Consider the following 41,508-nt stretch of genomic DNA (forward strand, 5'->3'; position numbering starts at 1 on the left):
AATCTTCTTTTTTTTTTTCATTTGGGGGGGGGGGGGGGGTGTTGCCGTCCGCCCCCCCCCCCCGCGCCGAGCCATGATGTCGCTGGACTCAGCGCCAGCGATCCACCGCGCCGGAAGCGATCACGCTGTCGACCGCCTCGGCGAGCCGGGCGCATGCCGCCCCCCGCAATGCGCCGGGGTCGGCGCCGAGCAAGGCGCGCAGCAGCGCCGGTGCCAGCACCCGGTCGACCAGCGCGGCCGCCGGCACGGCCGCAGCGGCGCCATCCGGCGCGCCCGCCGCGCTGACGGTCGCTACGGCCGCTGCGGCCGCCCCGGGGGCGGCGCCGGCCGTGGCCGCGCTGATCGCCAGCGCGATGTGCTGCGCGCCTACCCGGTCGAGCATCGCCACGGCGTCCAGGTCGTCGGCCTGCAGGCGCGGCCCTTCGGCGACGATCAGGCGTAGTAGCGCCACGGCGTCCGGCTGCAGCAGCCGGCTCACCACGGTCTCGGCCGCGTGCAGCATGCGCGCGCGCAGCGGCGCGCCGGCGCTCGCCACAGGGTCGGGGTCTTCCAGCAGCTGTCCCAGCTTGTACGCGATCACCGCCTTCAGCAGCGCCGTCTTGTTGGCGTAGCGCGCATAGATGCTGGCCTTGCCGGCGCGCGCATCCTGGGCGACCTGGTCGCAACTGGTGCCTTCGTAGCCGGATGCCAGGAACAGGCGCGTGGCGGCGTCGAGCAGGCGCTCTTCCACATCGCCCTTGCGCGACACGGGCGGCCGCCCGCCGGCCCCGCGCCGGATCGGCTCTGCTGCGTTCATAGATCTCCTTCCAAATTCCTGCGTAAAAATTGCCAAACACGAATTGCCAAACATGCTAGACTGAACCGTTCAGTTCAGTTTTATGCCGTCATCGTCCCCGAATTTTACGCGGGTCCCACCCTAGAGAGGAACTACCATGTCCGACGCAGTCCATCCCTTCCATCTATCGATCCCCCAAGCCGAACTCGACGACTTGCGGATGCGCCTGGCGCACACGCGCTGGCCGGACGCGGAAACCGTCGGCGATACCAGCCAGGGCCCGCAACTGGCGAAACTGCAGGCGCTGGCCGCGCGCTGGCAGGACGGCTACGACTGGCGCCGCTGCGAGCGCCTGCTGAACGATGCCGGCCAGTACCGCACCGAGATCGACGGCCTGGACATCCATTTCCTGCACGTGCGCTCGCCCGAGCCCGGGGCGATCCCGCTGCTGCTGACCCACGGGTGGCCCGGTTCGGTGCTGGAGTTCCGCAAGGTGATCGGTCCACTGACCGACCCGGTCGCGCATGGCGGCGATGCGCGCGACGCCTTCCACGTCGTGATCCCCTCGCTGCCCGGGTTCGGTTTTTCCGGCAAACCGACCGCCACCGGCTGGCACATCGGGCGCATCGCCGCGGCATGGACCACGCTGATGACGCGCCTGGGTTACCCGCGCTGGGCCGCGCAGGGCGGCGACTGGGGCGCGGCGGTTACCGCCACCCTCGGCTACATGGCGCCGCCGGCGCTCATCGGCATCCACCTGAACATGGTGATGTTCCACCCGACCGACGAGGAACGCGCCGCCGCCAGCCCGGAAGAGCAAGCCATGCTCGACGCCGCCCGCCGCTACGACGATGCATTCTCGGGCTACTTCAAGGTCCAGGCCACGCGTCCGCAATCGGTCGGCTTCGCGCTGGCCGATTCGCCGGTCGGCCTGGCGGCATGGATCTACGCCCTGTTCCAGGACGTGTCGGACAGCGGCGCCGATGCCGAAAGCGTGTTCGAGCTCGACGATCTGATCGACGACATCATGCTGTATTGGCTGAGCAACGCTGGCGCCAGCTCGGCGCGCCTTTACTGGGAAGCGATGCGGGCGATGCGCGAGGGCGGCATGCCGTCGGCGCCGATGCAGACGCCCGCCGCGATCAGCATGTTTCCGGGCGAGCAGCTCAGGCTGTCGAAGCGCTGGGCCGAGCGCCGCTTCGCGCGGCTCGTCCATTTCAATGAACTGGACAAAGGCGGCCACTTCGCGGCAATGGAGCAGCCGGCCGCGTTCACCGACGAAGTGCGCGCCGCCTTCCGCTTCGCGCGCGGCTGATCAGCCCTGGAGCGGCACCCAGCGCGACCCATCCTGGTGGCTGGCCAGCACCGCATCGATGAAACGCATCCCGCCCACGCCGTCCTCTACCGTGGGTAGCCAGGCGACTTCTGGCGGCACCGGCAGTCCGGCGTCGAGCGCATGGATCTGCGCCGCCGCATCGCGGTAGAGCTGGGCGAAGGCTTCCAGATAACCTTCCGGATGCCCGTTCGGGATGCGCGTCGCCGCTTCCGCCGCCGCTCCGCTTACGCGCCCGCGCGTGAGGCGCTGCGCGCAGCTGCCCTGCGGCGTCAGCCACAGTTCGTTCGGCTGTTCCTGGTCGAAGGCCAGGCTGGCTTCCGTGCCGAACACGCGCAGCTTCAGCGCATTCTCGCAGCCGGTCGCCATCTGGCTGGCCCACAGCGTGCCGCGCGCGCCGTTCGGGTAGCGCAGCATCACCTGCAGGTGGTCGTCCAGCGTGCGGTTCGGCGTAAAGGCATGCAGCTCGGCCAGTAGCTCGCTCGGCTGCAGGCCGCTGACGAAGCCGGCGATGTGCCAGGCGTGGGTGCCGATGTCGCCGGTACAGCCGGTCGGCCCGGCGCGGCGCGGGTCGTTGTGCCAGTTGGCGGCCTGGAAGGCGGGGTCCTGCTTGTCGAGCTCGGCCATCCAGTCCTGCGCGTACTCGACGTGCACCATGCGCACCTCGCCGACGGCGCCGGACGCCACCAGCTCGCGCGCATGGCGCACCATCGGGTAGCCGGTATAGGTGTGGGTGAGGGCGAACACGCGCTTGCGTGCGCGCGCCAGCGCGGCCAGCGCCAGGCCTTCGTCCAGCGCTATGCCCAGCGGCTTGTCGCAGATGACGTGGATACCGGCTTCCAGGAAGGCCGTGGCCACCGGCGCGTGCAGGTGGTTCGGAGTGACGATGGCGACAACGTCGATGCCGTCCTCGCGCGCGGCTTCGGCCCGCGCCATCTCGCGGTAGTCGGCATAGCAGCGCGCCGGGTCGAGCCGGATCGCGGCGCCGGACTGGCGCGAACGCGCCGCATCGCCGGACAGGGCGCCGGCCACCACTTCATAACAGTCGTCGAGGCGCGCCGCGATCCGGTGCACGGCGCCGATGAAGGCGCCCTGGCCGCCGCCGACCATGCCCAGGCGCAGCCTGCGTGGCATCGTGTTCGTCATGGCGCGATCCCCATCAAGGTGCGCAACTGGGTGCGGTCGGCGCCGCTGCCGGCGAAGTCGTCGAAGGCACGTTCGGCCACGCGGATGATGTGGCGGCGGATGAAATCCGCGCCTTCGCGCGCGCCGTCTTCCGGGTGCTTGAGACAGCACTCCCATTCGAGCACCGCCCAGCCGGCATAGTCGTACTGGGCCATTTTGGAGAAGATCGCCTTGAAGTCGATCTGGCCGTCGCCCAGCGAGCGGAAACGCCCGGCGCGGTCGACCCAGTTGCCGTAGCCGCCGTACACGCCCTGGCGGCCATCCGGGCGGAACTCGGCATCCTTCACGTGGAAAGCCTTGATGCGCGTGTGGTAGATGTCGATGAAGGCGAGGTAATCCAGCTGCTGCAGCATGAAGTGGCTCGGATCGTACAGGATGCTGGCGCGCGGGTGGTTGCCGACCGCCTCCAAAAAGCGCTCGAAGGTGACGCCGTCGTGCAGGTCCTCGCCCGGATGCAGTTCGTAGCACAGGTCGACGCCCGCATCCTCGAAGGTATCGAGGATCGGCCGCCAGCGCCGTGCCAGTTCGCCGAAGGCTTCCTCGACCAGGCCGGCCGGGCGCTGCGGCCACGGGTACAGGTATGGCCAGGCCAGGGCGCCGGAAAAGCTGGCGTGGGCGTTCAGGCCGAGGCGGCGCGAGGCGCGCGCCGCCAGCTTGAGCTGGCCGGTAGCCCAGGCCTGGCGCGCCTGCGGATTGGCGCGCACCTGCGCCGGCGCGAAGCCGTCGAACAGCGCGTCGTAGGCCGGGTGCACCGCCACCAGCTGGCCCTGCAGGTGGGTCGACAGTTCGGAGAGGGCGATGCCGTGGCTGGCCAGCATGCCCTTGATGTCGTCGCAGTAGGTCTGGCTGTCGGCGGCCAGTTCGAGGTCGAACAGGCGCTTGTCGGTCGGCAGCTGGATCCCCTCGTAGCCGAGGCCGGCGGCCCAGCCGGCCAGGTTGTCGAGGGTGTCGAAGGGCGCTTCCGCGCCCATGAACTGGGCCAGGAAGATCGCCGGCCCCTTGATGGTCTTCATGCGGTTCCTTTTATCGTTTTTATATCAGTACGGCGACTCGGGGAAGTAGAACTGGCGGGCGTTGTCGCGCGTGATCAGCACCGACGGAATGATGGTGCGCGCCGGCAGCGCCTCGCCCTTGAGGCGAGCGTTGGCGGTCATCTTGATGGCGTCGTAGATGAACTTGGGCGAGTAGGACACGTCGGCTTGCACCAGCTTGTCGCCGTCCATCACCTTCTTCACCGCGAACTTGGCGCCGGCGCCGCCGAACACTTCCTTGACGTCGGTGCGCCTGGCCTGCTCGATCGCCTTCAGCACGCCGATCGCCATGTCGTCGTCGGCCGCCCACACGGCGTCGATGGCCTTGAAGCGGGTCAGGTAATCCTGGGTGACCTTGAAGGCGTCGTCGCGGTTCCAGTTGCCGTATTTGGCGTCGAGCACCTTGATGCCCGGGTACTTCTTGATCTCGGCATTGAAGGCGTTGACGCGCTCGTTGTCGATGGTGCTCGGCATGCCGCGCAGGACCACGATGTTGCCCTTGCCGTTCAGGCGCTTGGCCAGGTACTCGGCCGGCAGGCGGCCGAAGGCGGCGTTGTCGCCGGCCACGTAGGCGTTCTGCGCGGCGGGGTTGGTCAGCCCGCGGTCGACCACGGTCACGTAAACGCCCTTGTTCTTGACCTGGGACACCGGCTGGGTGAGCGAGCTCGATTCCAGCGGCAGGATCACCAGCGCGTTCATCTTGTTCACCACCAGCAGGTCCTGCACCTGATTGGCCTGTTCGGGCGTGCTGGCCGCCGTCTTGACGATGACCTTGAGGCCGGGATTGGCCGCTTCCAGTTCCTTCTTTGCCTGGTTGGCCCACCAGACGATGCCGCCGGTGAAGCCGTGGGTGGCGGTGGGGATGGCGACGCCAAGGGTGACGTTGGCCGGTGCCGCGGCGTGGCTGGTGGAGAGACCGGCCGCCAGCGCGCAGGCGAGGGCGATCCGGGTGAGTGGGGTGTGCGAGAAGCGCATACGGTTTCCTTGTAACGGTTTTGAGAGCTTTCTTGTCAGCGGCGGCCGCGCTGCAGGTAAGCCACGGCAATGATCACCACGCCCTGCACCGCGGGATTCAGGTGCACGCTGATGATGCTGGTGAGGTTGAGGATGTTGCCGATCACGGACAGCAGGATCGCGCCGACCACGGTGCCCATGACGCGGCCGGAACCGCCGCGCAGCGAGGTCCCGCCGACCACGACGGCGGCGATGGCTTCGAGTTCCCACAGGATGCCGGTGGTCGGCGTGGCCGAACCCAGGCGCGGCACGTAGAGGATGGTGGCGATCGCCACGCACACGCCCAGCAGCAGGTAAGTGAGCACCTTGGCGCGGTCGACCCGGATCGCGGCGTAGCGCGCCACCTGTTCGTTGGAGCCGATCGCCTGCACGTGCTGGCCGTAGGCGGTGCGGTTCAGGATCACCGTCCCGCCGATCGCCACCAGCGCGAACACCCATACCGGAATCGGCACCCCGAGCACGCTCTGGTAGTACACCGGGCTGTAGGCTTCGGCCAGGTTGAAGTCGAGGGTGAGGGCGCCGCCGTCGGACAGCCAGGTCAGCACCGCGCGGAAGATGCCGAGCGAGCCGAGGGTGACGATGAAGGCTTCGATGCGCCCGCGCGTGATCAGGAGGCCGTGGGCGATGCCGAACACCGCCCCGCACACAAGTGCCAGCGCGATGCCGGCGCAGATGACGGTCGCCGGGCCGGGTGCGCCGGCGCCTGCCACCAGCGCGTTCATCGCCACGATCATGGCGCCGGCGATCAGCGCCGCCATCGAGCCGACCGACAGGTCGATGCCGCCGGAGACGATCACGAAGGTCATGCCGACCGCGATGATGCCGATGAAGGCGGTGCGGGTCAGCACGTTCATCAGGTTGTCGACCGTGGCGAAGTCCGGGTTCAAGAAGGCGCCGGCGATGCACAGCAGGACCAGCGCGATCAGCGGTCCGGCCGCTTTCAGGTGGCTGAGACCGGGGAAGGCGGCTGCGGCGGGTTTGCCCGGTTCGGTGGCCGGCTCAGTGCTTCGTGTGTTGGGTGTCGGTTGCATGGGCGATCAGGTTTTCTTCGGTGAGTTGGCCGGCTTCGAGCACGGCCTGCAGGCGGCCGCCGTGCAGCACCGCCACGCGGTGGGACAGGCCGATCAGTTCGATGAGTTCGGACGAGATGACGACGACGGCGCGTCCCTCGGCCGCCAGGCGGTGGATCAGCGCATAGATGTCGCGCTTGGCGCCGACGTCGACGCCGCGGGTCGGTTCGTCCAGCACGATCACGCCCGGGTCCGGGCGCAGGTACTTGGCCAGCGCCAGCTTCTGCTGGTTGCCGCCTGACAGCGAGCGCGCCGCGCAGCCGGGGTCGCGCAGGCGGATGCCGAAATCGTCGATGGCCTGGCGCAGCGCGCGCTCGCCGGCTTTCAAGTCCAGCCACGGCCGGGCGTCGCGCTCGAGCGTCATCATGGTGAGGTTGTCGCGCAGGCCGAGGTCCAGGTGCAGGCCCTTGCCCTTGCGGTCTTCGCTCAAATAGGTGAGGCCGTGCCGCATGGCGTCGCGCGGGCTGCGGATGTCCACCGGCTTGCCGTCGATCTCGATGCGGCCACCGGTGCGCGCACGCAAGCCGAGGATGGCTTCGAAGGCTTCGGTGCGGCCGGCGCCGACCAGGCCGGCAAAGCCGAGCACTTCGCCGGCGCGCACCTCGAAAGCGAGGTCACCGATCCAGCCCGGCACCTGCAGGCCCTCGACGCGCAGCCGCACAGGTGCGTCGGCTGCCACCGGCGTCTTCGGCTGGAACATGCTGGACAGCTCGCGCCCGACCATCAGGTTGGCCATCTGGTGGCGGTCGACGTCGGCGGTGGCGGCGCGCGCCACGAACTTCCCGTCGCGCATGACCACCACTTCGTCGGTGTGCGCTTCCATCTCGTCGAGCTTGTGCGATATATAGACGATGGTGACGCCCTGGCCCTTCAGGCGCGCCATCAGTTCGAACAGCTTGCGGGTTTCGCCGGGCGACAGGCTGGCGGTCGGCTCGTCCATGATCAGGACCCTGGCGTCGCGCGACAGCGCCTTGGCAATTTCGACAAGCTGCTTTTCGGCGACGATCAGCTCGGACACGCGGGTGTCCGGGTCGCGCTCGAGCCCGACCTGGGCCAGGCAGGCGGCCGCCTCGCGTGCCATGGCGCGGCGGTCGAGCAGGCCGCCACGCGTTCTTTCGTGGCCGAGGAAGATGTTCTGGGCGATCGTCAGGTGCTCGGCCAGGTTGAATTCCTGGTGGATCAGGGCGATGCCGAGCTGCTCGGCCTCGCGCGCATTGGCGAAGCGACGCTCGACGCCGTCGACCACCAGCTGGCCGCCGCTGGGGCGCTCGTAGCCGGCCAGGATCTTCATCAGGGTCGACTTGCCGGCGCCGTTCTCGCCGAGCAGGCCGACCACGCGGCCCGGCTCGAGGGCGAAGTCGACGCCGTGCAGGACGCGGACCGGGCCGAAGTCCTTGACGATGTGCTGGAAGCGGATGGGTAGGCTCATGGTGCTTTAATTAGGTAACACTTGAACCGTCGTCCCCGCGCAGGCGGGGACCCAAGTTTGCGGCATGGCGCCGCTGCTTCTCTGTGCGACGAACTTGGGTTCCCGCCTTCGCGGGAACGACGCAGTTTGGTGGTTCATGCAGTGCTGGCCGGTGTCACTGCGCCGGCAACTTCGCCAACACCCCCTGCAGCCCCTTCATCGACGCCGCCACCGTCTCCAGCTGCCCCATCCCGTTCGGATACTCCTCCTGCTCGATGATGATCCACTCGGTCCCGCCGACCGAGCGCACCGCCCGCGTCAGCCCGGCCCAGTCGGTCTTGTCCTGGCCGATGATCGGGGTGCCGCCGGTCGTGCCCTCCACGAACTTGGCCTTGTAGTGGGTGGTGATGGTGCGGCCCGGGTAGCGCTTGACGTAGGCCACCGGGTCCTTGCCGGCAAAGGTGGTCCAGCCGACGTCCTGCTGCATGATCGACGCCTTGGGCGTGTTCTTGGCGATCACGTCCCAGGGCGTGCTGCCGACCCTGCCTGCCAGTTCCTGGGCGTGGTTGTGGTAGCCGATGCGCATGCCCTTGGCGGCCAGCTTGCCGGACAGCGCGGTCAGTTCCTGGCTCATCTGCGCACTCTGTTCGGTGCTGGCGCCGCGCTGGTCCATCGAGATCACCAGGTTGGTGCAGCCGAGGGTCCGGTAAAAAGCGGTGGTGGCCTCGAAGCGCTCGGGTGTCAGGTCGTCGAAATGCATGTGGGCGCCGGCGCACTGGAGGCGGTTCCTGTCCAGGAAGGCTTTCAGGCCCGCCGGGTTGTCCTTGTAGGGACCGAACTCGCCGGCGAACTCCACGCCCTGGAAGCCGAGCTGGGCGATCCTGGTGAGCGTGCCTTCGAAATCCTGCTTGATCTCGTCCTTCACCGACCACAGTTGCAGGCCGATGCGTTGGGTCGGCTGGGCCGCCGCCGCATGCGCGGATAGTGCGCTCGCGCCGGCGCCGATCAGGATCGCCAGCAGGGTCTTGGTAAATGGTTTCATGTCGTCTCAGTATATGAATGTGGCTGATCGGCGTATCAGATCGTCCCGGCCTTCATCTGGTCGACCGCGTAGGCGCAGGCGCGCGCGGTCAGGGCCATGAAGGTCAGCGACGGGTTTTGCCAGGCACCGGACGCCATCGAGGCGCCGTCGGTGACGAACAGGTTGGGCACGTCGTGGGCCTGGTTCCAGCCGTTCAGGACCGAGGTCTTGGGGTCGCGGCCCATGCGCGCGGTGCCCATCTCGTGGATCGCCAGCCCCGGCGGGTACTCGGTCTCGGTCGCCATCTTGGTCTTGACGTCCTTCAGGCCCAGGTATTCGAGGATGTTGCCGGCGCTGTCGGCCATGTCCTTGCGCATCTTGCGGTCGTTGTCGCCGTGGGTGACGTCGACGTGCAGCAGCGGCATGCCCCACTTGTCCTTCCTGGTGGCATGCAGGCTGACGCTGTTCTCGTAGCGCGGCAGCATCTCGCCCTGGCCGCCGAGGCTGAAGTGCCATGGGCCGGGCTTCCTGATCATGGCCTTGTAGTCCTTGCCGAAGCCGGGTTTCCAGGCGGCCGATTGCCAGCCCTCGCGCGCCGCGCCGCCGGCCAGCGCATAGCCGCGCACGAAGTCCGGGTGCTTGTCGACCACGTTGCGGAAGCGCGGGATGTAGGTCCCGGTCGGCCTGCGGCCCTGGTAGTAATGGTCGTCGAAGCCCTCGACGCGGCCGTCGGCCCCGGCCGACCACAGGTGGTCAGTCAGGTAGTGCCCGAGCGCGCCCGAGGAATTGGCCAGGCCGTTGGGGAAGGCTTCGGACGTCGAGTTCAGCAGCACCGCGGTGGAACCCAGCGTCGAGGCGCACAGGATCACCACGCGCGCATGGTACTCGCGCGTCTCCATCGTGTCGGCGTCGATCACGCGCACCCCTAGGGCGCGGTTGGTCTTCGGGTCGTACAGCACGCTGTGCACGATGCTGTCGGTGGCGATGCGCAGGCGTCCGGTCTTCAGCGCCGCCGGCAGCGTCGAGCTCTGGGTCGAGAAGTAGGCGCCGAACGAGCAGCCGCGATGGCACTGGCTGCGCGCCTGGCACGGTGCCCGGCCTTGGGCCAGGTGCTGTTCGCCGGCGGTATTCAGGTTGGCGGTGCGGCCGATGATCATGCGCGCCGGCGCATACTTGGCGTCGAACTTCTGCTTCAGCGCCGCTTCCACGGCGTTGAATTCGAAGGGCTTCAGGAATTCGCCGTCGGGCAGCACGGCCAGGCCGTCGCGGTTGCCGCTGATGCCGACGTGGCGCTCGACGTGGCTGTACCAGGGCGCCAGGTCGGCGTAGCGGATCGGCCAGTCGACGCCGTGGCCGTCCTTCAGGTTGGCCTCGAAATCGAGGTCGCTCCAGCGGTAGGACTGGCGCGCCCACATCAGCGACTTGCCGCCCAGCTGGTTGCCGCGGATCCAGCTGAACGGGCGGCCGTCCGGTGTGGAGTAGGGCATGTCGCGGTCGTTGTTGAAGAACTGCTTGGTGTGCTCGTCGAAGGCATAGCACTGGCGCTGGATCGAAAACTGTTCTTCGGCGACCTTGGCATCGACCTTGCCGCGGTTCGGCATGGTCCACGGGTCGCGGTTCTCGCCGATGTAGTCGACGCCGTGTTCGACCGGGCGGCCGCGCTCGACCATCAGGGTCTTGAGGCCGCGCTCGGTGAGTTCCTTGGCGGCCCAGCCGCCGGTGATGCCGGAGCCGACGACGATGGCGTCGAAGCGCTCGGGGGTGCTTTTGATGTAGAACGATGCGGGGGCATTCATGTGCGTTCCTTCAGGTGGCCGAGGCTAGATGGCCCATGCATGGGTCGAGCGGGTGACCTTGACGTCGCCCTTGAAGCCGCCCGGGACGGGCAGGTAGGCCAGTTCCTGGGAAGCACCGGCTTCCGAGGTGTAGTAGGCAAAGGCGACATAGCCTTTCAGCTGGCGAAAAAAGCCCTGGTCGGCCGGCCCGAACGGCGCGCTGCCGGTGTCCAGCGCCTGCAGCAGCGCGACCTGGCGCGCCGCCGGCAGCGCGGTAAAGGCCTTGCCGCCATTGGCGCGGGCGGCGGCGTCGATACGCGCCAGCCCGGCCTTGTAGGCGGCCTGCGCCGGCGCTTCCGCACACACCGCCAGCAGGTGGTCGACCGTGCGGTGGGCGCCGACGTCGAGCGCACCGGGGGTGTCGGTGCGCGGGATGACCAGGTCGGCCAGCACGCCGGTAAGCTGCAGCTCGGCCTGGCTCAGGAACGCGGGGGTGCCGGCCTGTTTGCCGGCAGCGGGGGCGGCCGCCAGCGCATCGGCCAGCAGGCCCAGGTCGCCCAGGCCGGCCAGGCCGCACAGCGCGCCGATGCGCATCAGGGCGGTGCGGCGTGCGCGGTCGGGTTGCGCCGGACCGGGGCCGGCGCGATCTCGATTTTGTTGCATGCTTCTCTCTCCAAAGAAGACAACGGGAGCCGGCCGCGACGTCTAGCGCGCGCGTGCCAGCGACATCAGGTACTGTTTGGGCGTGATTCCCACCACGCTGCGGAACTGCTTGGTGAAATAGCTCTGGCCGCCGAAGCCGGTGTCCAGCGCCACCCGCGCGATGCTGCCGGCGGTCGGCAGCAGGCGGCAGGCTTCGTGCACCTTCAGGTGCAGGATGTACTGCTTGGGCGTCAGCGAAAAATGCTGCTTGAAGCGGCGCTCGAAGGTCGACAGCGACATGCACGACAGGCGCGCCAGGTGCTCGATCGCGATGTGCTCGGTCAGGTGCGCCTGCAGGTACTCGATGCAGGCCTTGAATTCGTGGAAGGGCGCGATGGTGTCCTGCGAGCGCCGCGCATCGCGCGAAAAGCCCTCGATGCCGACGATCTCGCCCTGGCAATTGCGCAGCGGCGCCTTGGTCGTGAACAGCCAGGTCAGCACGCCGTGGCCGCCGTCGATCACTTCCAGCTTGTTGTGAACCGTGACGCCGGTCTCGATCACCGCCAGGTCGTCGGCGCGGATGCGGTCGGCGATGTCGCGCCGGAAGAAGTCGTGGTCGGTGCGGCCGATGATGTCCTTGACGTCGGCCAGCGCGTGCTGTTCCTGCAGCAGGCGGTTGCCCCAGACGAACTGACCGTCGCGGTTCTTGGCGAAATAATAGGTGTCGGACAGGGTGTCGAACAGCGCGCTCGGGGTCGAGATGCCGTGCTCGGTGTAGAAGTCGGCGCAGGCCTGGTGCGCCGGCGCCGGCGTGGCGCGCAGCGGCGCATCTGCCCGCTGCGGCCGGACCGGACGCGGCGGCCGCGGGCGCTGCTGATCGCTGCGGCGTTCGTTGTCCGGGCCATGGGCGACGACCATGCCCCTGCCGATCACGATTGTGCTCACCATGTGTCTCCTGCTTATAAGTACAACTATTTATGTGGCGATATTAGCACCAGGAAAACATCCTAAGTGTTAAAAATTCGGAAAAATTTATAACGAAATCGGCAAGCTGGGCCTGGATGGTAGCGCTCACAAATCCTGCATGCTAGATTGCAATCGCTCACGCAGATGGGCCAGCCGACCATTCACCCCGACAAGGAGACACCGCCATGAACCGCTTCCGCCGCCGTTGCCACGCCACCCTGCTGGGCGCCGTCCTGGCCCTGCACCTGCCCCTGCACGCTGCCGAGCCGGGCTGGACCCAGCTTTTCAACGGCAAGGACCTGAGCGGCTGGCGCACCTGGATCAGCATGCAGCCGACGTCCGACAACATGAAGTCGCCGACCTCGGTGCGCGGCCTGGACCAGGACCCGCGCGGGGTGTTCTCGGTGGTCGACGGCATGCTGCGCGTGTCCGGCGAAGAGTGGGGCGCGGTGTCGACGGTGGGCGAATACGAGAACTTCCACCTCAAGTTCGAGTTCAAGTGGGGCACCAAGAAATGGTTCCCGCGCCTCGAGGCGCCGCGCGACAGCGGCCTGCTGTACTACGCGGTGGGTCCCGAGGGTGCCCAGAGCGGACACTGGATGCGCAGCCACGAATTCCAGCTGCAGGAAGGCGATTGCGCCGACTACCACAGCCTGGATGGGGTGACGGTCGATGCCCACGTGGGCGACGCCAACCAGGGCGACTGGAAGTTCTACCGCTACGACCCGGCGCTGCCGCTGCGCACCGGCCTGGCTTCACGCATCCTCAAGCGCGGCAACTACGAAAAGCCGTCGGGGGAGTGGAACACGATGGAAGTCATCGCCGACGGCAAGACCCTGATCCACGTCGTCAACGGCCATGAAGTGCTGCGGGTCGAGAATTCGCGCCAGCGCGTGGACGGCAAGGTGGTCCCGCTCGCGCGCGGCAAGTTCTCGATCCAGTCCGAGGGTGCGGAAGCCTACTATCGCAATATCCAGGTCAAGCCTTTGAGCGGGCCGGCGGCTGCGGAGAAGTTCTGAGCATGCACGGGAGCCGATGGCTTGCCGCGCCCGCGTGACAATCCGAGTATTTTTCGGCTGGCAATGGCTTCTATAATAAGCGGTCAACCGCCATCACCCAAGTCGCCGCATGCCGCCTCGCACCCTCGTTCTGCTCGCCTCGATCATGTGCACCGGCGCCATCGCCGATCCGCTCGACAATGCCATGCTGCAGGAAATGAAGCGCGAGCATATTCCCGGTGTGAGTGTCGTGGTGGTGCAGAACGGCAGGATCGTCAAGGAGAAAGGCTACGGCCTGGCCAACGTCGAACACGGCGTGCCGGTCACGCCGGAGACGAAATTCCAATCCGGCTCGATCGGCAAGATGTTCACGGCGGCGCTGGTCATGCTGCTGGTCGAGGACGGCAAGCTCAAGCTCGACGATCCCATCTCGCGGCACCTGGCCAACACGCCGGAGGCCTGGGACGGGATCACGATCCGCCACTTGCTGACCCATACCTCCGGCCTGGGCGATCCTTATGAAGTGCTGGACTTCCGCAAGGATTACTCTGACGAAGAACTGGTCGCACTGGAGGCCGGCATACCGGTGCTATTCGCGCCGGCCGAGCGCTGGGCCTACAGCAATATGGGCTATCACTTGCTGGGCTTCATCTGCAACAAGGCAGGCGGCGCCTTCTACGGCGACCAGCTGCGCGAGCGCATCTTCAAGCCGCTCGGCATGGGCACCCGCATCATCAGCGAAAGCGACATCGTGCCGCACCGTGCGGCAGGCTATGAATGGGTGAAGGGTCAGCTGAAAAACCAGTCGTGGGTCGCGCCCAAGCTCAATACCACGGCCGACGGCAGCCTGTATCTGACGGCGCACGACCTGGCGCTGTGGGACATGGCCCTGGACCGCAAGACGATCCTTACCGAACAGATCCGCACCGCCAGCTGGACCCCGGTCACCCTCAACGACGGCAGCACCGCCCCGTACGGCTACGGCTGGGATCTGTCGCCGGTCAACGGTCACCGCACCATATCGCATGGCGGCTCCTGGCAGGGGTTCAAGACGGCGATCGAGCGCTATGTCGACGATAAACTGACCGTCATCGTGCTGGCAAACAGCGCTGCGGCGCGCCCCGCCAAGCTGGCCAATCTGGTGGCCAGACATTACGTGCCCGCCCTCGAGATTCCACTCGCAAAAGCGATTCCTGACAGCGAGCCCGACGTTGCCGCCAAGCTGCGTGCGGTCGTCAGCCAGATGGCCAAAGGCAGCGTGCCGTCCGGCGTGCTCAGCGACAAGGCGGCGGCGGTCTTTTCGCCGCAACGGGTGCAGTCCCTGAGCCAGCAAATGGCAGACCTGGGCACATTGCGTGCGGTCGAGCTGCTCGAGCGCAAAGCCGATGGCGACCAGCGGGTCTACCGCTACCGCTTTATCTATCCCGACGAGCGGCTGCTGATCGGGGTCACGTTCGACAAGGCCGGCAGCATCGACAAGCTGTCGCTCCGGCCTGAGTAACTTCTGGAGTCGCCATGCCTCACCGTATCCGTTCCCTGCTGCTCGCCACCTTGCTGGCATGGGCGCCGTTCCACGCCGGCGCGGCGGGTTGTGCCAAGCCGGAATACCCGCGCGCGTCGCTGCGCAATATGGAAGAGGGCATCACCCTGCTGGGCTTCCTGATCCGTACCGACGGCAGCGTGGGCGATACGGTGGTCCTGAATGCCAGCGGCCACCCCGCGCTCGACATGTCAGCGAGGGATGCCTTGTCGAAGTGCGTGTTCAAACCCGCGCGCAGGAACGGCGAGCCGGTCGAGCAGTGGGTGCCGGTCGCTTATAAGTGGTGGATCGACGGCGACCAGGGCATGAACCGCGCCAAGCGCGACGCGTTGCAACTGGCCGAAGCGCGCGACGTGGGTGCGCTCTACCATCTGAGCCTGCTGTATGCGGCCACGGCGCGGACTGACGCCGACCGCGACGCCGCGCTGGCCGGGCTGCGCAGTGCCGCGGAGCAGGGACAGGCGCACGCGATGTTCGAGCTGGCCAGGCGTTACGACAAGGGCGACGGGATGCCGGTGGATGCCGGCGAAGCGCTGCGCTGGTACCGCCAGTCGGCCGACAAGGGCGACGTGCTCGCGATCCAGCACCTGAAGAACAGCGCGCACGCCCACTGAGCGAAGGCGCGCACGCATCGCTCAACAAGTTGCGCACGCGGGGCACCGCACGGATGCTAATGTAGCGCGCATGATCCGATTCCAACCCGTGCGCCGCCGCGCGCTCCAGCGTATCCTCACCGCCCTCGGCGCGACTGCCGCCGGCGCCCTGACCCTGCCGTCGATCGCGGCGCCGCTACAAGCGGGCTTCAACGTCCGCACCTACGGCGCCCGCGGCGACGGCGCCACCCTCGACACCGATGCCATCAACGCCGCCATCGCCGCCGCCAGCGCGGCAGGCGGCGGCACCGTGTGGTTCCCGGCCGGTCGCTACCTCAGCTTCTCGATCCGCCTGCGCAGCAACGTCGCGCTGTACCTGGATGCCGGCAGCGTCATCGTCGCCGCCGACCCGGCGCTCGACAAGGGCCGCTACGACGACGCCGAGCCGAATCCGTGGGACCCCTACCAGGACTTCGGCCACAGCCACTGGCACAACAGCCTGCTCTGGGGCGAGGGACTGGACAACGTCGCCATCCTGGGACCGGGCCGCATCTGGGGCCGCGGCCTGACCCGCTCCGGTCCCGGCGCCAACCGGTCCCTGAAGGCGGGCGACATGCCATCGTCCCTGAAAGGCGCCGATCCGATGGGCGAGCGCGCCAGGAAGGGAACGATGTTCGGTGCCGAGATGGCCGGCAAGGGAAATAAGGCGATCGCGCTGAAGAACTGCCGCAACGTGCAGCTGCGCGATTTCTCGATGCTCAAGTGCGGCCACTTCGCGGTACTGGCGACCGGCGTCGACAACCTGGTCATCGACAACCTGATGGTCGATACCGACCGCGACGGCTTCGACATCGATTGCTGCCGCAACGTGCGCATCGCGAACTGCGCGGTGAACACCCCGAACGACGATGCGATCTGCCTGAAAAGCTCGTACGCGCTGGGCAAGCCGCGCTTCACCGAGCACGTCACCATCACCGGCTGCCAGGTCTCCGGCTTCGACCTCGGCACGCTGCTCGACGGGACCTTCGGCAAGACCCAGCTGGAAGCGCCGGACAAGGAAGGCGTGTGCGGCCGCATCAAGCTCGGCACCGAATCGAACGGGGGCTTTCGCAACATCGCCATCGCCAACTGCGTGTTCGAGCATTGCCGCGGCCTGGCCATCGAAAGCGTGGACGGCGCCGTGATCGAAGACGTCACCGTCGACAACCTGGCGATGCGCGACCTCACCACCGCGCCGCTATTCATCCGCCTGGGCCGGCGCATGCGCGCGCCGGCGGGCACCCGGGTCGGCGCGATCCGCCGCGTCAACATCAGCAACGTGGTGGTGTCGCAGGCGAATGCGCCGTTTGCCTCGATCGTGGCCGGGCTGCCGGAGGCGCCGGTCGAGGACGTCCGCATCAGCAATCTGACCGTCGTGCATGGCGGCGGCGGCAGCGCGGCGGATGCCGTGCGCCAGGTGCCCGAGGAGGCCGACCACTATCCGGAGCCGAGCATGTTCGGCGTCACCCCGGCCTACGGCCTGTACGTGCGCCACGCGCGCAACCTCGAGGTGCACCACGCCGACCTGCGCAGCGCCGGGCAGGAAGGCCGGCCGCCGGTGCTGCTGGACGACGTCGACGGCGCCGGCTTCGACCACGTGCGCTTCGCGCGCGGGACGGCGGCCGCGACCTTCGTGCTGCGCGGGGTGCGCGGCCTCGCCATCCAGGATGCGCAAGGGCTGGCCGACCTGGCGCGTTCGGATCACGCGCGGGCCGCCTTCTGAACCACGGGCGCCGCGCACGACTGCAGGACACTGGCCGCCTCCGCGTTATCGCCTTACAGTAGCGATAACAAAAACACGGAGGAGACCCACCATGCCGAGCCGCAGCCCGACCCTGGCGCGCCATCCGGCGCTGGCCACCCTGTTACTCACCGCGCTGGCGATGCTGGCCTTCGCCGCCAACTCGCTGCTGTGCCGCATCGCGCTGCGCCAGGGCAGCATCGATCCGGCCAGCTTCGGCGCCATCCGCCTGGCCGCCGGCGCCGCGGCGCTGCTGCTGGTGATGCGCCTGCAATCGCGGCCACGCACCGAAAAGGCCGGCGACTGGCCGGCGGCGGCGATGCTGTTCCTGTACGTGGCCTGCTTTTCGTTTGCCTACCTGCGGCTGGCGGCCGGCAGCGGCGCGCTGATCCTGTTCGGGATGGTCCAGCTGACCATGTTCGCGGCCGGGCTGCGCGCCGGCGAACGCTTCACGGCGCGCGGCTGGCTCGGGCTGGCGCTGGCCGCCGGCGGGCTGGTGCTGTTGCTGCTGCCGGGCGTGGCCGCGCCCTCGCCGGCGGGAGCGGCGCTGATGGCGGTGGCGGGCGTGGCCTGGGGCGTGTATTCGCTGCGCGGGCGCCAATCAGGAGAAAAGCGTACGGATCCGCTGGCGGCGACCGCCGGCAATTTCGTGCGCGCGACGCCGCTTGGTATCGCATTGTGGTTGGCCTGGGCCGCGCGCGGCCACGTCGAGGCGCGCGGGGTGGCGCTGGCGCTGGCCTCGGGCGCGCTCACGTCGGGACTCGGTTACGTGGTGTGGTATGCGGCGCTGCCGCGCCTGAAGGCGCTGCAGGCCGCCTCGGTCCAGCTGTCGGTGCCGCTGATCGCGGCGCTCGGCGGGGTGCTGCTGCTGGACGAGGCATTCACGGCCAGGCTGGCGCTGGCCGCGCTGGCGATCCTGGGCGGGATCGCCCTGGTGCTGGGCGGGGGACGGCTTACTCGACCCAGCTGAAGCCGTCGCGCGCCAGCAGCGCGAACGACTCGGCCGGACCCCAGGAGCCGGCCGCATACGGATGCGGCTTCTCGGCAAGCGTCTGCCAGCCCTCGATGATCGGGTCGGCCCACTGCCACGCGGCTTCGAGCTCGTCGCGGCGCATGAAGTGGGTCAGGCGGCCGCGCACCACGTCGATCAGCAGGCGCTCGTAGGCTTCGGCGCGGCGCTGCGGCATGGCCGATTGCAGGTCGAGGTTCAGCGACACCTGCTGCGTCTCCATGCCGCTGCCCGGCTGCTTGGCCATCAGCTGCAGCTTGATCGCTTCTTCCGGCTGCAACTCGATGACCAGGCGGTTCGCGACCGCGCCGGCGTTCTGGTGGAACAGCGGGAACGGCGGATTGGCGAACTCGATCACGATCTTGGACGAGCGGCGCGCCATGCGCTTGCCGGTCCGCAGGTAGAACGGCACCTTCGACCAGCGCCAGGTATCGACGAAGGCGCGCAGGGCGACGAAGGTCTCGGTGCCGCTGTCGGCCGGCACGTTCTTCTCTTCGAGGTAGCCCGCCACTTCCTGGTTGCCGCTGACGCCGTGGATGTACTGGCCGCGTACGGTATCGCGCGCGATGTCGGCCAGCTTGAAGCGGCGCAGCGAACGCAGCACCTTCAGCTTTTCGTCGCGCACCGCGTCCGCGTTGAGCGAGGTCGGCGGTTCCATCGCGACGATGCACAGCAGCTGCAGCAGGTGGTTCTGCACCATGTCGCGCATGGCGCCGGCGCCGTCGTAGAAGCCGGCGCGGCTGCCGACGCCGACTTCCTCGGCCACCGTGATCTGCACGCTCGCGATGTTCGGCGCGCGCCACAGCGGTTCCAGGATCGAATTCCCGAAGCGCAGCACCATCAGGTTCTGCACGGTCTCCTTGCCGAGGTAGTGGTCGATGCGGTAGATCTGCGACTCGCTGAAGTAGCGGCCCACGTCTTCGTTGATCGCGATCGCGGACGCCAAGTCGGTGCCGAGCGGCTTTTCCAGCACCACGCGCGCGTTGTCGTCGACCAGGCCGCTGGCCGCCAGCTTGTCGCAGATGGTGGTGAACAGCGACGGCGCGGTCGACAGGTAGAACACGCGCTGGGCGCCCTTGCGCGAGGCTTGCTCGAGCGTGTCGAAGCGCTCGGCCGCCTGCACGTCCAGCTTGACGTACTCGAGCAGCTGCAGGAAGCCGTCCCAGGTCTTGTCGTTGAAGTTTTCCTGGGCGATGAAGGAACGCGAATGGTCTTCGATGTGCTTCAGGTAGGCGCCGCGGTCGATGTCCTGGCGGCCGGTGGACAGGATGCGGGTGTCGCCCGGCAGGTTGCCGTGCAGGTAAGCCATGTAGAGCGCGGGCAGCAGCTTGCGCATTGCCAGGTCGCCCATGCCACCGAAGATGATCATGTCGAGGGGCAGGCTGCTGTCTTGTTCTTTCGATTGCTCGGTGGAAGAGGTCATTTCTGTTTGGCCGAAAAGTTAAGGGTCAATGTGCTACGGTAGCAGAAGGATACTGCCTCGCGCCAGCTTTTGCTGGCGAAGGAAGGATTTCCATACCTCATTTGGGTGGGTCTACAAGCCCTCCAGGGCCAGGGTCCGCGCCTGCGCGCGCAAGAAGGCCAGGTGGGCAGCGCGCGTGGCCGGCCCGGCGTAGGGCAGCAGGGTCCAGGTTTCATGCGCGTCCATGCGCTGGCCCGGCGCCAGGCGGCGCCACGGTGCGTGCACTTCCATCTCGAGCAGGCCGGCAGCCGGGCGCGCCGGGTCGACGTCCTGGTACAGCTCGACCTGGCCCTGGTCGGGGTGGATGGCGGCACGCGGCTGCAGCGCGAACTGGACGATGAAGGCCTGGCCGCCGCGGAAAGCCGCCATCCAGCCGGCCGCGGGCTGGGCAAATAGCTTGCCGCGGCGCGCGCCGTCTCCTGCCGCCGGGACCGCGAGCGCCAGCACGCCGTTCGCCACCAGCGGGCGTGGCGGCGCCAGGCCGTCCGCGGCTTCGGTGCGCACGTCGGTCATGCCGGCCACCGGCACGTAGACCTGGGTGTCGCCCGGTACGCGCGTGTTGAACCAGAGGTCCCACGCCACTTCGCTGGCGCGCCGGTTGATGGCGCCGGCATCCAGGCGCAGGCTGTTCGGCCTGCCCGGCACCAGCGCGTAGCGCTTGACCAGCTGCAGGCCGCTCACCGGGCTGGCCGGGCTGGTGACGGCGACGGCGTCGCGGCCGGCCCCGTCGAGCGTGTAGCGCGCCAAACTCAGGTAGGGATCGGGCGGCCACACCGCCTTGGCGGCCTTGCGTGCCGGATTGACGTCCTGGTGCACCACCACTGCTGTTGCGGACCAGCCCAGACTTCGTGGCCATAGTAGGCGACGTTGCCGGTGTTCGCATCGACCGCCGCGGCGGGATCGCCGGCCGCTTCGTCGACGCGCAGGAAATTCGGCTGGCCGGCCAGCGCGAACGACAGCAGCCGTCCGCCGATGGCCTCGGTGACGCCGGCGCGCACGGTGCCGTTGTCGAGGGTGTGGACGGGCAGGCCGGCCATGGCCGGCGTGGACAGCGGCATGGCCATTAGAATCGCCAGCAGCGGCGTGGCACGGTCGGGTGTCGGCATCATCTCTCCAGGGCGCCGCTGCGGCGCGTGTTAGCATCGCCCGATGGACAGACGAAGCGATTACAAGACCGCGCTATTGATCGACGCGGTGATTCATGGCGACCCGGCGCAGGGTTTCGGCGGCCGGGCACGCGAACTGGCGGCGCTCGGCGTGCCGGTCGAGGTGGCACTGCGGGTGCTGACGCGGCCGGAAGCGCGGCGCTACAACCCCACGGTGCCCCTCTGCCAGACGGGTTAGGCCTTGGCGCGCGCGATGTATTGATCCACCACCGTCGGCAGCACCGCCATCGGCACGCCGCCGCAGGCCAGCAGCGCATCGTCGAAGGCCGCCAGGTCGAACTTCGCGCCCAGCGCCGTCCTGGCCCGTTCGCGGTTGCGCAGGATTTCGTTGTGGCCCATCTTGTAGCCGCAGGCCTGGCCCGGCGACACCGTGTAGCGGTCGATCTCGCTCGTGACCGAGGCCAGCGCGCGGCCGGTGTGGGCCGACAGGAAGTCGATCGCCTGGCGCCGTTCCCACTTCAGCGCATGCATGCCGGTATCGACCACCAGGCGGCAGGCGCGGAACTTCTGGGCCTGCAGGTAGCCGAGGCGGCTGAACGGGTCGTCAGCATACAGGCCGAATTCGTCGACCAGCTGTTCGGCGTACAGCGCCCAGCCTTCGACGAAGGCATTGAAGCCGATCAGCGAGGCGATCAGCGGCGTCTCGGCATGGTGCTCGGCCAGGTAGGCGCCCTGCAGCGCGTGGCCGGGCACCCCCTCGTGCGCGGTGAGCGAGCTGAGTTCGTGGCGCGGCCACATCGCGGTCGACTTCAGGTTGATGTAATAGATGGCCGGACGCTTGCCGTCGAGCGAAGCGAAATTCATGTAGCCGAGCGGGGCACCGTCCTGGATGTCGGGCGGCACCCTCTTGATCGCCAGCGGCGCCTTCAGGCCGAGGTGCGAGACGCGCGGCAGCAGCTTGCGGATCGCCGCCACCCGCTCGTTGCAGTAGGCGATCAGTTGGCTGCGGCCGCGCTCGTCGTCGGCGAACAGGCGCTGCGGGTCCTTCGACAGCGCCTCCATGCGCGCGCCCACCGAACCTTGCGTCAAGCCCTGGCCGCGCAGGATGGCGTCCATGCGCCCCTCCAGTTCGCGGTTCTGTTCCTGGCCGATGTCGTGTACCTGCTGCGGCGCATAGCTCGTGCTGGTGCCCAGCTTCAGCGCCCAGCGGTAGTAGGCTTCGCCGTCCGGCAGGCGGTGCACGCCGGCAACGTCGTCCGCCTTGCGGCCGGCCTGCTCCAGCGCCGCGATCTGGCGCTCCAGCGCCGGATAGATCGTGTCCGTGACCAGGCCTTGCGCGCGGCCGCCCCAGTCGCCGGCCAGTCCGAGCGCGCGCGTGCGCGTGGCGAGCGAGGTCACCAGCGTCTGTTCCTGCCCCGGCAGCGCGCGATAGGCCTTGAGCTGGTCCAGTGCCGTGCGGATGATGAAGGCCGGCGGGCGCACGTTCATCGCATCCTGCTCGGCGATGCGCCGCGTCTCCTGGTCGAGCAGGCGCCCCATTGCCTGCACCCGCGCCAGGTAGGCGTCGGCGTCGGCGCGCGTGGCGATGGCGTGCTGCGAGTTCAGGAATTCCGGGATGCGGGTGACGGCGCCGTCCTGCTGGGTGACGGGGAAGGGCGCGGTGCCGCCCTGCAGGCCGGCGGCCGCGCCGCCGAAGGGGAAGGCGGTGCCCTCGAGGCCGGCGCCGACCGCGTAGCGCACCGTGTCGTAGCGGATCTGGTCCTGCGGCGTGAGCCGGGCGCGGTCGATGCCGTCCAGGCGCGCCGCCATCGATTTCACCTGCGCCGTCCAGCGCGCATCTTCCTCGGCCGAGACCTGTTCCAGCCGCGACTTCAGCGCGGCGTGCTTGCCGCTGTCGAGGCCGAGGCTGGATGCCGTGGTCGGCGCCAGCATCAGGATCTCGTCGGCGAACGCATCCAGCAGCGCCTTGAAGCGCGGGTCGTCGGCGGCGTCCGGCGCCGGCTTGCGTTGCGCCGGACGGGCGGCCAGCGCCGCGCCCGGCATGGCTGCGGGCAGTGCGGCCGCGGCGGCGCCGCTCACGGCGAATTTCAGGAGGTCACGGCGGGTCGGGGTGCTAGCGGGCATGTGGTCCTTGGCAATTGGAATGTTTGTCTAACAAGAAACACCATAGCCGCTACGCTTGAGAACTGTCAACATGCCATGCGGGTGCGTGGCGCTGGATTTCAAGCGCGGCTTGGATTACAGTGGTCTCGACGGGCCCGGCCATGCACCGGCGCCCGCACCAAGGCTTTCCAAAAAGCAAGGAGGACGACACATGGACTTCATGTTGCACGCCAGTCTTCTCGCGCTCGGCTGCGCGACCTTTTTCGGCATTATCTTTTGCAGCCAGTGTCCGGACTGCGGCTGGCACGAGTGGGTCAGCGAACGGCTGGGCCGCGAGCGCGCCGAATAAGAGCACCTGGCAAAACCTCCATGGCGGCGTTGCATCGTCTCGCCGTACATTCGTACTGTCTTCGACGATGCGCCTTGCCCTGAAGGTTTTGTCAGGCGCTCTAAATTTGAGCGGCGCTTCAGACGCGGCGGCGGGGCAGCAGGCTGGCCAGCCAGTCCTCGGATGCGAGCGCGGTACGGTCCTGGTCGGAACGGCGCGCTTCCAGGCTGCGCGGGGTCGGGCCGTCGTCGGGCGCGCGCATCGGCGGAGCCTCGCTGAGGTCGATCAGGTCGTTGGTGATCGCGTACTGGATCAGTTCGCTGAGCGAGGCCAGGCCGAGGCGCTCCATCATCCGGCTCTTGTGGGTCGAGACCGTCTTCACGCTCAGCTGCAGCACCTGGGCGATGTGCGACACCGTGTGGCCATGCGCCAGGAAGCCGAAGACCTCGGCTTCGCGCGGCGACAGGCGCGCAAAGCTGTTGGTACGCAGGCCGGCGCACAGTTCTTCGGCCAGGCTCTCGCTGAGTTCGTTGCTGACATAGAGGCCGCCCTCGGCTACCTTCTGGATCGCGCGGATCAGGTCGGCGGTATCGTTGTTCTTCGACAGGTAACCCTTGGCGCCTGCGCGCAGCAGGGCCACCGGGTCATCGTTGCTGGCATCCGATGCCAGGGTCAGCAGTGGTAGATAGGGCAGCAGCTTGCGCAAGTCACGGATCAGCGCGATGCCGCCCTGCAGTTCGAGCCGCGGGTTGAGCACCAGTACGTCCGGCGCCACGCTGTCGAGCGCCGCCATCAGTTCGACGCGCGAGCGCGCCACCGCCACGACCTTGATATCGGCCCGTTCGTCCAGCACGCGTTGCAGCCCCTCGCACATCAGTTGGCGCGGGTCTGCGAGCACGACTTTGACTAATCCAGCCTGTTCCATGGGGCACGCTTTTGCCTGTAATACTTGGCATTATGCCACCATATGCACTATTGTTGCAGGCCAGCATGCAGTAAAGGTAGCCGCGCCCGCGTTTCAGCTGGCCTGGTGGCGGCGCAGGAAGGCCGAGAACGGTGCCACCGGACCGTCGAGCAGGGCCGGATTCAGGTCGAACATCGCCCAGTAATAGCGCTCGCGGCCGCGGCATTCCTGGGCCGGCGCCGTATGGTTGTACCAGCCATCGTCGAAGGCGTCCGAATACATGCCGTCGCCATCGCCGCCACTGAAATTCGGGATCACGCGCCGTTCGCGCAGTGCCTCCAGCAGGGCCGGCGGTGCGCCGCTGTCCTGCGCCATTTCGTAATGCGCGCGCATGCCCTGTTCGGTCTCGATCACCAGCAAATGCGGCCGCCCCTCGGCGTCGAACATCAGGAAGCCGGACGGGCTCTTGTATAAATAGTGTTCGACGATCTGGTAGGAGCGTGCGACCTGGTCGACCAGCGCCGCGATCGCCGGATCGCCGACGAAGCGGTATTCGTGCAGCGCGAGCAAGCCCTGCACCACGCGCGACTGCGCCACGAAATAGTCGCGCTGCAGGGCGATCAGGTCGGATTCCAGGCGGTCGAGCGCATCCGGGTCGCTCTTGCGGATGAAGCGGTCGATCAGGCCGCGGTTGAAGGCGGCGATCGCCACTTTCTCGTCGGCCACCCCGGTCAGCAGGATTTTCTTACACGGCAAATCCCTGACCGCTTCGCAGAATTCGATGCCGTTCATCTGCGGCATCGAGTAGTCGACAACCAGCGTCGACGGCGTCATGAAGCGGCGTGCCCGGCGCGCGATCTGGCACAGCTGGCCGACGTGCAGTGCCACGCTGAACGGTTGCGGCTCGTGGGTGTAGGTGTCGACGCAGGGCGACAGGAAGCTTTCCAGGTCCGAGCCGTCGCGGCTCTGCTCGCGCAGCCAGGCGAGGGCGGCGCTGGCATCGCTGAAGGTGATGCTGGGCAGCGCGTTGCCCAGCTGGAAGCGCAGGCTGTGCAGGAAACTGACGCTGTCATCGACCAGGACGGTCATGGTCGGGTGCTGATAGATAGGCAAAGACATGAAGGATTCGGTAGAAATGCTTGGGCGGTGATGTTCGACGGCGATCGATCAATGCGATCGGTCGGCGGAGATCGTTGGGGGAAATTCCAGCGCGAACACGGTCCAGGCCGATTCGCGCGAGCGGCAGCGGATCCGGCCCTGCCAGGCATGGACGATGTCCCGGCACAGGGACAGGCCGATACCGGCGCCGGAACTCGGCGGCCAGGAGTAAAATCGTTCAAAGATATGGGGCAACTGGCTCGCGGAAATACCGCAGCCGGAGTCCATGACCAGCAGGCGCGGCCGTGCACGGGTGCCGTCGATCACGATGCGGACCTTGCCGCGGCCGGCACGCTGCAGCGCCTTGAGCGCATTGCGCAGCAGGTTCAGCAGCACGACCACACACAGTTCGTGCTTGCCAGCAAACCAGAAATTGCCACGTATTACCACGCTGACGTTGTCGCGCTGCTCCTGGCCGGTGAACGGATAGCGCTCGACCACATGCGTGACCACGTCGGCCATCGACACGTATTCGGTGGCCGTCAGCTGCTGGTTCAGCGCCGCTGCCGATTGCAGGAACAGGTCGATCATCTGGTTCATGTGGCGCACTTCGAAGCCGATGCGCTCCATGGCACCGGCAACCGCAATGTCCTCAGGATCCAGTTGCACGGTGCCGGCAGCGCCGGCAGGGGGCTGCCCACGCGCCTTGAGCGAGCGTTCGATGCCGCGCACGTTGGCCGCCACGCTGATCAGCGGCGTTCGCAGCTCGTGCGAGACCATCGCCAGCGCCTGCGCCATGCCGGCCAGTTTTTCGCCCGCCAGCACGCGCCGCCCTACCCGGGTTACCGACACGATCGCGACCGTGAACAGATAGATCGGTGCCTGCTCCAGTACCACCGGGCTGGCCAGGAAGGCGGCTTCGCCGTGCAAGGCAAAGGCGACGGCGGCCAGCAGCGTGCCGCACAGCCAGCTCGCCAGCGCCCACCAGCCGTCGAACTGGAACAGCACGATCAATGCCACGAGTAGCGATTCGCCCCACACGGCCGAGCCGTGGTTCATCAGGAACATGTAGCTGAAGAAAAACGGCAGCACGTAGGTGACGCCGATGAATTCGTAGACCTGCATCGTGCGCGGCTGCGCCAGCCAGCGCAAGCGCTTCAGGAAGAGTGCCGGCACGCACAAGGCGACGCCGAACAGGCGCAGCGCCAGGCTCTCGTACTGTTGCGGAAAGAACACAGTCCATACCACGTAGTACATCGGCATACCGAGGCAGCCGATCCAGGCCAGGCATTGCAGGCGCCAGGCGAGCCGATCGCTTTCCTTTCCATTGCCGAGCAACCATTGCATGACGGATGCCCTCAGCCCGCGCAGGCGGGCATCGATCAAGAAAGTGCTATCGGATAAGACTTTTTTCACGGCTATGGTCGGAGATCGGCAGTCAAGTCGCACAACGCGTCATGCCCAGGTCATCGTTGTACTGTCAAAATTGATTTTACGCAATTTCTCGTGGTATTAACTAAGTATCGTTGAAATACATTGATTTTAGTCAAATGTAGCGCTAACACGGCATTATTCGAATCTGCGTAACCACTTATCAACTTTTATTTCACCGCCAACCGGAGGAAGCATGACCCCAGCACTCAATATCGAACGTTTCGCCACCCAACCGGCTGCCCGCCGCATGCCGGAATTCGTGACCCGGCGCATGGATGAGCACTATGTGACCCGTGTGGAAAAGCTGCTTGGCGGCGAACACATGCACGTCTGGGCGCCGCCGCAAGCCGGTGCGGTCATGCTGGCCGGCAACGACTACCTGTGCATCGCCAACGAACCGGCCCTGATCGACGCCCAGGTGCGCACCCTGCAAGGCACCCAGGGCCAGATGCTGATGTCGTCCGTGTTCTTGCAGGAAGGTAGTTATCAGCATCGCCTCGAAGCCAAGCTGGCCGCCTTCATGCAGGCCGAAGACGGCGTGCTCGCCCAGTCCGGCTGGGCGGCAAACGTCGGCTTGCTGCAGAGCATCGCAGAACCCGGCATTCCAGTCTACCTCGACATGCTGGCCCATGCATCGCTATGGGAAGGCGTGCAGTCGGCACAGGCCCTGCCGGTACCCTTCCTGCACAACAGTCCGGCCCATCTCGAGCGCCAGATCGAAAAACATGGCGGTGGCGTGATCGTGATCGACGCGCTGTACAGCACCAACGGCAGCGTCGCGCCCCTGCTCGAGTTCGTCGAACTGGCCGAGCGCAGCGGCAGCATCCTGATCGTCGACGAATCGCATTCGCTCGGCACCCATGGCCCGGGCGGCGCCGGCCTCGTGGTCCAGGAAGGGCTGACCGAACGCGTGCATTTCAGGACGGCGTCGCTGGCCAAGGCGTTTGCCGGTCGCGCCGGTTTCATCACCTGTTCGAGCCACTTCAAGGGCTACTTCCTGTCAGCATCGCGGCCGGCCATCTTCAGTTCCTGCCTGCTGAACCACGAACTGGCCTGGTTCGACGCCGCAGTCGATTTCATCAGCAGGGCGGACGAGCGCCGCGCGGCATTGCACCGGAACACGCAGGAGGTGAGGGTGCGCTTGAGCGAACTCGGCTATTGCATCGACGACGGCACCGAGCAGATCATCGCGCTGGAAGCCGGGCCGGAGCCGAAGACCCTGGTGTTGCGCAAGGCACTGGAAGCGCGTGGCATCTACGGCGCCGTGTTTTGCGCACCGGCCACCGCGAAGAACCGCTCGCTGGTGCGTCTGACCTTGAATTCCGGTATGACCCGGGAAGAGATCGAGAAGCTGGTGGCGGCCTGCGCCGACATGCGTAGCGAGGTCGACCTGGTCAACTGGTCGTCGTCGAGCCGTCGCAAGCGCATGCACTAGGCGCCTTGCGGGAAGGCGGGTATGGGGGAGAGCGCACCAGTGCGCTCCGGTGCCTGTTTTTTCTCCCGCAGCCCGCAGATTATTGCAACTAACCGACGATTGCCAAAGAACAAAAAACCGGCAGCCAGGAAGGATGGCACGCCGGCGTCCGAGCACGCGCGCTGTTGACGGAGACCGGATTCAGCCCGCAAGAGCATCGTCCAGGTGTCCGCCGCGCCGCGCACGGCTCATTTCGGGCGATACATCCTGAATAGTTGTTCCGCCCCGATTTCGAAGTAATCCGCCGGTCCGCCGCCGCGCAGGATGTGGCCTGCCGCGCCGGTATCGTAGACGCCGTCTTTCAGCAGCGAACGGTCGATATGGATGCCGACCACTTCGCCCAGCACCAGCCAGGTCGGCACCGTCTCGCCAGCGGCTGTCTGCAGCTGGACGATCTGGGTGCAGCGGCACTCGAAGGCCACCGGGGTCTCGCCGACCCGCGGCACGCCGACCAGGCGCGACGCGACCGGCGTCAAGCCGGCCAGCGCGAATTCGTCGACCTCGGGCGGCACCGCGGCGCAGCTTGCGTTCATCGGTTCGGCCAGCGCGCGGGTGGCGAGATTCCACACGAACTCGCCGGTCTGCTGGATGTTGCGCAGCGAATCCTTGGCGCCGATGCTGGCGAAACCGATGATCGGCGGGGTGTAGTTGAAGGCGTTGAAGAAACTGTAGGGTGCAAGATTCAGGATGCCGTCGGCGCTGCGCGACGAGATCCAGCCGATCGGACGCGGGCCGACGATGGCGTTGAAAGGATCGTGCGGCAAGCCGTGGCCGTTGCGCGGTTCGTAGAAGTGGATGTTGCTGGTCATTCTGTCTCCTTGATGCCAGACCGAACCATACATCATCCGCGCCGGCCGCGTGAGCGCAGCGGCGATTTTCAGTGTGCCGTGTCCGCCGCCGGCGGCGCTTGCGCCTCGGTATCGTCGGCGCGTTTCTTGCGCAAGCCGCGGTTGGCGGCGACCACGCCCACGCCCAGTAGTGCCAGGCTCAGCATCGCACCGACCGACGGCGCCGACAGCCAGCGCAGCGGCTGGCCCGGCGTCTCCGACGGTTCTTCCTGCGGCGGATCGGACTGTGGTGCCGCCTGCGTGACCGCGGGCGGGTCGAGCGGCGGCGCGCCGGCAAAGAAGGGGATCAGCGCCTGCACCAGCGCGGCCGTGTCCTGCGGCCCGCAGCTGGTCAGCAGCTTGCCGTCGCACACCACGTCCTGGTTGCGCCAGGTGGCGCCGGCATTCACCACGTCGTCGCGCACCCCCGGCCACGCCGTGACGGTACGGCCGCCGGCCAGCCCGCAGGACACCAGCAGCAGCACCGCCTGCGACATCAGCGCGATCGGCTGGTCCAGCGCATGGGCCTGGCGCAGGAAACCGCGTGCCGGGCCGGATTGGCGTAGCAGGTCCGGGCCGATGTAGCCGCCGGGGACCAGCAGGGCGTCGAAGTCGGCCGCGACGGCATCGCCGATGGTCTTGTCGACGCGCAGCAGGTCGGCCGACTGGTGCACGTGCATGGCACGGATGCGGCCGGGACGCAGGGCAATGACGGCGACCTCGGCGCCGGCGGCCTTCAGCGCCGTCACCGGCGTGACCAGTTCCGCCTGCTCGACGCCATCCGCGGCCAGCACGGCGACGCGCTTGCCGGTAAGTAGTTGCGGGCTCTCCATGTCGTCCTCGGGTCGAACAGCATGTCTGACAGAGTCTGCCGACAGGTCTTTAGTTCCGCAGGACGTCGCCGCTCAGCCCGGCAGCGGTGGATTGGTGGCCGACTTGACTTCCTTCAGCACGAAAGCGGTGTACACCTCCTTCACGCTCGGCAGGCCGTTGATCTCGTTGCCGGCAAACACACCGTAGGCTTCGAGGTCTTCGGCGACCACCATCAACTGATGGTCGTAACGGCCGGAGATGCGAAAGCAGGCCAGCACCTGCGGGATCCCTTGCACCGCCTCTTCGAAGGCCTGCACGGTGGCCGCATCCTTCTTGTCGAGCGAGATCTGGACCATGGCCATGACCTGGTAGCCCAGGCGGCGCGGATCCAGGCGCGCATGGTAGCCGCCGATCAAGCCTTCCTCTTCCAGCCGCTTGACCCGGCGCCAGCAGGGCGACGTGGTCAGCGATACGCGCTCTGCCAGGTCGGCGCTGGACAGGCGGGCGTCCGCCTGCAGTTCCTCGAGGATTCGACGGTCAATACGGTCGAGTTTGATATGCGACTTGCCCATTGCTTCAGTTTTTCCAAAAATCAGTATTTCGCGCAACAACCGTTCCAAAACGGATTATGACAGCGCTGTGAATATGGTAAATCTTTGCGATAGAGAAAGCCTATAATTTTTGTAAGAAGGCAAAAAAACAACAATAGCGGTTCGCCGCATCGAGGGAAACAACCACGCCGGTCAAACGCCGGCTTACGTCAGGCGCGTCATCACGTGTCCTGGCGGCAGCACCCCTCTGGAGACAGAAAGACAACGCCGACACGGCGCGCAGCTGCTCGTACCACTCCCGCATCACGCATCACGCATGACCGACCGTTTCACGGCGACCGTATTTTACGTATTTGATGTCATCTAAGGAGTAGTCCCGCATGTCCGCACCATCCACCCCACTGAAACCCTTCGCCGCCTTGCTGGCTGCCTTATTCGGCGCTGCCGTGCTACCGGCGACCGCGCTGGCGCAAAACGCCGAGGGCGCGAATCCGAACTTGCAACGCGTCGTGGTAACCGGTTCGTCGATCGCCCGTATCGACGGCGAGACCGCCTTGCCGGTGCAGATCCTGAAGCGCGAGGATATCGAGCGCGTCGGCGCCACCTCGACCGAGGAACTCGTCAAGCAGCTGAGCTCGCTTTCCAGCGCCGGCAGCTCGACCACGGTCGCCAACGCGTCCGGCTATGGCGGCGGCAGCATCGCCACCGTGTCGCTGCGTGGCCTGGGTTCGGCGCGCACGCTGGTGCTGGTCAACGGGCGCCGGGTGTCGGTGTACGGCGGCGGCTCGGCCGGCGCGGCGGGTTCGTCGGTGGACGTCAACAGCATCCCGCTGTCGGCCATCGAGCGGGTGGAGGTACTGAAGGACGGCGCGTCGGCCATCTACGGTTCGGATGCCATCGCCGGCGTGGTGAACTTTATCCTGCGCAAGGATTTCACGGGTCTCGAGATCAGCGGCAACTACGGCCAGACCAGTGACCGGCTCGGCCGCGACCGCAAGGCAACGCTGTTCGGCGGCCTCGGCCGCATGGACACGGACGGCTGGAATTTGACTGGTGGCATCACCGTCCAGCATACCGACCCGATCCAGGGTACCGACCGCGCCTTCGCGCGCCGCCTCAACGTCGCCGAGCAGAACGACTACACCTCGTCGATCGCCTTCCCGGCCAACGTGGTGCTGAACCGCAATGGCGTGCTCGGCAACCCGGCGCTGCCGAACTGCGGTCCGTATTCGCTGGTATCGCCGTACTCGAGTAACCGCTGCACCTACGACAACAGCCCTTACGTGTCGCTGCAGCCCGATTTCGAAAAAGCCAGCTTCATCGCCAACGGCCGCCTGCGCCTGAACGACGATGCCGAAGCCTACTTCGAATCCGGCTACACCAGGAACAAGATTACCTCGACCACCCAGCAGGTGCCGCTGTCCTACAACGCCATCACCACGGCGACCAACCCCTACGTGCCGGAATTCCAGAAGCTGATCGCGCAATACCCGCTGATGCAGACGAAGTACAGCAACATCGGCCGCGGCGGCTTCATCCTGATCCCGTCCAGCCCGTACTACCCGACCGCCTTCGCCGCCGCCAACAACCTGGCCGGCGTGCCGCTGCTGCTGAACTACCGCGACGTCGCCAACGGCCAGCGCAACACCCGCGACATCTCCGAAAACGGCCGCTTCGTGGCCGGTGTGCGCGGCACCCTGGCCGGCTGGGACATGGACAGCGCTTTCCTGTACACCCAGAGCAAGGTGCACCAGAACCTGCTGTCGGGCTATGCCCAGTATTCGCGCGTCCTGCCGATCTTCAACAGCGGCGTGATCAATCCGTTCGGCGAGACCACCGACCAGGCCGCGCTCGACGCCGTGCGCGCCGCCGAGTTCCGCGGCACCAGCTACAGCTCGAAGACCTCGACGACCTCGGTCGACATCAAGGGCTCGCGCGAGATCTGGACGCTGCCGGCCGGCGCGGTCGGCATGGCGCTCGGCGCCGAGCTGCGCCGCGAAAAGTTCCAGTACGACCCGTCGGTCGCGATCCAGACCGGCGATATCGCCGGCCTCGGCGGCAATGCCTTCCCGGTCCTCGGCGCCCGCAACGTCGGCTCGATGTATGCGGAGTTCAGCATCCCGATCATCAAGAAGCTGGATGCCGACGTCGCCGTGCGTTACGACAACTACCAGGGCGTCGGCCACACCGTCAATCCGAAAGCCTCGCTGCGCTGGCAGCCGACCCAGAGCCTGATGCTGCGCTCGGCGGTGGGCAAGGGCTTCCGCGCACCGTCGCTGACCGACCTCAACACCCCGCAGGCGACCGGCATCACCGGCAACGGCTCGCGCGACTTCGTGCGCTGCCCGAACCTGCAGACCGGCGCGCCGCGCGACTGCAACTTCCAGTTCACCACGATCACCGGCGGCAATCCGAACCTGAGCCCGGAAAAATCGATCTCGATGACGGCGGGCGTGCTGTGGGAACCGGTCAAGAACGCGTCGATCAGCCTGGATGCCTTCCGCATCAACCTGAAGGATGCGATCGTGGTTGGCGGCCTGAGCTCGACCTACTTCCTGGCCAACGCCGACCGCACGCTGCAGTATGCGCAGTTCATCAACCGCGGCGCACCCGACGGCAACGCGGCCGGCGTCGGCCCGATCGAATCGATCGTGCAGACCAACGCCAACCTGTTCAAGACCCAGGTCGCCGGCGTCGACCTCGACGCCATGTACCGCGCGCGCTTCGGCAACGGCAACCGCGTCAACTTCCGCCTGGCCGGCACCTACATGAGCAAGTTCGACGTGCAGGGCCCGGACGGCAGCTACACCAGCTCGCTCGACCAGGCGCTGAACGCCTCCGGCGGCGTGGTGGTGCGCTGGAAGCACAATGCCAGCGTGAGCTGGGAAAACGGTCCGTACGGCGTGAGCCTGCTGCAGAACTACCAGAAAGGCTATACCGATGCGCTGGCCAGCCAGGTGGCACGCACCTCGACCCCGCGCAAGGTCGATGCCTACCAGACCTTCGACCTGCAGCTGACCTACGCCGGCATCAAGAGCACCAAGCTGGCGCTGGGCGTGAAGAACCTGTTCGACCGCGATCCGCCGTACACCAACCTGACCTCGAACTTCCTCGGCGGCTACGACGTCAGCTACGCCGATCCGCGCGGACGTTTCATCTACGTCAACGCCAGCTACACCTTCAAGTAATTCGCGCAATCCAGTACCACAGTAAAGGAAACACCGATGCATCCGACTTTGAAACACAGTGCCGTCGCCGCCATGCTGCTGGCGGCGACCTGCGCCGCCCAGGCCGCCGATCCTGATATCAACAAGCGCCAGGCCGACATCGACGCCATCGTGCGCGAGATATCGCCCAAGCGCATGCACGACTACGTCGAAAAACTGGTCGGCTTCGGCACCCGCCACACGATGTCCGACACCAAGTCGGACACGCGCGGCATCGGCGCCGCGCGCCGCTGGATCAAGAGCGAACTCGAGCGTTGCGGCGCCGGGCGCCTGGAAGTCGCCTTCGACAGCCACGTGCACCCGGTGATGGCGCGCCTGTCGGCCCCGACCGAGATCGTCAACGTGGTCGCCACCCTGCCGGGCACCCAGGCGGAATCGAAAGACCGCATGTACGTCGTCAGCGGCCACTACGACAGCCGCGTCACCGACGTCATGAACGCCACCGACGACGCACCGGGCGCCAACGACGACGCCTCCGGCACCGCGGCGGTGATGGAAATGGCCTGCGTGATGGCCAAGCACAAGTTCGACGCCACCCTGGTGTTCATGGCGGTTGCGGCGGAAGAGCAGGGCTTGCTGGGCGCCGAGAACTGGGCCAAGCTGGCCAAGGAAAAGAACTGGAACGTGGCCGGCATGTTCGACAACGACATCATCGGCAACTCGCACAGCGACGAAGGCAAGAAGGACGCCAGCCAGGTGCGCTTGTTCGCCGAGGGCGTGCCTCCCGGCAAGGAGATCCCGGAAGCGCTGCGCACCCTGGTCGCCACCGGCGGCGAGAACGACACGCCGACGCGCCAGCTGGCGCGCTACGTCAAGTTCGCCGGCGAGCGCTATGTGCCGAACTTCAAGGTCACGATCGTCAACCGGCGCGACCGCTACCTGCGCGGCGGCGACCACATTCCCTTCCTCGAGCGCGGCTTCCCGGCGGTGCGCTTTACCGAGTATGCGGAAGACTTCAGCCACCAGCACCAGGACCTGCGCACGGAATCCGGCAAGAAGTACGGCGACACGATCGAGTACATGGACTTCGACTATGCCGCCAAGATCGCCCGCGTGAACGCCGCCGCACTGGCCTCGCTGGCGCTGGCGCCGGCGGCGCCGAAGGATGTGCGCGTCATCACCAAGAACCTGACCAACAAGACCGAACTGGCCTGGTCGGCCAACGCCGAGCCGGACGTCGCCGGCTACCGCGTAGTGTGGCGCGACACCACCGCGGCCGACTGGACCGGGTCGAAGTTCGTCGGCAACGTGACGAGCTACACCAGCGACCTGTCGAAGGACAACGTGTTCTTCGGCGTGCAGGCGATCGACAAGAGCGGCAACATCAGCCCGGCGACCTATCCGCTGCCGGCACGCTGAGGTGTCACTCGCGCAGGCTGTGCTTGTCCATCAGCCTGTACATCGTCGTGCGCGAGACGCCCAGCTCGCGCGCGGCGAGGCTGACGTTGCGGCCGCTGCGCTCGAGCGATTCGAGCAGCGCCGCGCGCTCGCTGTGGCCGCGGGCATCTTCCAGCGGCGCCGTGCCCACTGTGGTGGCGCCGGCGCCGCCGCCGGCCAGGCCCAGGTCGTCGGGGGTGATCAGGCGGCCGTCGGCCATCACCAGCGCACGCCGCACCCGGTTGATCAGTTCGCGGACATTGCCCGGCCAGGCATGCTCGAGGATGGCATGGACGGCACGCTGCGAAAAGCCCTGCAGGCGCGGTGATTTTTCGTTCGCATAGCGCCGAAAGAAATGTTCGGCCAGCACCATCAAGTCGTCGCGGCGTTCGCGCAGCGCCGGTACCTTGAGCGGCAACACCGCCAGGCGGTAGAACAGGTCTTCGCGGAAGTTACCCGCGGCGACGGCGTCCTGCAGGTTGACGTGGGATGCCGCCACGACCCGCACGTCGACCGCGATCGAGCGGGTACTCCCGAGGCGGGAGATCGTTTTCTCCTGCAGGAAGCGCAGCAGGTTGGTCTGCAATTCCTGCGGCAGGTCGCCGATCTCGTCCAGGAACAGGGTGCCGCCGTGGGCGGCCTCGATCAGGCCGGCCTTGCCGCGCGTGGCGCCGCTGAAGGCGCCGCGCTCGTAGCCGAACAGTTCCGAGTGGATCAGGCTGGGCGCGATGGCGCCGCAGTTGATCGGTATGAAAGGCCCCGCGGCATGCGCCGACTGCGCGTGGATCGCCTGCGCCGTCAATTCCTTGCCGCTGCCGCTTTCGCCCCAGATCAGTACGGGTGCCGTGACCGCGGCCACGCGTTTGATTTGATCGCGCAAGCGCATCATCGCCTCGGAATCGCCGGCCAGCGCCTTATCGTCGGGCGGGCGCTGCGCGAGGCCGACGCCTGGGTGGCGCCTCAGCATGGCCCAGCCGTGCGCATGCCCCAGCGTGTACCCGAGCCGCACCGGATCGAGCGGCAGGGTGTGGTAATCGCACAGGTGCTCGACGATCAGCTTGCGGCAGCTCGGGCTGTCGAGCGCATCGGGCGCGAATATGCCCACCCACTGCACATGGCCGTGGTGGCGCAGGAAGTCGGCAAGCACCTTCGTATCCGCATGGCCATCGTGCAGCACCAATCCGACACCATAGACACGCGCGCTCAACAGGCGCCGGGCGTCGACCAGGTTCGCCACGAAGTGGACGTCCCACGCGTGCATGGTTTCCGATTGAAAATTCGCGGGACGCGCATTGCCGACATCAATGCACAAGACTTGTTTCATATAAACATCTCCGTGAGGACAAGACAGCCTGGAGTGGGTGCCGGTTGTTCTTATACGGACGAGATGCCGGATCGGATTCGGGATGGTGCATGTTGGCGACGACGGCGGACTTCATGTGTCGGCGAACGGTGGAGTTCGCTTTCGCGAGCAGATGATAGTCAATACAGTTGTTGCAAATGATTCTCATTAACGTTAGGATGCTGGTTTTGTTAAATTACAATCAAGCAACGTCCTAATGAGAAATATCGTTCACGCGCGGCTGCCTCTGGTCGCCGTTGCCTTGTCGCAGGCCTTTTCCGTTATCGCCCAAGCCCAGGAATCGGACGATCAGCTGACGCAGACCGTGCGCGTCACGGCCACGAAAGCGCAAGGCTTCGTTCTCAAGACAGTCGAGGCGGGCAGTTTCCGCGGCGCCGACGTGATGGACGTGCCGTCCACCGTGAATGTGGTCACGCGCGAGGTCCTGGAATTGCAAGGTGCGGCCGGCCTGTACGATGCGGTACGCAATACGGCGGGGGTCACGCGCCAGCAAAATGGCGGCGACACCTGGGACCAACTGGTCATCCGGGGCATCGCCGTTGAAAATCGCACCAATTACCGGCTCAACGGCACGCTGCCCATCATGAATTTTTCGCAGGTGCCGATGGAAGACAAGGAGCGCGTCGAAGTCCTCAAGGGCGCGACCGCGCTCTATTACGGCTTTACCTCGCCGGCCGGGGTAGTGAACTTCGTGACCAAGCGCGCGGGCAGCGCGCCTGTGACCACGCTGGGCATGACCGTCGACCAGTTCGGCACGGCGGTCGCAAGCGCCGACATCGCGCGCCGCTTCGGCAGCGACAATCAGTTCGGCGTGCGGATCAACGCTGCCGGTGGCACGCTCGGCTCGTTTCTCGACGATGTGGGCAACGGTAACCGGCGCTTCCTGTCGGCTGCCCTGGACTGGCGTGTCGGCACTCGCCTGAAGCTGCGGGCCGACCTCGAATACGACAGCCGCCGCGTCACCGAACAAGCGGCCGTCGCCCTGCAGACGGCGGTCAACGGCGTGATCACGCTGCCGCACGCCCTCGATGCGCGCAAGCTGGTCGGACCGGATTGGGCGATCTTCAGCGCGCAGACCAGAAACGCACAGTTGCGCGCCGACTGGGCGGTGAGCGACGGTTGGGCGCTGACGGTCGAAGCCGGTCATTCGGACATGGCGCGCGACCGGCGGCTGGCGATTTTCCGCTTCAATAATGCGGCGGCCGTCGCCACTGGTAGCGGCCGCATCACCGGCAACATGCAGCACCACGTGGTCGACGCCGACATGGCGCGCGCGGAATTGGCAGGCAATCTCGTGACCGGCGCGATCACGCACGACCTGACCATCGGCGCGACAAGGACGAACAAGACACAGGATCCGATCTATCAGGCGAACTACACGATCGCGTCGCAGAACCTTTACAACCCGGTTGCCGTGGAAAACGTCACCTTCGGGGCGTTTCCAAAAGCACCCACTACCGCGGCACTGGCAAGCTACGACAAAGGTGTTTACGCGATCGACCGCGTGACCTGGGGGGCGTGGCAAGCCATTGCCGGCGCGCGTGCCGTCAAGTACCAGAGCGAGCAGGGTGCAAACCGGTACAGCGTGAGGGAGACGACGCCCATGCTGGCGCTGGTGTACCGTCCAGCCGCCGACCTGTCCTTCTATGCTTCAGCGGCCGAGGGCCTCGAAGAGGGCGAGACCGCGCCTACCGGCAGCGCCAACCAGAACGTTCGCATGCCGCCGGGCGTCAGTAGGCAGAAGGAACTTGGCGCGCGCTGGCGGGGAGGGGCCGGATTCCTGCTGCAAGCCGCCTTGTTCGACATCGACAGGCCCGGGTACTACACGAACGCCGCCAACGTCTTCACGGCCGACGGCAAACAGCACTACCGCGGCATCGAATTCTCGGCGCAGGGGAAGCTGACGCGTCGATTGTCGTGGCAGGGTTCGGCGCAAGTCATCGATCCCGAATTCCAGCATGTTGGCCCACTATACGACGGCAAGCTGCCGGAAAATGCTGCCCGCCAGACTGCGAGCACCTTCCTGTCGTACGATGTCAATGCGATCCATGGCTTGTCCCTCAATGCCGGTGCGTACTTCACCGGCCGTCGTCCTGTCAACGACCTGGACCAAGCCTTCTTGGGTGGCAATACCTTGTTCAGCGTCGGCGCACGCTATATGCACGACCTGATGGGCAAGCGTGCGACTTGGCAGATCAACGTTGACAACGCGGCCGACAAGCGCTACTGGGCCGGCGCCGGCACGCGCCTGGCTGCCGGCTTGCCGCGCGTCGCCAAGCTGACCGTCAAGGTGGATCTGTAATGCGTGGGACGACGGTTTCGCATCGCCCGGCGTCCAAGTGCTGATGGGCGCAAGGGCGGGGCGAACGTTGTGTATGGGCTCAGCCCATGATGGTGCTTGAGCGTCTGCTTGTGGCCAGTTTCAGACGTATTGCAGCGTCTGCTATCGACCCAGAGCAGACCTTCGATGGCTCCGCTAAATCGGCTCGACTGGGCCAGTTATGCCAATAATTTTTCCATGCTGAAATTATGAATTGCCACGCCACATACGCTCAGTTCGTTCCGCCTTATCAGCGTAAATCCCTGCTTCGCAAACAGATGCCGTGCCAGTTCACTGGCCTCCACATGCAGCAGTGGCATTGACCTAGACCTAGCGTGCTGTTCAACGGCGCAATATAGCCTAGAGCCCAAACGGCGCCCATGTGCTTCAGGCGCGATGTACAAAAAGTCGATGTGACCGTCGGCCTCCAGATCAACCCATCCTAGAACGTTGCCTGCTAAGTCGTTTGCTACTATCACATGGCGGCCGTCGCCACTGCGCTCACGGATTTTTTCTGCTGAGACCGTTCCAGCCCATGCTTTCACTTGGGCGGTTGAATAGGCTGTCGGCCCATAGTACGAAACGGACCGCTCGTAAAGGCGCGCCAGGTTTTCTGCATCTGATCGTTGATACAGACGCAAGGTATACCCCGCCATATCGGGGCATGGGTTGCGGTTCAATTTAGCAGTATCTTGCATGTTAATTCGATGTTTCAATGCGCAAATTTTGGGGAAAATCCGGCGATCAATGACCGACCGCTCCTGGCCGAACCCGGCCGTTGTGCCCAGCATAGCAGTTCACCAGACTTACAATCCAGTGGCCGCGGCGACAGGCTGCATCCGACCCAAAGCGGACCTGCTGCATGGCTATCAGAGTCAACCGACAGCACCGCTTTTTCGGAGTTCCCCACCGACTGCATACACGCGCTGCCCATGGCAGCAGGCATCAAAGTGAATTCCCTTCCCGTTTCCCTAGTGCGTAGCCGGGCCAGATCATAAATATGAAGGCAAATACCCCGGCAAAAAACAGGGTCGATCCGACAACCCCCGACTGCTGTGCGAACGAAAAAATGGCACCAAGAAGTATTGGAACTGTTAACAAACCTCCAGCGAAGATTCGGTGAAGCGTCGACCTCCCTATTAGATCAGGCCAAATTCCAACGTAGATAAATCCTCCGGTGACTAGTAATAGGCATAAAAACGCGCCAATGAAAATCAGTCCAGGAGCAATGAATGGCTCGCCTTGAGGTGTCGCCATCACCAGGGCGCAGACTAAGCACCCCGGTATGAAAATCAAAATGCCAAACAATGCAGCCAACGCTGGAAAGATCCTCAGCATAAAACCCTCCTTAAAGTGCCGCGTTGGCAACACGTCTGCTTTTGGCCGATCTCGGCCGTTGGCCCCAGCATATCAGGTTGTCGTCGAGGAAAAGTCACCAACGGTCACGACAGTCCGGAACCGACCCATTGCAGCCATTCGGATGGTCATTGGAGATTTACTAGCGCAGACTCAAAGGGAGCGGGTTAAAGCATTGCAGTAAATTACTGAATCGATTGCTCCGCCTTTGAGTTTTGATGTCTGCAATATGATATTAAAGACTGCGCTGTAAGCAAAACCGTCGGTTTCAAGAACTAGCCCGCCAACGAGTTCATTCGGTTTACTTGTCGGCCCCGTGTTGGGAAAAAGGTCGAATTTTTGTCCGGCAGCTCTCAGTATTTTGTTCGCCTGTTCAGTAGATTTTCCAACCTTGGATTCAACCGGTCGACGCAACAAGTTGGCTGAATCGTTCAGCGGGTGTTTGATATTCTAAAGTCTTCCTTGGTCGCTCATTCAGTTTGCGGGCAACTTCATTGAGTTGAGCCTGCGAGTATGACGAGACATCGACGCCTTTGGGGAAGTACTGGCGCAATAGCCCATTGGTGTTTTCGTTACTGCCGCGTTGCCACGGGCTGTGCGGATCACAGAAGTAGACATCAATGTCGGTAGCAAGCGTAAAGCGCTTATGGTCAGCCAGCTCTTTACCCCTGTCCCAAGTGAGCGATTGATAGAGTTCCTGGGGTAATTCGCGTGCGTTATCGATCAATGCATCGATAACTGTTTCGGTGTCTTTGCTGGCGACTTTTACCAACATGACATAACGGGTCTGACGCTCAACCAAAGTGGCGATCTGGCTGTTACGGTCCCCGAACAACAAGTCGCCCTCCCAATGGCCAGGTACCGCTCGATCTTCGACTATGGCAGGCCGTTCGCTGATCGATACCGTATCTTTGATCCTGCCGTGGTTGTCGGTTTTTTGTGTGTGATGACGCGATCGGCGCATGATCCGGGGCCGCCGAAGATGCGCTAACAGCTCTTTTTTCAGCGCACCACGTGCCTGAATGAAGAGGCTACGATAAATCGTCTCATGCGACACCTGAAAGTCCTCATCCCCTGGAAACGTATGCTTGAGCCAACCGGCAATTTGCTCTGGCGCCCACTGTAATTGAAGTTTGGTGGCCACTATTTCTGCCAGCATAGGATTGCCCACCAGCTTACATGTCTTGGGACGTTGGGCACGCCTCCAGGCAGCATCGTCGGCACAGTTTGCTCGATAGCTCACCTGGCCGCCATTTCGGCAGATCTCGCGGCTAATTGTAGAAGGTGCTCGTCCAAGAAGTTGGGCGATTTGCCGGACCGGATGACCAGCAGCTAACGAGCGCGATATCTCTTCCCGCTCTGCCAGTGACAAGGCTAACCTTGACCGCTGCCTTTGCGCAGGGCGAATGCCTACAGACTCGGCAAGAATTCGCTGTATCGATGAGTGATTTCGATCGAACAGCGCGGCAATTTGATGAAGCGATTCGCCCTTCTTCCAACGCTCCCACATGAGCGCCTTCTGCGTTTCTGTATAGTAGATCCTAGGTCTCTGCTTCATCCGCAACACTCCTTCTGCTCATGCAGAGTTTAGTGTGTTGCATTGACCAGTTGAATCCAAGGCCGAT

At 65.8% G+C, this 41,508-nt stretch carries 34 protein-coding genes and 1 pseudogene; 12 read left to right on the forward strand and 23 right to left on the reverse strand.

What is annotated here, in order from left to right:
* Positions 1-88 precede the first annotated feature (88 nt).
* The gene (locus tag U1H99_RS29290) at positions 89-796 is read right to left on the reverse strand and encodes a TetR/AcrR family transcriptional regulator (protein ID WP_323145020.1); all 708 of its coding nucleotides are present in this window, start codon (positions 794-796) and stop codon (positions 89-91) included.
* 136 nt (positions 797-932) lie between these two features.
* Here U1H99_RS29290 and U1H99_RS29295 point away from each other — a divergent pair, with 136 nt between their 5' ends.
* Positions 933-2,090: an epoxide hydrolase family protein gene (locus U1H99_RS29295; RefSeq protein WP_323145021.1), complete on the forward strand. Its 1,158-nt coding sequence runs from the start codon at positions 933-935 to the stop codon at positions 2,088-2,090.
* On the opposite strand, the gene U1H99_RS29300 is transcribed toward U1H99_RS29295, so the two are convergent.
* The 9 genes from U1H99_RS29300 to U1H99_RS29340 form a co-directional block, all read right to left on the reverse strand.
* The gene (locus tag U1H99_RS29300; protein WP_323145022.1) at positions 2,091-3,254 is read right to left on the reverse strand and encodes a Gfo/Idh/MocA family protein; all 1,164 of its coding nucleotides are present in this window, start codon (positions 3,252-3,254) and stop codon (positions 2,091-2,093) included.
* Complete coding sequence (locus U1H99_RS29305; RefSeq protein ID WP_323145023.1) at positions 3,251-4,306, reverse strand: sugar phosphate isomerase/epimerase family protein; 1,056 nt, start codon at positions 4,304-4,306, stop codon at positions 3,251-3,253. Before U1H99_RS29305 ends, U1H99_RS29300 begins: the two co-directional genes overlap by 4 nt.
* A gap of 24 nt (positions 4,307-4,330) precedes the next feature.
* Entirely contained in the window at positions 4,331-5,299 is a 969-nt protein-coding gene (locus U1H99_RS29310; protein ID WP_323145024.1) for a substrate-binding domain-containing protein, read from the reverse strand.
* Positions 5,300-5,334: 35 nt separating this feature from the next.
* Entirely contained in the window at positions 5,335-6,369 is a 1,035-nt protein-coding gene (locus tag U1H99_RS29315) for an ABC transporter permease (protein ID WP_323145025.1), read from the reverse strand.
* Complete coding sequence (locus tag U1H99_RS29320) at positions 6,338-7,837, reverse strand: sugar ABC transporter ATP-binding protein (RefSeq protein WP_323145026.1); 1,500 nt, start codon at positions 7,835-7,837, stop codon at positions 6,338-6,340. The genes U1H99_RS29315 and U1H99_RS29320 overlap by 32 nt, the downstream gene beginning before the upstream one ends.
* A 154-nt stretch (positions 7,838-7,991) precedes the next feature.
* Positions 7,992-8,858: a sugar phosphate isomerase/epimerase family protein gene (locus tag U1H99_RS29325; RefSeq protein ID WP_323145027.1), complete on the reverse strand. Its 867-nt coding sequence runs from the start codon at positions 8,856-8,858 to the stop codon at positions 7,992-7,994.
* A 35-nt stretch (positions 8,859-8,893) separates the two neighbouring features.
* Complete coding sequence (locus tag U1H99_RS29330; protein WP_323145028.1) at positions 8,894-10,633, reverse strand: GMC oxidoreductase; 1,740 nt, start codon at positions 10,631-10,633, stop codon at positions 8,894-8,896.
* A gap of 24 nt (positions 10,634-10,657) precedes the next feature.
* Positions 10,658-11,275, reverse strand: a complete 618-nt coding sequence (locus tag U1H99_RS29335) for a gluconate 2-dehydrogenase subunit 3 family protein (protein WP_323145029.1) — start codon at positions 11,273-11,275, stop codon at positions 10,658-10,660.
* A gap of 42 nt (positions 11,276-11,317) precedes the next feature.
* Entirely contained in the window at positions 11,318-12,202 is an 885-nt protein-coding gene (locus U1H99_RS29340; RefSeq protein ID WP_323145030.1) for an AraC family transcriptional regulator, read from the reverse strand.
* Between the two features lie 203 nt (positions 12,203-12,405).
* Here U1H99_RS29340 and U1H99_RS29345 point away from each other — a divergent pair, with 203 nt between their 5' ends.
* From U1H99_RS29345 to U1H99_RS29365, 5 genes are all read left to right on the forward strand, one after another.
* Entirely contained in the window at positions 12,406-13,239 is an 834-nt protein-coding gene (locus tag U1H99_RS29345) for a 3-keto-disaccharide hydrolase (protein ID WP_323145031.1), read from the forward strand.
* A 109-nt stretch (positions 13,240-13,348) separates the two neighbouring features.
* Positions 13,349-14,719 (forward strand): serine hydrolase domain-containing protein, encoded by a 1,371-nt coding sequence (locus tag U1H99_RS29350; RefSeq protein ID WP_323145032.1) that lies wholly within the window; start codon positions 13,349-13,351, stop codon positions 14,717-14,719.
* Positions 14,720-14,733: 14 nt separating this feature from the next.
* Positions 14,734-15,372, forward strand: coding sequence for a TonB family protein (locus U1H99_RS29355; RefSeq protein ID WP_323145033.1), 639 nt, complete (start codon positions 14,734-14,736; stop codon positions 15,370-15,372).
* Between the two features lie 70 nt (positions 15,373-15,442).
* Positions 15,443-17,113 carry a rhamnogalacturonidase gene (locus U1H99_RS29360; protein ID WP_323145034.1) on the forward strand — a complete coding sequence of 557 codons (1,671 nt, stop codon included), beginning with the start codon at positions 15,443-15,445 and terminating at the stop codon, positions 17,111-17,113.
* Positions 17,114-17,204: 91 nt separating this feature from the next.
* Entirely contained in the window at positions 17,205-18,101 is an 897-nt protein-coding gene (locus tag U1H99_RS29365; protein WP_323145035.1) for a DMT family transporter, read from the forward strand.
* Here the strand turns inward: U1H99_RS29365 and zwf are convergent.
* Entirely contained in the window at positions 18,085-19,563 is a 1,479-nt protein-coding gene (gene zwf / locus U1H99_RS29370) for a glucose-6-phosphate dehydrogenase (RefSeq protein ID WP_323145036.1), read from the reverse strand. The two genes, U1H99_RS29365 and zwf, sit on opposite strands and share 17 nt — an antisense overlap.
* Before the next feature lie 111 nt (positions 19,564-19,674).
* Positions 19,675-20,711 (reverse strand): annotated as a pseudogene (locus U1H99_RS29375) (DUF4380 domain-containing protein).
* A gap of 40 nt (positions 20,712-20,751) precedes the next feature.
* Here U1H99_RS29375 and U1H99_RS29385 point away from each other — a divergent pair.
* Positions 20,752-20,946 (forward strand): hypothetical protein, encoded by a 195-nt coding sequence (locus U1H99_RS29385; RefSeq protein ID WP_323145039.1) that lies wholly within the window; start codon positions 20,752-20,754, stop codon positions 20,944-20,946.
* On the opposite strand, the gene U1H99_RS29390 is transcribed toward U1H99_RS29385, so the two are convergent.
* On the reverse strand, positions 20,943-22,832 hold the full coding sequence (locus tag U1H99_RS29390; RefSeq protein ID WP_323145040.1) for a DUF885 domain-containing protein: 1,890 nt from the start codon (positions 22,830-22,832) through the stop codon (positions 20,943-20,945). The two genes, U1H99_RS29385 and U1H99_RS29390, sit on opposite strands and share 4 nt — an antisense overlap.
* Before the next feature lie 190 nt (positions 22,833-23,022).
* Here U1H99_RS29390 and U1H99_RS29395 point away from each other — a divergent pair, with 190 nt between their 5' ends.
* Positions 23,023-23,160, forward strand: coding sequence for a hypothetical protein (locus tag U1H99_RS29395; RefSeq protein ID WP_323145041.1), 138 nt, complete (start codon positions 23,023-23,025; stop codon positions 23,158-23,160).
* A gap of 118 nt (positions 23,161-23,278) precedes the next feature.
* Here U1H99_RS29395 and U1H99_RS29400 read toward each other — a convergent pair whose 3' ends face one another.
* The 3 genes from U1H99_RS29400 to U1H99_RS29410 all read right to left on the reverse strand — a co-directional run bounded on the left by U1H99_RS29400 (position 23,279) and on the right by U1H99_RS29410 (position 26,488).
* Positions 23,279-24,037 (reverse strand): LuxR C-terminal-related transcriptional regulator, encoded by a 759-nt coding sequence (locus U1H99_RS29400; RefSeq protein WP_323145042.1) that lies wholly within the window; start codon positions 24,035-24,037, stop codon positions 23,279-23,281.
* Between the two features lie 120 nt (positions 24,038-24,157).
* Complete coding sequence (locus tag U1H99_RS29405; RefSeq protein WP_323145043.1) at positions 24,158-25,162, reverse strand: response regulator; 1,005 nt, start codon at positions 25,160-25,162, stop codon at positions 24,158-24,160.
* A gap of 48 nt (positions 25,163-25,210) precedes the next feature.
* A complete protein-coding gene (locus tag U1H99_RS29410; protein ID WP_323145044.1) occupies positions 25,211-26,488 on the reverse strand; it encodes a sensor histidine kinase in 1,278 nt (425 codons plus the stop codon).
* A gap of 280 nt (positions 26,489-26,768) precedes the next feature.
* Here U1H99_RS29410 and cqsA point away from each other — a divergent pair, with 280 nt between their 5' ends.
* A complete protein-coding gene (gene cqsA / locus U1H99_RS29415) occupies positions 26,769-28,010 on the forward strand; it encodes an alpha-hydroxyketone-type quorum-sensing autoinducer synthase (protein ID WP_323145045.1) in 1,242 nt (413 codons plus the stop codon).
* Positions 28,011-28,237: 227 nt separating this feature from the next.
* On the opposite strand, the gene U1H99_RS29420 is transcribed toward cqsA, so the two are convergent.
* The 3 genes from U1H99_RS29420 to U1H99_RS29430 form a co-directional block, all read right to left on the reverse strand.
* Positions 28,238-28,858 (reverse strand): flavin reductase family protein, encoded by a 621-nt coding sequence (locus U1H99_RS29420; protein ID WP_323145046.1) that lies wholly within the window; start codon positions 28,856-28,858, stop codon positions 28,238-28,240.
* A 68-nt stretch (positions 28,859-28,926) separates the two neighbouring features.
* Positions 28,927-29,709 (reverse strand): DJ-1/PfpI family protein, encoded by a 783-nt coding sequence (locus U1H99_RS29425; RefSeq protein ID WP_323145047.1) that lies wholly within the window; start codon positions 29,707-29,709, stop codon positions 28,927-28,929.
* 72 nt (positions 29,710-29,781) lie between these two features.
* The gene (locus U1H99_RS29430) at positions 29,782-30,261 is read right to left on the reverse strand and encodes an Lrp/AsnC family transcriptional regulator (protein ID WP_323145048.1); all 480 of its coding nucleotides are present in this window, start codon (positions 30,259-30,261) and stop codon (positions 29,782-29,784) included.
* 359 nt (positions 30,262-30,620) lie between these two features.
* Here U1H99_RS29430 and U1H99_RS29435 point away from each other — a divergent pair, with 359 nt between their 5' ends.
* Positions 30,621-33,428 (forward strand): TonB-dependent receptor, encoded by a 2,808-nt coding sequence (locus U1H99_RS29435; protein ID WP_323145049.1) that lies wholly within the window; start codon positions 30,621-30,623, stop codon positions 33,426-33,428.
* Positions 33,429-33,464: 36 nt separating this feature from the next.
* Positions 33,465-34,826: a M28 family peptidase gene (locus U1H99_RS29440; RefSeq protein WP_323145050.1), complete on the forward strand. Its 1,362-nt coding sequence runs from the start codon at positions 33,465-33,467 to the stop codon at positions 34,824-34,826.
* A 4-nt stretch (positions 34,827-34,830) separates the two neighbouring features.
* Here U1H99_RS29440 and U1H99_RS29445 read toward each other — a convergent pair whose 3' ends face one another.
* Positions 34,831-36,168 (reverse strand): sigma-54 dependent transcriptional regulator, encoded by a 1,338-nt coding sequence (locus tag U1H99_RS29445; protein WP_323145051.1) that lies wholly within the window; start codon positions 36,166-36,168, stop codon positions 34,831-34,833.
* A 235-nt stretch (positions 36,169-36,403) separates the two neighbouring features.
* Between U1H99_RS29445 and U1H99_RS29450 the strand changes: the two genes are divergently transcribed.
* On the forward strand, positions 36,404-38,509 hold the full coding sequence (locus U1H99_RS29450) for a TonB-dependent siderophore receptor (RefSeq protein ID WP_323145052.1): 2,106 nt from the start codon (positions 36,404-36,406) through the stop codon (positions 38,507-38,509).
* A 197-nt stretch (positions 38,510-38,706) separates the two neighbouring features.
* Here U1H99_RS29450 and U1H99_RS29455 read toward each other — a convergent pair whose 3' ends face one another.
* The 3 genes from U1H99_RS29455 to U1H99_RS29465 form a co-directional block, all read right to left on the reverse strand.
* On the reverse strand, positions 38,707-39,318 hold the full coding sequence (locus U1H99_RS29455) for a GNAT family N-acetyltransferase (RefSeq protein WP_323145053.1): 612 nt from the start codon (positions 39,316-39,318) through the stop codon (positions 38,707-38,709).
* A 154-nt stretch (positions 39,319-39,472) separates the two neighbouring features.
* The gene (locus U1H99_RS29460; protein WP_323145054.1) at positions 39,473-39,865 is read right to left on the reverse strand and encodes a hypothetical protein; all 393 of its coding nucleotides are present in this window, start codon (positions 39,863-39,865) and stop codon (positions 39,473-39,475) included.
* A gap of 415 nt (positions 39,866-40,280) precedes the next feature.
* Positions 40,281-41,441, reverse strand: a complete 1,161-nt coding sequence (locus U1H99_RS29465; RefSeq protein WP_323141227.1) for an IS30 family transposase — start codon at positions 41,439-41,441, stop codon at positions 40,281-40,283.
* Positions 41,442-41,508 lie beyond the last annotated feature (67 nt).

Origin of the sequence: Massilia phyllosphaerae (assembly GCF_034659755.1) — a bacterium.
GTDB classification, from domain to species: domain Bacteria; phylum Pseudomonadota; class Gammaproteobacteria; order Burkholderiales; family Burkholderiaceae_D; genus Telluria; species Telluria phyllosphaerae.

Excerpts from the sequence above, each read along its gene's own strand:
- U1H99_RS29420 (WP_323145046.1), bottom strand. The coding sequence starts at position 28,858 with ATGACCAGCAACATCCACTTCTACGAACCGCGCAACGGCCACGGCTTG.
- U1H99_RS29410 (WP_323145044.1), bottom strand. The coding sequence starts at position 26,488 with ATGCAATGGTTGCTCGGCAATGGAAAGGAAAGCGATCGGCTCGCCTGG.
- U1H99_RS29430 (WP_323145048.1), bottom strand. The coding sequence starts at position 30,261 with ATGGGCAAGTCGCATATCAAACTCGACCGTATTGACCGTCGAATCCTC.
- U1H99_RS29425 (WP_323145047.1), bottom strand. The coding sequence starts at position 29,709 with ATGGAGAGCCCGCAACTACTTACCGGCAAGCGCGTCGCCGTGCTGGCC.
- U1H99_RS29355 (WP_323145033.1), top strand. The coding sequence starts at position 14,734 with ATGCCTCACCGTATCCGTTCCCTGCTGCTCGCCACCTTGCTGGCATGG.
- U1H99_RS29390 (WP_323145040.1), bottom strand. The coding sequence starts at position 22,832 with ATGCCCGCTAGCACCCCGACCCGCCGTGACCTCCTGAAATTCGCCGTG.
- U1H99_RS29440 (WP_323145050.1), top strand. The coding sequence starts at position 33,465 with ATGCATCCGACTTTGAAACACAGTGCCGTCGCCGCCATGCTGCTGGCG.
- U1H99_RS29435 (WP_323145049.1), top strand. The coding sequence starts at position 30,621 with ATGTCCGCACCATCCACCCCACTGAAACCCTTCGCCGCCTTGCTGGCT.
- U1H99_RS29300 (WP_323145022.1), bottom strand. The coding sequence starts at position 3,254 with ATGACGAACACGATGCCACGCAGGCTGCGCCTGGGCATGGTCGGCGGC.
- U1H99_RS29360 (WP_323145034.1), top strand. The coding sequence starts at position 15,443 with ATGATCCGATTCCAACCCGTGCGCCGCCGCGCGCTCCAGCGTATCCTC.
- U1H99_RS29385 (WP_323145039.1), top strand. The coding sequence starts at position 20,752 with ATGGACAGACGAAGCGATTACAAGACCGCGCTATTGATCGACGCGGTG.
- U1H99_RS29405 (WP_323145043.1), bottom strand. The coding sequence starts at position 25,162 with ATGTCTTTGCCTATCTATCAGCACCCGACCATGACCGTCCTGGTCGAT.
- U1H99_RS29310 (WP_323145024.1), bottom strand. The coding sequence starts at position 5,299 with ATGCGCTTCTCGCACACCCCACTCACCCGGATCGCCCTCGCCTGCGCG.
- U1H99_RS29295 (WP_323145021.1), top strand. The coding sequence starts at position 933 with ATGTCCGACGCAGTCCATCCCTTCCATCTATCGATCCCCCAAGCCGAA.
- cqsA (WP_323145045.1), top strand. The coding sequence starts at position 26,769 with ATGACCCCAGCACTCAATATCGAACGTTTCGCCACCCAACCGGCTGCC.
- U1H99_RS29305 (WP_323145023.1), bottom strand. The coding sequence starts at position 4,306 with ATGAAGACCATCAAGGGGCCGGCGATCTTCCTGGCCCAGTTCATGGGC.
- U1H99_RS29325 (WP_323145027.1), bottom strand. The coding sequence starts at position 8,858 with ATGAAACCATTTACCAAGACCCTGCTGGCGATCCTGATCGGCGCCGGC.
- zwf (WP_323145036.1), bottom strand. The coding sequence starts at position 19,563 with ATGACCTCTTCCACCGAGCAATCGAAAGAACAAGACAGCAGCCTGCCC.
- U1H99_RS29330 (WP_323145028.1), bottom strand. The coding sequence starts at position 10,633 with ATGAATGCCCCCGCATCGTTCTACATCAAAAGCACCCCCGAGCGCTTC.
- U1H99_RS29365 (WP_323145035.1), top strand. The coding sequence starts at position 17,205 with ATGCCGAGCCGCAGCCCGACCCTGGCGCGCCATCCGGCGCTGGCCACC.
- U1H99_RS29315 (WP_323145025.1), bottom strand. The coding sequence starts at position 6,369 with ATGCAACCGACACCCAACACACGAAGCACTGAGCCGGCCACCGAACCG.
- U1H99_RS29460 (WP_323145054.1), bottom strand. The coding sequence starts at position 39,865 with ATGCTGAGGATCTTTCCAGCGTTGGCTGCATTGTTTGGCATTTTGATT.
- U1H99_RS29350 (WP_323145032.1), top strand. The coding sequence starts at position 13,349 with ATGCCGCCTCGCACCCTCGTTCTGCTCGCCTCGATCATGTGCACCGGC.
- U1H99_RS29450 (WP_323145052.1), top strand. The coding sequence starts at position 36,404 with ATGAGAAATATCGTTCACGCGCGGCTGCCTCTGGTCGCCGTTGCCTTG.
- U1H99_RS29445 (WP_323145051.1), bottom strand. The coding sequence starts at position 36,168 with ATGAAACAAGTCTTGTGCATTGATGTCGGCAATGCGCGTCCCGCGAAT.
- U1H99_RS29345 (WP_323145031.1), top strand. The coding sequence starts at position 12,406 with ATGAACCGCTTCCGCCGCCGTTGCCACGCCACCCTGCTGGGCGCCGTC.
- U1H99_RS29465 (WP_323141227.1), bottom strand. The coding sequence starts at position 41,441 with ATGAAGCAGAGACCTAGGATCTACTATACAGAAACGCAGAAGGCGCTC.
- U1H99_RS29320 (WP_323145026.1), bottom strand. The coding sequence starts at position 7,837 with ATGAGCCTACCCATCCGCTTCCAGCACATCGTCAAGGACTTCGGCCCG.
- U1H99_RS29335 (WP_323145029.1), bottom strand. The coding sequence starts at position 11,275 with ATGCAACAAAATCGAGATCGCGCCGGCCCCGGTCCGGCGCAACCCGAC.
- U1H99_RS29455 (WP_323145053.1), bottom strand. The coding sequence starts at position 39,318 with ATGCTGGGCACAACGGCCGGGTTCGGCCAGGAGCGGTCGGTCATTGAT.
- U1H99_RS29290 (WP_323145020.1), bottom strand. The coding sequence starts at position 796 with ATGAACGCAGCAGAGCCGATCCGGCGCGGGGCCGGCGGGCGGCCGCCC.
- U1H99_RS29340 (WP_323145030.1), bottom strand. The coding sequence starts at position 12,202 with ATGGTGAGCACAATCGTGATCGGCAGGGGCATGGTCGTCGCCCATGGC.
- U1H99_RS29395 (WP_323145041.1), top strand. The coding sequence starts at position 23,023 with ATGGACTTCATGTTGCACGCCAGTCTTCTCGCGCTCGGCTGCGCGACC.